General features: G+C 74.3%; 25 protein-coding genes and 1 pseudogene (2 of these 26 running past the window's edge). 16 read left to right on the forward strand and 10 right to left on the reverse strand.

All coding sequences use genetic code 11. From position 1 onward, the window contains the following. Positions 1-518 carry the 5' portion of a hydroxyacid dehydrogenase gene (locus LRS74_RS32000; protein ID WP_277745029.1) on the reverse strand. The gene continues 454 nt to the left of window position 1, outside the view, so 518 of the gene's 972 nt are visible here — the first part of the coding sequence; it begins with the start codon at positions 516-518; its stop codon lies beyond the left edge, outside the window. A 489-nt stretch (positions 519-1,007) separates the two neighbouring features. On the opposite strand from LRS74_RS32000, the gene LRS74_RS32005 reads away from it, so the two are divergent. From LRS74_RS32005 to LRS74_RS32025, 5 genes are all read left to right on the forward strand, one after another. Then, complete coding sequence (locus LRS74_RS32005) at positions 1,008-2,042, forward strand: GTP-binding protein (RefSeq protein WP_277744284.1); 1,035 nt, start codon at positions 1,008-1,010, stop codon at positions 2,040-2,042. Positions 2,043-2,183: 141 nt separating this feature from the next. Then, positions 2,184-2,783, forward strand: coding sequence for a hypothetical protein (locus LRS74_RS32010; RefSeq protein WP_277744285.1), 600 nt, complete (start codon positions 2,184-2,186; stop codon positions 2,781-2,783). Positions 2,784-3,028: 245 nt separating this feature from the next. Continuing rightward, positions 3,029-3,289: a DUF6296 family protein gene (locus LRS74_RS32015; RefSeq protein WP_277744286.1), complete on the forward strand. Its 261-nt coding sequence runs from the start codon at positions 3,029-3,031 to the stop codon at positions 3,287-3,289. A gap of 100 nt (positions 3,290-3,389) precedes the next feature. Beyond that, entirely contained in the window at positions 3,390-3,746 is a 357-nt protein-coding gene (locus tag LRS74_RS32020; RefSeq protein WP_277744287.1) for a PRC-barrel domain-containing protein, read from the forward strand. A 69-nt stretch (positions 3,747-3,815) separates the two neighbouring features. After that, a complete protein-coding gene (locus LRS74_RS32025) occupies positions 3,816-3,983 on the forward strand; it encodes a hypothetical protein (RefSeq protein WP_277744288.1) in 168 nt (55 codons plus the stop codon). 75 nt (positions 3,984-4,058) lie between these two features. On the opposite strand, the gene LRS74_RS32030 is transcribed toward LRS74_RS32025, so the two are convergent. Continuing rightward, positions 4,059-6,305, reverse strand: a complete 2,247-nt coding sequence (locus tag LRS74_RS32030; protein WP_277744289.1) for a SpoIIE family protein phosphatase — start codon at positions 6,303-6,305, stop codon at positions 4,059-4,061. 1,799 nt (positions 6,306-8,104) lie between these two features. Between LRS74_RS32030 and LRS74_RS32035 the strand changes: the two genes are divergently transcribed. From LRS74_RS32035 to LRS74_RS32050, 4 genes are all read left to right on the forward strand, one after another. After that, positions 8,105-9,352 (forward strand): transglycosylase family protein, encoded by a 1,248-nt coding sequence (locus LRS74_RS32035; RefSeq protein WP_277744290.1) that lies wholly within the window; start codon positions 8,105-8,107, stop codon positions 9,350-9,352. A gap of 549 nt (positions 9,353-9,901) precedes the next feature. Further along, positions 9,902-11,461 carry an MFS transporter gene (locus LRS74_RS32040; RefSeq protein ID WP_277744291.1) on the forward strand — a complete coding sequence of 520 codons (1,560 nt, stop codon included), beginning with the start codon at positions 9,902-9,904 and terminating at the stop codon, positions 11,459-11,461. A gap of 24 nt (positions 11,462-11,485) precedes the next feature. After that, positions 11,486-12,718 (forward strand): anhydro-N-acetylmuramic acid kinase, encoded by a 1,233-nt coding sequence (locus tag LRS74_RS32045; protein ID WP_277744292.1) that lies wholly within the window; start codon positions 11,486-11,488, stop codon positions 12,716-12,718. A gap of 47 nt (positions 12,719-12,765) precedes the next feature. Then, on the forward strand, positions 12,766-13,155 hold the full coding sequence (locus LRS74_RS32050) for a hypothetical protein (protein WP_277744293.1): 390 nt from the start codon (positions 12,766-12,768) through the stop codon (positions 13,153-13,155). Here LRS74_RS32050 and LRS74_RS32055 read toward each other — a convergent pair. From LRS74_RS32055 to pabB, 6 genes are all read right to left on the reverse strand, one after another. Continuing rightward, positions 13,133-14,533 (reverse strand): chloride channel protein, encoded by a 1,401-nt coding sequence (locus LRS74_RS32055; protein WP_277744294.1) that lies wholly within the window; start codon positions 14,531-14,533, stop codon positions 13,133-13,135. The two genes, LRS74_RS32050 and LRS74_RS32055, sit on opposite strands and share 23 nt — an antisense overlap. A 205-nt stretch (positions 14,534-14,738) precedes the next feature. After that, positions 14,739-15,578, reverse strand: a complete 840-nt coding sequence (locus tag LRS74_RS32060) for an SDR family oxidoreductase (RefSeq protein WP_277744295.1) — start codon at positions 15,576-15,578, stop codon at positions 14,739-14,741. Positions 15,579-15,747: 169 nt separating this feature from the next. Then, a complete protein-coding gene (locus tag LRS74_RS32065; RefSeq protein WP_277744296.1) occupies positions 15,748-17,622 on the reverse strand; it encodes a glycoside hydrolase family 15 protein in 1,875 nt (624 codons plus the stop codon). Positions 17,623-17,841: 219 nt separating this feature from the next. Next, positions 17,842-18,507, reverse strand: a complete 666-nt coding sequence (locus LRS74_RS32070) for a class I SAM-dependent methyltransferase (protein ID WP_277744297.1) — start codon at positions 18,505-18,507, stop codon at positions 17,842-17,844. A gap of 323 nt (positions 18,508-18,830) precedes the next feature. Then, a complete protein-coding gene (locus LRS74_RS32075) occupies positions 18,831-20,033 on the reverse strand; it encodes a 4-hydroxybenzoate 3-monooxygenase (protein WP_277745030.1) in 1,203 nt (400 codons plus the stop codon). Between the two features lie 38 nt (positions 20,034-20,071). After that, positions 20,072-22,237, reverse strand: coding sequence for an aminodeoxychorismate synthase component I (gene pabB / locus LRS74_RS32080; RefSeq protein WP_277745031.1), 2,166 nt, complete (start codon positions 22,235-22,237; stop codon positions 20,072-20,074). A gap of 209 nt (positions 22,238-22,446) precedes the next feature. Here pabB and LRS74_RS32085 point away from each other — a divergent pair, with 209 nt between their 5' ends. From LRS74_RS32085 to LRS74_RS32105, 5 genes are all read left to right on the forward strand, one after another. After that, positions 22,447-23,526, forward strand: a complete 1,080-nt coding sequence (locus LRS74_RS32085; RefSeq protein WP_277744298.1) for an LLM class flavin-dependent oxidoreductase — start codon at positions 22,447-22,449, stop codon at positions 23,524-23,526. A gap of 15 nt (positions 23,527-23,541) precedes the next feature. After that, positions 23,542-24,504 carry a methyltransferase domain-containing protein gene (locus LRS74_RS32090; protein WP_277744299.1) on the forward strand — a complete coding sequence of 321 codons (963 nt, stop codon included), beginning with the start codon at positions 23,542-23,544 and terminating at the stop codon, positions 24,502-24,504. Then, positions 24,501-25,940 (forward strand): MFS transporter, encoded by a 1,440-nt coding sequence (locus LRS74_RS32095; protein ID WP_277744300.1) that lies wholly within the window; start codon positions 24,501-24,503, stop codon positions 25,938-25,940. Before LRS74_RS32090 ends, LRS74_RS32095 begins: the two co-directional genes overlap by 4 nt. 63 nt (positions 25,941-26,003) lie before the next feature. Next, positions 26,004-28,814 (forward strand): AAA family ATPase, encoded by a 2,811-nt coding sequence (locus LRS74_RS32100; protein ID WP_277744301.1) that lies wholly within the window; start codon positions 26,004-26,006, stop codon positions 28,812-28,814. A 120-nt stretch (positions 28,815-28,934) separates the two neighbouring features. Further along, positions 28,935-47,264 (forward strand): type I polyketide synthase, encoded by an 18,330-nt coding sequence (locus tag LRS74_RS32105; RefSeq protein WP_277744302.1) that lies wholly within the window; start codon positions 28,935-28,937, stop codon positions 47,262-47,264. A 109-nt stretch (positions 47,265-47,373) separates the two neighbouring features. Here LRS74_RS32105 and LRS74_RS32110 read toward each other — a convergent pair whose 3' ends face one another. Beyond that, positions 47,374-48,027, reverse strand: a complete 654-nt coding sequence (locus LRS74_RS32110) for a hypothetical protein (RefSeq protein WP_277744303.1) — start codon at positions 48,025-48,027, stop codon at positions 47,374-47,376. A gap of 141 nt (positions 48,028-48,168) precedes the next feature. Between LRS74_RS32110 and LRS74_RS32115 the strand changes: the two genes are divergently transcribed. Beyond that, positions 48,169-48,981: an SDR family oxidoreductase gene (locus tag LRS74_RS32115; RefSeq protein WP_277744304.1), complete on the forward strand. Its 813-nt coding sequence runs from the start codon at positions 48,169-48,171 to the stop codon at positions 48,979-48,981. Positions 48,982-49,145: 164 nt separating this feature from the next. Here LRS74_RS32115 and LRS74_RS32120 read toward each other — a convergent pair. Next, positions 49,146-49,970, reverse strand: a pseudogene (locus LRS74_RS32120) (SDR family NAD(P)-dependent oxidoreductase); the annotation flags it as partial. Positions 49,971-50,203: 233 nt separating this feature from the next. On the opposite strand from LRS74_RS32120, the gene LRS74_RS32125 reads away from it, so the two are divergent. Continuing rightward, positions 50,204-57,671, forward strand: partial view of a type I polyketide synthase gene (locus LRS74_RS32125; protein WP_277744305.1) — the 5' end (the start) only. Its footprint extends 9,326 nt past the window's final position; only the first 7,468 of its 16,794 coding nucleotides appear in the window; the start codon lies at positions 50,204-50,206; the stop codon falls past the right edge of the window.

The raw sequence follows: 57,671 nt of genomic DNA on the forward strand, positions 1-57,671 counted from the left end.
TCGTACACCGCCACCTCCACGTCGAACGGTCGCAGCAGGGCGATCACCCGCCGGCCGATCCGGGAGGCGCCCACGATTCCCACCCGTCGCCGGAGGTTGCCGACCCGCGCGGTCTCCGCGGCGGTGGGGAAGCGGTGCTCGGCGGCGTACCGTCCGCTCAGCCGCCAGGCGTCCTTGCCGCTGAGCAGGATCGCGGCCAGGGCGAACTCGGCGACGGGCACCGCGTTGGCGGCGGCCGCCGAACAGACGACCAGTTCCCGGTCCCAACACTCCGGCGTGATGTGCGCCTTGACGCTGCCGGCGGCGTGCACCACGGCCCGCAGCTTCGGCAGCGCGTCGAGCACCTCGGCGGTCAGCGGGACGCATCCCCAGCCGGTGATCAGCACCTCCGCCTCGGCCGGATCCACCCCGCCCGCGGCCACCGGCCGGGGCGCCGCGGCGCGCGGAACGCGCACGGACGCGGCCAGCCGGTCCAGCAGCGGGCCGGGGAACAGCCGTGGAAGGTGGACGGGATCCATGACGAAGAGCGCCGCGGGCGATACGGACACAGGGCCTCCGGTCGGAAGTGAACGGCGTACGACAAGCCGGGCCCGGATGCCGGTAGGACGGCGGGCGGCGGACGGTGGTAGGCGGTGGTGGGCGGGGCCGGCAGGCCCATCGTGGCGAATCCTCCGCGGCTCCTCCAGACGGCATGCGGCCGCACCCGTGGCCACGCCCGACCCGTCAGGCACGCCCGACCTGCTAGGCACGCTCGACCGTAGGCACGCCCGACCTGTGGGCACACCCGACCTGTGGGCACACCCGACCCGGGGGCCGCCGCCGCGCCGCCTCGGCGCCGAGTCACGTCAGTCGGCCAGTCGGCCAGTCGGCCAGTCGGCCAGTCGGTCAGTGGGGCGTCGGCCGGCCGGCCGGGTGGCCTGGTAGGCGGCCCGGCCGGCTGGCATACGCTGATGCCCGCAGCCGTCGTGCTGTCTGTCATGAGCTGTGTGTCGTACGGAGGCGGAACCTTGGCCAGGAAGCGGATACCGGTCATTCTCGTCGCGGGATTCCTGGGATCCGGAAAGACCACCCTCCTCAACCATCTGCTGCGGGAGAGTGGAGGCACGCGGATCGGCGTCATCGTCAACGACTTCGGGAGCGTCAACATCGACGCCCTCGCCGTCGCCGGACAGGTCGATTCGATGATCCCGATCGAGAACGGCTGCCTGTGCTGCGCCGCCGACGCCACCGAGCTGGACGACATGGTGGGACGGCTCGCGCGCCCGGCGGCCCGGATCGATGTCATCGTGGTCGAGGCGAGCGGGCTCGCCGAGCCACAGAGCATGATCAGGATGCTGCTGGCCAGCTCCGACGACCGGGTCACCTACGGCGGGCTGGTCGAGGTGGTCGACGCCGCCGAGTTCGACCGCACCCGCGAGCGCCACCCCGAGCTCGACCGACACATCAAGGCGGCCGATGTCGTGGTGCTCAACAAGACCGACCGGGTGCGGGAGGACGCGCGCCGGCGAGTGTTGGAGGAACTCGGCCGGCTCGCCCCCGGCACCCCCGTGGTCGTGGCCGAGCACGGGCGGGTGGATCCCGGCTTCCTCTTCGACCAGCGGCCCGCCCCCGTGCGGGAAGAGCCGTTCCAGCAGCTCTCGTTCGCCGAGCTGTGCGACGAGGGGGACGGGCACGACCACGACGGGCATCTGCACGCCGCCTACGAGAGCGTCTCCTTCGTGTCCGAGCGGCCGCTGCACCCCCGGCGCTTCATGGAGTTCCTCGACAACCGGCCCGCCGGCCTCTACCGCATGAAGGGGTTCGTCGACTTCGCGGCGGCGGACCCGACGCGGAAGTTCTCCCTGCACGCGGTGGGCGCGTACCTCCGCTTCCAGACCTCCGGGTGGGCGCGGGGCGAGGACCGGGCGACCCGACTGGTGATGATCGGCACCGGCATCGACGGCGCCGCGCTCACCGCGCGGCTCGCGGACTGCGTGGAGCCCGCGCCGGAGACGGTGGACGAGCACCATCTGCTGGGTGTGCTGCGGTACGTGCAGGAGTAGTCCCCTCGCCGGGGGCCACCCCGCACCGGTTCCGGGTCCAAGGCCCGCGGCACGTCAGCCTTCCGGGCCCGGGTCCGCCGATCAGGTGACCTCCGGGGGCCGGGGCTGCGCCCGCGGCACCGGCCGGGGGAGGGTGGGCCGATGCCCCGCGAAGTGTTGCTGATGTCCGTGGTGGGACTGCTGTGCTGTGTGTCGGCGTGCACCGCCGTGCCGCCGCCCGGGGAGGGCCGGGCCCCTACCGCGGCCACCGTCGCACCGGCCCGTACGGCCACCTCGCCGCCCCCACCGCGGCCGGCCCCTGACCGGGTCTGGGCGACCGCCGACTCCGGCCCGACCCCGACGCGCCGGCCGGGGCGGGACGGCCCGTCGGCGGCCGCCCCCTCGACGGCTCCCGCCCCCGGGGCCACGGCCGGCCCCGGGCGCACCGAGGAGACCCCTCCCGCGCCGTCGCGCACCCGTGCCCCGTCCGGGGCGGGAGCCGGTCAGGGCGGCGCGGGCGGCACCCGCGCCGGGACGCGCTCACCGTCGCGGCCGACGGCCGGCCCCGGCTCCGGCTCGCCTGGCTCCGGAGCGAGCCCCCGCCCCGGCCGGACGTCCTGGCACGACGGCACCGAGTCATGGGGGCCCACCGTGGCCCCGCGTCCGTGGTCCACCAGGAGGCTGGGCTATCTGTGCGACGCGCTCGCCTCGGAGCTCGGCTCCGGGGAGATGCGCCTGTGTCGGGAGCTGTACGGCTACTGAGGGGCTGTCGACAGCGGACCGGGGGGATCGCGGCGTCCGGCCGCGGCGCGGCGCGGCTGCTTCCGGCCGCCGCCCCGTACGCTGAACCGACTCGGCCCGAGGCGCCCCGCGGGCGCCGCCGCCCGGGGCTCCGTGGATCCGCGGTCGCGACGCGGCGGGCACCGCGCGCCGCACGGTGGCTCGGTGACGAGTCGTTCGGCCCCGTCGTTGAGACATTCCAGCGGACCGGGAACAGGAGGCGTGGCATGGAGCGGTACGACACGTACGAGCTGGTGTTCACCAAGTCGGACGAGGCGGACCGGGAGAACGGTGGAGACCGGGCCACGGAGGACGTGGTCGTGGTGCGCCGCACCGACGCGCGCGGCCCGGGCGGCCATCCCATCTACACCGACGACACGGGGATCCTGCGAGCGGAGATCAGCGATCGCGCCGAGGTCCGGATGCTCGCCAGCGGCGGGCACCAGAGCTATGCGACGCCGGTGCGGGCCCGCCCCGTCACCCGGTGACCTTCCGGGCGCCGACCACTCTCACCCGCTTGGACGAGATCCACGAGGCGGGCGCCCCGCGTTGACAGGTGGAGGGGTCCGCGACGGCGAAGGGGCTGTGGTGTTCGAGGTCAGCGACATCCGCGAGTGGCGCGGGCACGACGTGCTCGACGTCGACCGGCATCGGATCGGCGAGCTGGAGGCGGTCTACGTCGACACCGCCACCGACCAGCCGTCCTTCGCGACCGTCATGGTCGGCATGGTGACCCGGCGCCGGCTGGTGTTCGTCCCGTTGGCCGGCGCCACCGTCGGACCGGGCTATGTGCAAGTCGACCATCCGAAGAAGCAGGTCAAGGCGGCCCCGTCCATCGACGTCGACGGCGAGCTGCCGGCCGAGGAGGAGGCGGCGATCTTCGCCCACTACGAGCTCGACTACCAGCCCGGCGCGGGCGGCGAACGCCGCATGGCCCGCCGCTGACCCAATTCCTTTTCCCCTTCCTCCTCCCCCCTCCGCGACCCTACGACGGGACAGGTGACGGAACCCCCGATGACCCTCTTCCTCCTACTGATCATCGTGGCCATCGTCCTCGGCATCATCGGCGCCACCGTCGAGGGCCTGTTCTATCTGCTGATCATCGGCATCCTGGTCTTCCTCGTCGATCTGGTGCTGGCCGGTATGAAGCTGGGCCGCCGCCGCTCGAAGCACCCCCGCTGACCCGCCGGGGCACGGCACGACCGACCGTCGCGCGGGACGCCTCGGCCGCCCCGGACGTCCCGGACGCCTCGGCGGTCAGTGGTGCTCGACGATGCGCGCGATCAGCAGCGCGACGTCGTCGTGGCCGATCGGCCCGCGCAGCCGCCGCAGCAGCACGTCGCAGGTCGCCTCCAGCGGCCGGTACGGGTCGTCGAGCAGCTCCAACAGGGTGTCCAGCCGGGTGTCGATGTCCTGGTGCCGGGTCTCCACCAGACCGTCGGTGTAGAGCACCAGCTGATCGTCGGGGGCCAGCCGGAGGGTGGTGGTCCGGAACGGGGCCCCGCCGGTGCCCAGCGGCGCGCCGATGGTCAGGTCGAGCAGCCGCGACGGCCGGCCGGGGCGCACCAGGGCGGGCGGCAGATGGCCCGCGGAGGCGACGCGACACAGCCCGCGATGGGGGTCGTAGACGGCGTAGACGCAGGTGGCGAAGGAGGGCTCCAAGCGGGTGATGATCTTGTCCAGGTGTCGCAGCAGCCGGGCCGGGTCGAAGTCCAGCTCGGCCAGGGTCTGGGTGGCGGTGCGCAGCCGGCCCATGGTGGCCGCCGCGGTGATGCCGCTGCCCATCACATCGCCGACGACCAGCGCGGTCCGGTCCCCGGCCAGCGGAAGGACGTCGAACCAGTCGCCGCCGACCTCGGCGGCGGCCCCGGCCGGCTGGTAGCGGGAGGCGACCTCCAGGCCCGCCCGGCGCGCCGGGGCCTGCGGCAGCAGACTGCGCTGCAGGGTGACCGCGGTGTCGCGCACGCTCTGGTACCAGCGGGCGTTGTCGATGCACACCGCCGCGCGGGCGGCCAGCTCGCTGGCCAGGACCACGTCGTCGGCGTCGAAGGGCAGCTCGTTGCGGGCCCGCTTGAGGTCGAGCGCCCCGAGCACCTCGCCGCGGGCGATCAGCGGCACGGCCAGATAGGAGTGGACGCCGGCGGCGGCCAGCAGCCGGACCGCCTCCGGGTCGCGGGCGATCCGGGGGAGGTCCGCCTCCCGCACCCGGGGGACGTGGATCGGCCGGCCCGTCAGCACGCACTGGGTGACCAGCCGGTCGGCGTCGTACTTCGCCAGCTCGCCGGGCGGGTCGGCGGCCCGGACGGCCTCGGTGGGGTAGGCCGCGGCCAGGGCCAGCGCCCGGAAGATGGCCGGCCCGCCGCCGGGCACCAGGTTGGCCCTGCCGGACAGCACGGCGTCCAGCACGTCCACCGCCGCCACGTCGGCGAGCTCCGGCACGGCCACGTCGGCCAGCTCGCTCGCGGTCTGCTGGAGGTCCAGCGTGGTGCCGATGCGGGCCGAGGCGTCGGCCACCAGGGCCAGCCGGTGCCGGGCGCGGGTGGCCTCGGTGGCCGCGCGGTAGCGGGCGGTGACGTCCAGCAGGGTGATGCACAGGCCCAGCACATGCCCGGAGGCGTCTTCCAGCCGGAAGTACGACACCGACCAGGCCCGCACCTCCTGCTGGCCCGGGGGGCCGGGCGCCGCCGCCCGTCGCTCGTCCGGGCCCGCGCTCTCCGGCCCGGCGCCCTCGTCCGGGCCGGTCCGGGGCCCCGCACCCGCCGGGGCGACGGTGTCACCCGCCGGTGGGACGGTGTCCGTGGGCGGTGGGACCGCGGCCGGCGGGACGGCGTCCGTCGCCGGGCCCAGGGTCTCCTGGGCCAGCAGCGGGTCGCCGCTGGCCAGGACCCGCCGCATGGCGGACTCCAACACATCCGAGTCCAGGAACGGCAGCATCTCCAGCACCGGCCTGCCGATCTGCTCCGCGACCGGGACGCCGTTGAGCCGCTCCAGCGCCGGGTTGACGGCCACGCAGCGCAGGTCGGTGTCGACCACGGCCATCCCGGCGGGGGACTGCGCCACCAGCCGTGCCGACAGCGCCAGGTCCCGTTCCATCCGCTGCACCGTCGACCGATCGGTCGCCAGTCCGAGCGCGTAGACGTCTCCCCGGTCGTCGACCAGCCGCATGTTGCGGAACTCCACCAGCCGCGTGGAGCCGTCCCGGTGTTGCAGAGGGAAGATCCCCGCCCAGGTGTCGCCCGACATGACCTGGGAGAACAGCTCCAGCACGTCGGGAAAGTGCTCCTCGGTGACCAGCAGCCGGGCGGCGAACCGGCCCAGTGCCTCGTCGGGGGTGTAGCCCAACAGCTCCTCGGCCTGCGGGCTCCACAGCACGATCCGCCCGGCCGCGTCCAGCACCACCGCGGCCATGCCCAGCACATCCAGCAGCTCGCTCCGGTCGGGGGCGCCCGCGTCCGTCCCGCCCGGCGGACCGGGGCCGGGCCGGAACGCGTCGCTCGAACCCATCCGGGCACTCCTTCCGCCGGCCGCCGGGCGGCAGCCGGGTGCTGTCCGCGGGTGCCCGCACGGTCCCAGCCGCTCCTCGGACAACGGGCGTCTCCATCGTCCCTCCACACCCTGGTGCCACGCAGCCCGTGCGGTGCGGGGGTGGAGCCGTCGGAATGACGACGGCGAGACACCGACCACCGACCGGAGGCGACCGCGTGACACCGCCGCCGGCGCTCCGGTGGGCGATCGACGGTCGGCTGGAGGGTGCCCGGCGGGGGCACAGGAGACATCGCCCGGTGTCCGACCGGCGGTTCACGGCACGCCACGGCGGACGGTGCGCCCCCCGCCGGCGGCCCGGCCGCGCGACGTACGACGGACTACGGCATGCTGAGGAGCTCGCCTGGCCGGTGGGCACCCGCATACGCCGTATGTGCGCTGCGCCCCGCGGAGGAGCCGTGCCCGCTCACCGTGATGGGGCGGGGAAATGACCGCGGCTGCCGCGGAGGCTTACGACCCGGTGGGCCGACGGGGTGATAAATCAGAGCCGCCTGGACGGGCGGTCTCCGGGGAAGTCGATGTGCGTCCAGGATATGCGCGGCGGCGTAGTTCCCGCTATACGTCGCGTCCGTGATTCTCGGCGAGTTCCACGGTCCGAGGCGATGGCTCGCCCATTCGGAGAACTGGGCCGGTATCGCGGCCCCGCGGGACCTGATGCGCGACCGCGATGTACGGCGCGGATGCGGGGCCGGGATGCCTCGTGATGGTCGACCAACGATGTGGCCGAAAAGATCCAGGAAACCCCCGTCACGGGCCGCTCTTCCGGCTTCCGCGGCGTCAGGCGTGCCGAGCGGCGCGTTCACATCCATCACCGGGGGGCGGGCCCGTCACTCGCGGGGGCGGAGACCCGCCACCAGGGGGTGAGGTTGACCCGCCACCCCGTATAACGGCCGGTCACCCGTGCATAGGCCATCGGTCCTCGGGCCCCGCGGCGGCGTCCGTCCTCTCCTTGGACGACGGGCTCGCCGCGACCAGGGGAGGGCCGCCGGGGTCACCGGGGGCGCGGCCCCGGCGGGTCGTGCCGCGGGGTCCGGTCCGACGCCCGGGGTCGGCCTCGCGTGGGCCATGCCACGGGGGCTTTGCAATTCCTTGTGCGGAGGCCGCCTTCTTCCCCGATGAAGGAGCCCGTTCTTCCCCGTGGAAGGAGCCCGCTCTTCCCCGATGAAGGCGACCGTTCGACCGTGACTGAGCATCTCATCAGTTTCCGGGTGCGGTCCTGCGGTCGGTTCCCGGAGGTCGCGGAAGCGACAGTCCGGTGCCGGTCGCCAAGCGGTGGAGTTGCCCGCGCTCGCCGCCTCGAACAGCGACGCGAAGTCGCCTCGATCCCCCCGGTGCCGTGCGGAATTCGCCGCACCGCCGCGCCGTCGTGGAACTGGGCGTGAAGTGCCGGTAACTCCAAGGTCGTTGAGAGTGCAACGGACCAAGGTGAAAACAATCCCGTGGCTCCCCGAGTCCGGCGTCCGTGGCCGAAGTGAATCAATTCCACCGCGGGGAAGCGTACGTAGCCACTTGCCGATCACTGGAGTCCCGCCTCACTCCGCCACGAGGCCGACCGGCGCCGTGCGCCCCCACCCCTCCGCGCGCCCGTCGGTGCGCATATGACGGAGCATCAGTCCCCGTGCGGGTGGCGACGGATGGCGCACGGCATGACGTGAGGCCCCTTGCGCCTTGTGACCTGCGCGGCGTGGCTGCGGTACTCGTCATGTCCGCCGGGACCGCCGATGGACGAGAGACCCGCCGTAGTGGAGAGGAACAGGCCCATGGCCGCACGAGAGAGTGACCGCCGTTCCGCATCGCCCAGCAGCCGCGTCTCCCCGCTGGTCACCGCCCTCACCGCCGGCGGTGTCGGCCTCGCCCTGCCGATCCTGCTCGCCGGCGCCGGCCACGCCGCGTCGGTCGGCACCTGGGACAAGGTCGCCGAGTGCGAGAGCAGTGGCCGCTGGCACATCAACAGCGGCAACGGTCACTACGGCGGGCTGCAGTTCTCGCAGAGCACCTGGGCGGCCTACGGCGGTCGGGCCTACGCCCCACGGGCTGACCTCGCCAGCAAGTCCCAGCAGATCAGCGTCGCCGAGGTGGTCCTCGCCAAGCAGGGCCCCGGGGCGTGGCCGGTCTGCTCCGTCCGGGCCAACCTGACCCGCGGCGGCGAGCAGCCCGCGGACGCCGGCCATGCCGAGGGTCGGGACCGCGGCTCGCGCGGCGGCTCCGGCGCCTCGCGGCCCGGACCGGAGTCCTCCGACGGCGGCGCCGGCAAGCGGCCCCAGCCGGCCCCCAAGCGCTCGGCGTCCGGGACGTACACGGTGGTCAACGGGGACACGCTGTCCGGCATCGCGCTCCGCAACGACGTCAGCGGCGGCTGGAAGACGCTGTACAACGCCAACCGGGACACCATCGGCGGCGATCCCGGACTGATCCTCCCCGGGCAGCGGCTCGGCATCCCCTCCGGCGGCTCCTCCTCGCGGGTCACCGGGACGGCGCTGAACGGCGGCACGGGCACCGGGCAGCCCGACGGGGGAGCGCCCACCGCGGCGCGCGCCGCGACCGCCGGCACCACCAGGGACTCCGCGAAGACCGACGATCCGGACGTGCCGCGCCCCGCCGCCGGCAGCCATGTCACCCCGGTCCAGGCCCGCGTCACCACGCCGTACGGCGTCGGCGGCTCGAACTGGTCCAGCGGCCGGCACACCGGGGTGGACTACGCGGTGCCCGTCGGCACCTCGGTCCGCGCCATCGCCGGCGGCCGGGTGGTCTCCGCGGGCTGGAGCGGCGCCTACGGCTACGAGGTCGTCATCCGCCACGCCACCGGCGTCTACAGCCAGTACGCCCATCTGTCGGCGCTGAACGTGCACAGCGGACAGATCGTCGCCGGCGGGCGCACCATCGCCCGCACCGGCGCCACCGGCAACACCACCGGGCCGCACCTCCACTTCGAGGTGCGCACCAGCCCGCACTACGGCTCCGATATCGACCCGCTCGCCTATCTGAGGGCGCACGGGATCGGCTCCTGACGAGTTCAGGAGCTCGGTGGGGGGAGGGAAGGCCGTCCGGCGCAGCCGCCGGGCGGCCTTCCCGTGCCGTCGGCCCCGTCCACCCGGGGGCGGTGACGAGCGGTCAGGCGCGCCGGGCGGCCTCGTACGCCGGCCTGGCGACGGTCCCCAGGCGCGGCCCGTACATGAGGTGGCTCGTTCATGAGGCGGCTCGTCTCCAGGCCGTGTACGACACCGTATCGATCCGGCGGGCCGCCTGACGGGCCGCGGCCGCCGCCGCGGCCCGCGAGGCGACGGAGCCGCGGTCCGGGCCGTCGGCCACCGCGGCCGGCAGCGGGGCGACCGCGGCTGCGGCGAGGGCCAGGGCCGGCGCGGCCAGGGCGCGGAGCGGGGACCGACGGGGGGCGGGCAGGGCTCGGCGAGGGGACCGACGGGGCGCGAGCAGACGCGGAGCTCCTCAGGGACGGCGGCTCACCTCGCGACTCCCGCCGGGACCGTCGCCAGGACATACCCGGCTTCGCCGGCTCCGCCCTCCTCCGTGGCGCCGGCGGCTGTTCTACGCTGAGGCCCATGTCCCAGCCGCGCCGGGCGCTGCTGGCCGGGTCGGTCGGCAACTTCATCGAGTGGTACGAGTTCGGGGTCTACGGCTACTTCGCCACGATCATCGCCGGGACCTTCTTCACCCCCACCGGCGGCAGCCCGAGCGAGGGGCTGATCCGCACCTACGCGTCCTTCGCCGTGGCGTTCTTCTTCCGCCCCGTCGGCTCCCTCCTCTTCGGTCGACTCGCCGACCGGGTCGGCCGTCGACCGACCCTGATCGCCGTCCTGCTGCTGATGACCGGCGCCACCACCCTGATCGGACTGCTCCCCGGCTACGCCACCCTCGGCCCGGCCGCGCCCTGGCTGCTCACCGCGGTCCGCGCGGTGCAGGGGCTGTCCGCGGGCGGGGAGTTCGGCGGCGCCGTCTCGCTGCTGACCGAGTCGGCGCCGCCGGGCAGGCGCGGCCTGTACGGGGCCTGGCAGTCCTTCACCGTGGCGCTGGGGCTGCTCGCCGGCGCCGGTCTCGCGGCGCTGCTGGCCACCGTCCTCAGCCCGGCGGCCCTGGCCGACTGGGGGTGGCGACTGCCGTTCCTGCTGACCCTGCCGCTGGGCCTGGTCGCGCTGTGGCTGCGGCTACGGCTGGAGGAGACCCCGGCCTTCCGCCGCGCGCGGGAACCGTCCGGGTCGGTCGCGGTCCGCGGTCCGCGACCGGCTGAGGCGGCACCGGCTGAGACGGCACCGGCTGAGACGGCACCGGCTGAGACGGCAGTGTCCGAGACGGCAGTGTCCGAGACGGCACCGACCGAGACGGCGGTGTCCGAGACGGCACCGTCCGCGGTGGCCGACGAGCGAACAACAAGGGCTCTGGCGCCTCCGGGGGCTCCAGGGGCGCGGCGGAAGAGGGCCGCCGGGCCTTCGCCACGGCCCCCATCCGCGCCGGTCGAACCCGTCGTGATGGAGCCTCCTCTCCCGGCCGCCCGTCAGGAGCCCACACTCCGGCCAGCCGTCGTGATCGCGCTGGCCGTCGGCCGGGTGATGGGCTGGTCCGCGGCCGGCTACACCTTCCTGGTCGTCCTGCCCTCCTACCTCCAGGCCACGCTGGACGCCACGTTCCAGCAGGCGCTCATCGCCACGACGCTGGCCAACCTCGGTTTCGCGCTGACCATCCTTCCGGCGGGCGCCCTCAGCGACCGGGTGGGCCGGCGGACGGTGATGCTGACCGGCGCGCTGCTGGTGACCGTGCTCGCCTTCCCGCTGCTCCACGTGGTGCAGGACCCCGAGGCGGGCACGGCGGCGCGGAGCCTCGCGGTGCTGCTCGCCGGGGCCGCCGTGGGCCTCATGGCCGGCCCCGGGCCGGCGATGCTCGCCGAGATGTTCCCGACTGGCGTCCGCTGCACGGGCCTCGGCCTGGCGTACGCGCTGTCCAACGCCGTGTTCTCCGGCTCGGCCGGGCTCATCGTCACCGAGCTGACCGAGCGCACCCACGAGGTGGACATCCCCGCCTACTACGCGGCCGGGACCTGCGCTGTCAGCGTCCTCGCCCTGCTCACCCTGCGCGGCGACGACCACCGACGCCCGCTGCGCGACTGACCGACGACCGACCGGGAGGACACCATGCGGGTGATCGGGCTGATGTCCGGCACGTCCTGCGACGCGCTGGACGCCGCGGCCGCCGACCTGACCCTGGACGGGGACCGCATCACGCTGACCCCGCTGGGCGCGGTCGGCGAACCGTGCCCCGGCCCGCTGCGGGCGGCGCTCACCGCGGCCCTGCCGCCCGCGGCGACCACCCTCCGCGAGGTGTGCCGGCTGGACACCCTCATCGGCCAGGCGTTCGCCGCGCTCGCCCACCGGGCCGACCGGGAGCTGTGCGCCGGCCGCGCCGACCTGATCAGCTCACACGGACAGACCGTCTACCACTGGACCGAGGGCGGCACGGTCCGCGGCACCCTCCAACTCGGCAATCCCGCCTGGATCGCCGAGGCCACCGGCCGCCCCGTCGTCTCCGACCTGCGCAGCCGCGATGTGGCGGCCGGCGGCCAGGGCGCGCCCCTGGTGAGCCTCGTCGACACGCTGTGGCTGGCCGGCCGGCCCGGCGTCCCCTGCGCGCTCAACCTCGGTGGCATCGCCAACATCACCGTGCCGACCGGTGGCGCGCCGCTCGCCTTCGACACCGGTCCCGGGAACGCGCTCGTCGACGCCGCCGTCCACCACCTGAGCGGAGGCCGCGCGGCCTACGACGCGGACGGCGCCCTGGCCCTGCGGGGAACGGTCCACCAGCCGCTGCTGCGGCGGCTGCTGGCGGACCCGTACTACGCCCTGCCGGCGCCCAAGACGACCGGCAGGGAACACTTCCACCTGCCCTATCTGCTGGCCGCGCTCGCCGACTGGCCCGCGCTGCCGGCCGAGGACGTGGTCGCCACCCTCACCCGGCTCACCGCCCACACCGTCGCCGGCGCGGTGCGCGCCGCCGGCGCCACGGAGGTGATCGCCTCCGGAGGCGGCACCCGCAACCCGGCCCTGACGGCCGCCCTCCGCGCCGAGCTGCGCGGCGTGCCGCTGCGCGCCTCCGGCGAACTGGGCCTGCCGGCGGACGCCAAGGAGGCCTACGCCTTCGCCGTGCTGGGCTTCCTCACCCTCCACGGGCTGGCCGGCACCGTGCCGTCCTGCACCGGCGCCCGCCACCCCCGCGTGCTGGGCTCCGTCACCCCCGGCCGTGACGGGCTGCGGCTGCCGCCGCCCGCCGCGGCGGCACCCACCCGGCTGGTGCTGTCGGGCCCCCGGCAGCGCCCGGATGGCCCCGCTGCCGATGCCGATCGGCGCCCGTTCTCGTACCGTCGGGAGTGAGGTCCCGCACAGCGCGGGGGGAGTCCTGACGGCAGAGGAGCACGGTGATGAGCGCCCCCGACACCGAGGATGGCGTCAGCGTCCACCTCACCGACTGTGGCCACGAGGACGCGGGCGCGGTCTTCGGCGCCCTGGAAGCCGCCTTCCCCGAGGGGGCCGGGCCGCCACGCAGCGAGCTCCGACCGGGCGCCGCCGGCGTCGAGCACCCCATGGTGTGGTGCATGACGATCGACCTGAGCACCCGCGGCGCGCCCCTGCGGGCCATCCCCGTCCCCCTGGCCGGCCCCGTGACCGCCGACCTCTTCGGCGCCGCGGACCTCGTCCGCCGGGTGAAGAAGCAGCTGGCCGCCGTCTTCGAGGTGGAGGAGCGCGGCCATGTCTCCGGCGAGCACGAGATGGAGCTGCGGCTGCGGCTCACCTCGGGGCGGGAGGAGTAGCGCCCCTCCGGCCACCGCGCCGGCCGCCTTTCGGCCTGCTCCTTCCACGCGGGAACAGACGGCGCGGAACGGCGCCCGGCGGCAGCTGGCTGGCGAGGAGCGAGACCACGAGCGCGATGATCACCACGGGGATGACCTCGATACTGCCGACGAGCAGCACCACCAGGACGGCGCTGCTGACCGGCAGCCGCAGCACCGCGACGACGCCGGCGGCCATGCCCGCCGCCATCCCCGGCACCAGCCCCAGACCCGGCAAGGGCGCGAGCAGCGCGCCCAGCGCCCCGCCCAGAAAGGCCACGGGGAAGATCGGGCCACCCCGCAGGCTGCCCAGGCAGAGCGCGTAGCCGGCCGACTTGAGCAGCAGCACCGCGACCAGGGCGCCGTCGGGCCAGCCGGCGGGGTCCGCCGCCAGCTTGGCCAGGGCGGACTGGCCGGAGAGCGCGGCCTCTGCCGGGGAGCGGCCGGTCAGCACCGCGTACAGCGCGGCGCAGCCGGCGGCGGCCAGCGCGCACAGCAGGGTGCGGGGGAGCGGGCGTACGGCGACGAAGGCCGCCGTGCGCCGGCCGGCCGCCGTCACCAGCCGCAGCGCCGGCCCCAGCACCAGGCCGATCACCACGGCCCCCACCACGTCGCCGGCGTCCAGCGGCGGCGGGGCCGGCAGTCCGATGTCCAGACTCCCGGTGCCCAGGCCCGTCCAGCGGCCGAAGCCGGTGAAGACCAGCGCCCCGACGCCGCTGCACGCCAGGGCCGGCAGCATCACCAGCACCAGCCGGGGGCCGGCGACCCCGGCCACCTCGATCAGCAGCACGGCGGCCACCAGCGCGTTGCCGAAGATGGCCGCGATGGCGGCCGCGGAGCCGGCGGCGGTCAGCAGCGCGGCCAGGTCGGGGTGGCGGCCCATCCGCACCGGCCCGGCCAGCAGCAGCGCGAGCCCACCGCCGAACGCGATCAGCGGTGCCTCCGGGCCCAGCACGGCGCCGAACGGCAGACACGCGGCCGCCGCGAGCAGCACGCCCGGCAAGGCCGCAGCCGAGGCCCCGCCCGACTGGAAGCCGGCGGCGGGGATATGGCCCCCTCCGCCGGGCAGGCGGGTCGCGACGACGCCCACCACCACCCCGGGGACGAGCGCGAGCGGCAGCGGCCACCACCAGGGCGGGTCCTGCCACCCCAGGGTGTGGGGCCAGCTCTCCCACAGCAGACGCGTCAGCTGGTGCAGCCCGACCAGCAGCCAGAACGCCGCCAGCGACACCGGAACGCCGATGAGCGCGCAGAACCCGACGGTGCGCAGATAGCCGGGGCTGTGCAACACGGCGCGCAGCCGCTCGGTCTCGTCCGGCCGCGCCGCCGCGCCCGGCGGCCCGCTCGGAGGCTGTGTCATCAGCGCCCCTCTCCCGGCTCCGCCGCGCCGAGCGGACGGGGTTCGCCCCAGGGGTCCAGCCGGTGGAGCGGCACCTGGGCCGGTCCGAGCGGCGTCACCGCGATGCGGGCGTCGTCGGGGCCGGTCGGGCGGCGACCGGCGGTGACGGGTCCGGGGGTGGTGGCGAGGGCGTGGGCGGGGAGGGCGCCGGTGGTGCCGATTCCGCTCAGCCTCCCGTCGCGAAGCCGGGGAAGAGCGTCATCCCGCCGTCCACGTACAGCGTCGTCCCCACGACGTAGTCGAACTGATCCGAGCAGAGCGCCACCACGGCGGTGCCGATGTCCTCCGGATCCCCGACCCGGCCGTACGGGATCAGCCGCAACAGGTCGGCCTCGGCCTGCTTGGTCTCCCAGGCGCTGCGGTTGATGGGGGTGCGGATGGCACCGGGCGCCACCGCGTTCACCCGGATGCGCTGGGGGGCGAGCTCCTGGGCCAGCGTCGTCATCATCATCTCCACGCCGCCCTTCGACGCCGCGTAGTTCACATGGCCGGCCCACGGGATGAGCTGGTGCACGGAGCTCATGCACACGATCTTTCCGGCGGACCGGGAGACCTCCGGAACGACCCCGCGCCGCTGGAACTCCTTGACCGCCTCCCGGGCACACAGGAACTGGCCGGTGAGGTTGACGCCCAGCACCTTGTTCCAGGCGTCGAGCGACATCTCGGTGAGCGGCGCGTCGCGCTGGAGGCCGGCGTTGGCGATCAGGATGTCGATGGTGCCGAGCTCCTGGACCATGCGCGCGACCATGTCGACGACCTGGTCCTCGCGGGACACGTCGGCCTCGTGGGCGTAGGCGCGCACGCCGAAGCCCTCGATCTCCTTGACGAGGTTCTCCGCGGCCGGCTGGTCGGAGACGTAGTTGACGACGACATCGGCGCCGGCCCGCCCCAGGGCGAGTGCCGTCGCCTTGCCGATGCCCGAGTTCCCTCCGGTGACCAGCGCCTTCTGGCCCTTGAGCGGCGTCGCGGAGAAGGCGGGAGGGGCATCATGCGTAGAGGTGTTCACCGGCGACTCCCTTTCGAACAGCCTGGACAGCCACCGGACACCCAACCTCCCCGGTCGCCGTGTGGCGTGCGGCGCCGCACCCCGTTCCTCCGACGGAGCGACATGCCTCAGGCCAACGGCGTAACCGGGGCCGGGGATCGGCCCCGGCGGTGGGAGTCGGGGCGACGTCTCAGCGGGTGCCGACCTCCGGAGGCGTGCGCTGCCGCTCCACCCGGGTCAGCGCGGCATCCAGGGTGAGGGCGGTGTCGATGAGGCCGAGATGGGTGAACGCCTGGGGAAAGTTGCCGAGTTGCTCACCGGTGATGGCGACCTCCTCCGAGTACATCCCCAGGTGGTTGGCGTAGGTCAGCATCTTCTCGAAGACCAGGCGCGCCAGCTCCAGCCGTCCCGCCCGCGCCAGCGCGTCGACATAGGCGAAGGTGCACAGCGAGAAGGTGCCCTCCGCGCCGCGCAGCCCGTCGGGGGAGGCCGAGGGGTTGTAGCGGTAGACGAGGCTGTCGGAGACCAGTTCCTCCGCCATCCCGTCCAGCGTGGAGAGCCACATGGGGTCGCGCGGGGCGATGAAGCCGACCGTGGACATCCGCAGCAGCGCCGAGTCGAGCACCTCGCTTCCGTAGTGCTGCACGAACGCCCGCCGGTCGGTGTTCCAGCCGCGCTCCATGATCTGCTCGTAGACCCGGTCGCGCTCGGCGGTCCAGCGGTGCAGGGCGGAGGGGCGGCCGCGCAGGGCGGACAGCCGCACCGCCCGGTCGAAGGCGACCCAGGACATCAGCCGGCCGTAGGTGAAGTCCTGGCGCCCGCCCCGGGTCTCCCAGATGCCCTCGTCCGGCTGGTCCCAGTGCTCGGCCAGCCAGTCGACGATGGTGCGGAGCGAGATCCAGCCCTCGTGACCGAGTTGGAGGCCCTGCCCGTCGGCGAAGTAGATGCTGTCCAGCGCCTCGCCGTAGATGTCGAGTTGGAGCTGGTCGGCGGCTCCGTTGCCGATGCGCACGGGGCGTGAGCCGCGGTAGCCCTCCCAGTGCTCCAGCACCTCCTCGGTGAGGTCGGAGGAGCCGTCGACCCGGTACATGATGCTCAGCGGCCCGCTGCCGTCGCCGGCCTGCTCCCGGACCCGGTCTCGCAGCCACGTGATGAACGCCTCGGCCTCCTCGGTGAAGCCGAGGCCCAGCAGCGCGTAGACGGAGAAGGAGGCGTCGCGGATCCAGGTGTAGCGGTAGTCCCAGTTGCGCTCGCCGCCGAGCTGCTCGGGCAGTCCGGCCGTCGGCGCGGCCACCAGCGCGCCGCTGGGCGCGTAGGTCATCAGCTTCAGGGTGATGGCCGAGCGCTCCACCGCCTCCCGCCACCGGCCCAGGTAGCTCGAGCGGTGCAGCCAGGTGCGCCAGTAGTCGACGGTGTCGTCGAACAGCTGCTGGAACTCGGCCGCCCGGATCTCGCGGGGCGGGCCGTCGGCCGCGGACTCCAGCACCAGCCCGCGCTGCTGCCCTGCCTCCAGGGGCAGTCGGACGTGGAGGTCCGCGCCGTAGGGGCCCTCGGTCGTGGTCAGCCGAGCCCGGCGGGTGTCGTCGGGCTCGCGCACGGTGTGCAGGGTCAGCCGCATCCCGTCGGCGGAGAACAGCGCGCCCTCCTCGGTGACGTGGGTGGTGTGCGGGGCGCGGCCGTAGTCGAAGCGCGGCGCGACGTCCACGGTGAACTCCATCCGGCCGCGGACGCAGCGCAGCATGCGGACGATGCGGTGGTTGTCGGTGGCCCGCGCTCCGGCCACCGGCATGAAGTCCACCACCTCACCCGCGCCCTCCTCGCTGGTGAAGCGGGTGATCAGGACGGCGGTGTTGGGGTGGTAGAGCTGTTTGACGGAGTCCGCCCCCCGCGTGGGCGCCACCCGGAGATGGCCGCCGCGCTCGCGGTCGAGCACCGCCCCGAAGACACTCGGCGAGTCGAAACGGGGGCAGCAGAACCAGTCGACGGTTCCGTCGATGGAGACCAGCGCCGCGGTCTGGAGGTCCCCGATCAGCCCGTGGTCGGCGATCAGCGGATAGTCCTTCATGGTGGCATGGTCGCCGGGCGGCACCGCCGGCCGCCTCACCTGTCGCGGGTGAGACGAATCTTTCGCTGCCGCGGACGAATCGCCGTACCACCTTGCGATCTTGGTTCAGGCGCGAAATCGGCCTTTGAAACCCAGGATGTCGTGTGTGCCGTCCGCGCAGGGGCGGACGGCACACACGCGCGCGCTCGCGGCTACTCGACCGCGGCTACTCGACCGCGGTCACTCGACCGTGGCCTCGAAGAGGGCCGTGCAGCCGTGGACGGTCAGCTTGTACTCCGAGAAGCGCTTGCCGAGCTCGCGATCCAGGTCCGCCAGGCTGTCCTCGGTGTTGTTGAACCCCTTCACGGCGTTGAGCCGGTTCAGGGCGAGCCGGGCGCGACGGGTCACGGGCACCCCCCGCGAGAGCACCGTGGAGCCGAACAGCGTGCCCCCGGGGCGCACGCAGGCCGCGGCGTTGTCGAAGGCGACACCCTTGTAGCCGAAGTCGCCCGGCACACAGTGCAGCATGAGATTGAGCGCCGCCGAGTCGTGCGACTGCTGCGGCAGCGGGAACGGCTCCAGGACGTTGCCGCGGCAGGTGGCCACGTCATGGCGGCCCAGCCGACGGGAGACGTACTCCAGGCAGTGCGGGTTCATGTCGAACAGGGTGATGCGCTGCCCGACGGGCAGCGGGGTGTGGTGCAGCAGATAGCCGGAACCCACGCCGATGTCCAGGTGCTCGGTGGAGACGTTGCGCCGGTACAGCCTCAACAGCTCCCGCCTGGGCACCTTCCAGAAAACGGGACAGGTCAGCCCGTAAACCATGGCGTCGTAAAAGCGGAGGGATATCGGCGTGTAACTCGCCTGCCCCGCTTCGACATCGGCGGACGTGGGGGTGACGGCCATAGGGAGAGAGTCCTCACTCATGGAGACTGTGGAAGGCGTGACACGGATCCGAGCGGCGCGCCGCATTGCCGGGAAAAGCGTAGCCATGCGTTTCCCAGAAGCGCTGTAGCGCGAGTCGACCGTGGAAAGCTCCACGCCACCTCCGCGGGGAGTCGGTAGCGCCCGCCGTGGCGCTCCGGTCGCCCGCAGTGATCCAATGCGCCCGGTCCGGGACCTTTCCCGGCACGGACAGGAACTCACGTACGAATGGCGGCCGGAGCAATTCCTGGCCGAAATCCACGAGGAGGTCTTGCCGTCCTGGCCTTCCGGCGGCTAAGGGAGCGTCAGCGGCTCCCGTCGCCCGCCGCCGTCCGGACGAACTCGCGACTCACCCCCGCGTAGTGCTCGGCGAAGCTGATCGCGGACGCCTCGGAGTCCACCAGCTGGCGCAGCCGGGCCAGGCGGAGCCTGCTCTCGAAGGCGCCGTCGCCCGGGTAGCGGTGCAGCAACCAGGTCATCCACGCGGAGAACTCCTGCGCCTGCCACACCCCTCGCAGACTGGTGCGGGAGTAGTCGTCGAGCGACTCGCGGTTGCCGGTCGCGTACCAGGACGCGAGCGCCTCGGCGAGGATCCGGGCGTCCGCCACGGCCAGGTTCAGCCCCTTGGCGGCGGTCGGCGGGACGATGTGCGCCGCGTCCCCGGCCAGGAACAGCCGCCCGTACTGCATCGGCTCGGCGACGAAGCCCCGCATGGCGGTGATGGACCGCTCCAGCACCGGGCCCTCGTTCAGCTTCCCCTGCCCCTGGCACAGCCGGTCGTTCAGTTCGGCCCATACCCGGTCGTCCGGCCACGCCTCCAGCCGCTCGTCCGGATCGACCTGGAGGTACAGCCGGCTGATCTGGGACGAGCGCATGCTGTGCAGCGCGAAGCCGTGGTCGTGGATGCCGTAGATGAGCTCCTCGCCGGCCGGCGGGGCGGCGGCCAGGATGCCCAGCCAGGCGAAGGGGTACGTCTTCTCGAAGACCGAGAGCTCGGACCGCGGCACGGACCGCCGGGTCACCCCGTGGAACCCGTCGCAGCCGGCGACGAAGTCCGCCTGGATGGTCGTCGGCACCCCGTCCAGCGTGCAGCTCACGGTGGGCGCGTCGCCCGTCAGCCCGTCGAGGACGATGTCGTCGACACCGAAGTGCAGCGGCGCTTCCGCCTCCAGCCGGGCCCGGATCAGATCCTTGACCACCTCCTGCTGGCCGTAGACGCACACCGAACGGCCGCACAGCTCCGCCGTGGAGATCCGATGCCGCTCGCCGCCGAAACGCAGCTCGAAGCCCTCGTGGACCTGGCCCTCCCGGTCCAGCCGGGCGCCGACGCCGGTGGCGCGCAACAGGTCCGCGGTGGACTGCTCCAGCAGGCCCGCCCGGACCCTGCGCTCCACGTACTTCCGGTCCCGCAGCTCCAGCACGATCGAGTCGACGCCCTCCAGCCGCAACAGGTGCGCCAGCACCAGCCCGGCCGGACCGGCGCCGACGATCACCACTCGGGTGCGCAGTAAGCGCATCTCTGTCTCTCCTCGTCTCGGACCGACGCTCAGTGCGCCGGGGCGGCCGACTGCCGTTCGGGGAAGGCGGTGTCCAGGAGCCGCAGCAGCGGGGCGGCCTTCACCGCGGTCTCCTCGAACTCCGCGTCCGGGTCGGACAGCGCCACGATCGCCCCGCCGACGCCGTAGCCCACCCGGTCCGGTGTGGCCACCACCGTACGGATGACCATGCTGAGGTCCGCGGCCCCCGACAACGAGAAGTATCCGAGCGCGCCCGAGTACACCCCGCGCGGGCCCGCCTCCAACTCGTCGATCAAGTGCATCGTACGTATTTTCGGCGCTCCGGTCATCGATCCGCCGGGGAAGGCCGCGCGCACGCAGGCCACCGCCGAGCTGTCCGGCCGCAGGGTGGCCCGTACGGTGCTGACCAGTTGATGCACCGTCGCATAGCTCTCGACCTCGAACAGCCGCGGGACGTGGACGGAGCCGACCTCGGCGCAGCGCCCCAGGTCGTTGCGGACCAGGTCCACGATCATCAGGTTCTCCGCGCGGTCCTTCTCGTTGCCGAGCAGGTCGGCGCGGAGCAGGGCGTCCTCGTAGGGGCTCGCGCCCCGCGGCCGGGTGCCCTTGATCGGCTTGGACTCGGCCTCGCCGGCGGCGGACACCCGCAGGAAGCGCTCCGGGGAGGTGGACAGCACCGAGAGGCCGTCCAGACGCAGCAGCGCGGCGAAGGGGGCGGGGCTGACCCGACGCAGATACCGATAGCCCAGCCAGGGGTCCAGCCGACCGGGCGCGGTGACCATGTTGGTCAGGCACACCTCGTAGGTCTCGCCCTGACCGATCGCCTCCTGGCAGGCGGCGATCAGCTCGAGGTAGCGCGCGCGGTCGTGGCGCAGCCGCAGCTCGCCGACGGTCGCCGGGTCCGTGTGCACGGCGGTCGAGGCCGCGGGCTGCGCCGGCTCCGCCGCCGGTGCGGTGGGTCGGTCGGCCAACCGGGCCAGCTCCGCGCGGGTCTCCGCCAGCCAGTCGCGGGCCGGCGCCGCCCGGCCGTGCTCGGCGAGGGCGAGCAGATAGGTGGTGGAGGTGAGGTGGTCGAAGACGACCGCGCGATCCGCGAAGATCATGGCGGCGTCGGGCTCCGTGGACCGGTGCGCCCGCTCGCCACCGCACTCCGCCTTCAACTCGTAGCCGAGGTAGCCGACCCAGCCCAGCGCGAAGTCGAACGGCAGGTCGGGCACGCGGACATGACGCGCCGCCAGATCGGCGTCCAGCCACTCCAGGAACGGGCCGTGCACCACCTCGGTGCCGGCGGCCGACTCCACGGTCACCGTCTGCTCCCAGACGTCGGCGGTGGCCACCCTGGCCAGCGGGCCCCCGGCGTCTCCCATGAGGGAGAACCGGCCCGACTCGCCGTCGGGCCGGCTGCTGTCCAACCAGAAGGCGTGCCGGGAGCCGCTGAAGAGGCGCTCGAAGACCGCCTCGTCGGCCACCCGGGTCGCCATCCGCTCCACCAGCACCCGGAACCGGCGCGCGCCCGCGGCGGCGGGCCGCCGATGCCCTTCGGCGGCCGCCGGCACCGGCTTCCGCGCATGGGGCGCGCCCCTTCGCGCGGCCGGGTCGGCCTCGCCGTTCCGCCGCCACCACGCGCGGGTCAGCTCCCGGAAGTTGCGGATCAGCTGGTGGCCGTGGGCCGTTCCGATGGACTCCGGGTGGAACTGGACGCCCCACAGCGGCTTGTCCCGGTGGGCGACGCCCATCAACACGCCGTCCGGGGTCCAGGCCGCCGCGGTCAGCTCCGCCGGCAGCCCGTCCACCGCCAACGAGTGGTAGCGCACGGCCTCGAAGGGCGAGGGCAGACCGGCGAAGAGACCGCTGCCGTCGTGCACCACCGGAGACACCCGCCCGTGCCGCACCTCCGGCGCCCGGTCCACCGTGCCGCCGAAGACATGGCACAGCCCCTGATGGCCCAGGCACACGCCGAGCAGGGGAAGGGCGGATGCGGAGATGACGGCCTGACAGATGCCGAAGTCGGCGGCGCGCTCGGGGCGTCCGGGACCCGGCGATATCACCACGTTGTCGAAGCCGCGCAGCGCGGCGGCCGACGGCAGCGGATCGTCGTGACGGATGACGACGGGCTCTTCCTCATTCACCTCGGCGAGGTAATGGAAAAGGTTGTAGGTGAACGAGTCGTAATTATCGATCAGCAACGTCCGCATCATTCCCCCGTGTTATGCATCCTCCCGCGAGTCGGTCAATTCCCGCGAGTGAATGTTCAACAGGATCTCCACGCCGGCGATCTCGTGTCAAGTCCCAGTTTTCGTCCACAGTACGGACATGATCTCGCTGAGCGGCACATTCCCGGCCCCAACTCCTTTACGGTGCAGTGCCAACCGTCCGCGCGCCACGGGGTGAGGTCACGAAGACGATGCAGATTGGAATCAACTTCTTTCCCGATGTCGACCCTCGACAGAAGTCCGCTGAGCGGTACTTCGCCGAGTGCCTGGACCTGGTGGAGCTCGCCGACCGGCTGGACTACCACCACATCCGGATCGTCGAGCACTACTTCCACCCCTACGGCGGCTACTCGCCCAACCCGCTGCTGTTCCTGTCCGCGGCGGCCGCCCGCAGCCGCCGGTTGCGACTCATCACCGGTGCGGTGCTGCCCGCCTTCAACCACCCGCTCAAGCTCGCCGGCGAGATCGGCATGCTCGACGGCATCTCCGGCGGCCGGCTGGAGGTCGGCTTCGCCCGGGCCTTCCTGCCCCACGAGTTCCAGCGCTTCGGCGTGGACATGGACACCAGTCGGGCCCGCTTCGACGAGGGCATCGAGACGGTACGGCGGCTGCTGGCCGAGGAACACGTCGCCCATCAGGGCCGCTTCCACTCCTTCCCGGCCACCACCTCGCTGCCCCGCCCCACCCAGCGCCCGCACCCGCCGCTGTGGGTCGCCGCGCTCTCCAACGAACAGAGCTTCCGCCGCGCCGGCGAGCTCGGCTGCGGAATCATGGCCAACCCGCTGGCCGCCGAGACCATGCGGCACAACCTGGGCGTCTACCGCGAGGCATGGCGCGCGGCCGGACACCCCGGCCGGGGACGGGTGATGCTCGCCTTCCACATGCACTGCGCACCCGACGCCGAACTGGCCAGGTCCCGGGCCGAAGAGCCCATCAACTCCTATCTGCGCAGCCTCGTCTCCGCCGCCGCGGACTGGACCGACGGCGCCGCCAGCGCCGACTACCCCGGCTACCGGGAGATGATCGCCAAACTGGCGGCGGACGACTTCCACAGCGTGCTCGCGCGGAACGCCGCCCTCGTCGGCACACCGGACGACATCGTCGACCAACTGCGCCGGTTCCACGAGGAGTGCGGCGGCTTCGACGTCGCCAGCCTCCAGGTCAACTTCTCTACGCTGGACCCCACACTGGCCCGCGCCTCCGTCGAGCTGTTCGGCGAGCAGGTCCTGCCCCGGCTCCGGGCGGGGGCCGCGCCAGTCGACGCCCACTGACCAGGAGAGCCAGCGATGACCCAGGAACCGCCCCAGCACGCCCCGGCAGCCCCCGACTCCCCGGGGACGACGGCCCCCTCGGACCCGGGCACCCCCAGGACCGCACACCGGCGGACGAGCCCCCGGCCGCCGGCCACCCCCGACTCCGCGCCCGACTCCGCGCCCGACTCCGCCCCCGACTCCGTGCCCGCCGGGCGCCCGCGGGTCGGCACGGGCGCACAGCCTCTCGCCCACCCCGACCCCGGTCACCACCCGGAGCCCCCGGCCTCCCAGGACACCGACTACCGCCGCTCCCTGCTCCGCAGCCGGGAGAGCCGCACCCGCGCCGACCGGCCCGGGCGGTTCCGGCTCGCCGGCCGCGACTGGACCCTGCTCGACGACGTCTTCGCACCCGTCTACTCCCCGTCCACCGAGGTCTTCCTGGAACTGCTCGACTTCCCGCCCGGCGGGTCGGTGCTGGAGATCGGCTGCGGCACCGGAGTCATCGCCGTCAGCGCCGCCCTCGCCGGCTGCACCCGGGTGGTCGCCACCGACATCAACCCACACGCCGTGCGGAACGCCGAGCTGAACGCCGCCCGGCACGGCGTCGCCGAACGAGTCCGCTGCCATACCGGCGACCTGTTCGCCCCGCTCGCCCCGGAGGACCGCTTCGACCTGGTCTTCTGGCACTCCAACTTCGTGCTCGCGCCGGACGGGCTGGAGCGGCTGGACGCCCACGACCTGGCGTACGTGGACCCCGGATACCGGGCCCACCGCGACTACCTGAGCCAGGCGCCGCACCGGCTCCGCCCGGGCGGCACCGCGCTGCTCGGCTTCAGCAGCCGCGGCGACGCGGCCCGGCTGCACGACCTCGCCACCGCCGTCGGGGTCACCGTGGAGCAGATCGCCCACCGCGCGGTCCCCGAGCGCGGCACCACGGTGGACTACCGACTGCTGCGGATCGACCCGGCCCCGCCGGGCCCCGCGCCCGCCCCATGACGACGCGCCCCACCCCGCCCGCCAGGCTCGCCCTGGCCGTGCTGCTGCTCGGCGAGTTCCTGGCCATCTTCGACATCTCCGTGGTCAACGTGGTGCTGCCGGTGGTCCAGGACGACCTGCGGGCCGGGGACGCCCAGGCGTACCTCGTGGTGGCCTGCTACGGCATGGCCTACGCGAGCCTGCTGGTGATGGGCGGCCGGCTGGGCGACCGGCTCGGCTTCCGGGCCGTCTTCCTCGGCGGCGTCGCCGTGTTCGGACTGGCCTCGCTGGCCTGTGGCCTCGCCCCGACCGCCGCCGCGCTGATCGTCGCCCGCGCCGCCCAGGGCGTCGGGGCCGCACTGCTCTTCCCCCAGGTGCTGGCCGGCATCCACCAGGTCGTGCCCGCCGCCCGCAGGGGAGCCGCGGTCGGCGCCTTCGGCGCGGTGCTGGGCCTGGGCTCCACCCTCGGCCAACTCGGCGGCGGAGTGCTCACCGAACTGGAGCTCGTCTCCGACGGCTGGCGCTCCGCCTTCCTCGTCAACGTGCCGCTGTGCCTGGCCATCTGGCTGGCCGGGCGCCGGGTGCTGCCCACCGGACACACCACCGCGCGCCGCCTCGACCTGCCCGGCGCGCTGCTGCTGGCGGCGGCCGTCGCCGCGCTGGTGCTGCCCTGGTCGCTGCCGGACCGGCCGCGCGGGCCGCTCTGGACCGCGCTGCTGGTGCTCACCCCGCTGGCGCCCACGGCCGCCCTCGTACGGTGGGAGCGCCGGCTGACCCGCGGCGGCGGGACCCCGCTGCTCCACCCCGGACTGCTGCGGCAGCGCGGATTCGTCGCCGGACTCGCGCTCTGCCTGGTCTTCTTCGCCACCCAGGTCCCCTTCTACGTCCTGCTGTCGCAGACCGCGCAGCGCGGCGCCGGCCTCGACCCCCTGGGCTCCGCGGGGCTGTACGCCGGGCTCGGCCTGGCGTTCCTGGCGGCGTCCGTGCTGGCGGGGCGGGCGGACCCGAGGCACACGGCGCTGCTCACCGCCGGCGGACCGCTGCTGATGGCCGTCGGCTACCTGGGCCTGCGATCCGTGCCCGCGCACGCCCTCCACCCCGGATCGCTGTCGGTGACCGCGCTGCTGGTGGTCAACGGTGCCGGAGCGGGGCTGGTCGCCCCGACGGTGATCCGGTTCGTCCTCGCCGGCGTCGACACCTCGCTGACCGGCGTCGCCTCCGGACTGCTGGCGACCGCCCAGCAACTCGCCAACTCCGTCGGCGTGGTGGTGGCCGGCGCGGTCTTCCGCGGCGCCGGACACCACGGGCAGGTGCTCGCCGGCTTCCGGGCCGCGCTGCTCTACTTCACCGCGCTCGCCGCGGCCGCCATCGCCCTCTCCCGCGCCGTCGCCCGCGGCCACGGACCACCCGCGAAGGAGGCTCCGCCACCTCGCGAGGTGCGGTCCGCCGATGCTTGAGCGAGCGCCCGCATACTGCGCCCGGAAGCTTCCTCACACGGAGGAACGGAGTCCGGGAGGGCCATGCTCATCGACCGGAGCGCTCACATCGGACTGGCGGAGGCGGCGCTGTACGAGTGTGCGTCGGGCCGGTTCCGGCTGATCGTCGCCGAGGGCGGGCCGGGCTGCGGCAAGACCGCGTTCCTACGGGAGTTCCTCAGCGTCGCGGAGCGGGCCGGAGCCCTGGTGGTCGAGGCCCCCGGCCTCCCCGGCGGCCGGGACACCCCACTCGGCCTGCTACGGCGGCTGGTCGGGGACCCACGGCTGCCGGCCTCGGCCCGCGAGCGGCTCCAGGCGACCGTGGCGACCGTGGAGCACCAGACCCCGGCCGAACCCGAGGCCGCCGAACGGCTGCGCGTGGAGCTGTGCGCGGCCGCCGTACCCGCACCGCTGGTGATCGCCGTCGACGACCTGCACCACGCGGACCAGGCGTCGCTGCGCCGGCTGCTGCACGTCGCCCGGCACGCGCCCGACGCCAGGATCCTGCTCATCGCCACCGAACACCCCCACGGACAGAGCGGCGACCCGCTGCTCGGCACCGAACTGCTGCGCCACCCCGGCTTCCGACGGATCACCGTGGACCGGCTCGACGGCGACGGCGTCGCCGAGCTGCTCGCCGCGCACCGCGGGCGACCGGCCGACGAACGGCTCGTGGCCGAGTGCTACGCGATCACCGGCGGCAATCCGCTGCTGCTGCGGGCGCTGTTGGAGGACCTCGACGCCCAGCGGGAGCCCGCCGGCGGCCGGCTGCCACGGCCCCCCGCCGGAGGACGGTTCCACCAGGCCGCAGTGGCCTGCCTGGAACACATAGGCACCCCCACCCGGGACGTCGCCGGCGCGCTGGCCGTCCTCGGCCGCCACGCCACCCCGGCGCTGCTGGGCCGGCTGCTCCGCCCGGTCGACCCGGTCCGCGTCGACCGGGCCCTCCACCTCCTGGAGCTCACCGGGCTGACCGCCGGCCACCGCTGGCGGCACCCGACCATCGGGGCGGCGGCCCTCGAACACCTCGGCGAGGCCGACCGGCGCAGCCTGCACGAGCGCGGCGCGCTGCTGCTGCACGGCGAGGGCGCCCCGGCCGTCCAGATCGCCGAACACCTGCTCGCGGCCCGGCCGGCGGCGCCCGCCTGGTCGGTCGCCGTGCTGCGCGACGCCGCCACCCAGGCCCAGGTCGACGACGACGCCAAAGCCGCGATCGGCTATCTCACCCTCGCCCACCGCGCCTGCACGGAGCCCGGCCAGCGCTCGGCGATCCGCATCGCCCTCGCCGCCGCCACCTGGCGCGTCAACCCCTCCGCCGCCGAGCACCATCTCGCCGAGCCGCTCGCGGAACTCCAGGCCGGCCGGCTGGCCGACGCCGACGCGGCCCTGCTGGTGCGGCTGCTGATCGGCTGCGGACGACTGGACGAGGCCGCCCAGGCGCGGACCCGGCTCCAGCGGCCGCCGGACCGGCCCGCGGCGGCGAGCCACGACGGCCCGGCGACCACCACCGCCTGGCCCTCCGTGGTCCACCCCGGCCCCTGGCCCTGCGGTCACGAGGAGACCCGCCCCGGTCCCCACCCCGCGTCCGAGCCCGCCGCGCCCGGCGACCCCTGGTACGAGCCCCCCGGCCCCGGCACCGCCGCCGCCGTGTGGGGCATCCCCGGCCCCGGCACCAGCGAGGCCGCCGCCGCGGAGGCCGAACGGCGGTTGCGCTCCTGCCCGCTGATGGACGGCACGCTCGTGGTGGTGGCCAACGCCGTACGGACCCTGCTGCGGGCCGGCCGCACCGCGGCCGCGGAGGAGTGGTGCCATCGGCTGCTGAAGGAGGCGATCGCCCGCCGTTCCCCCGGCTGGCAGGCGGAGTTCCTCGCCATCCGGGCCGAGATCGCGCTACGCAGGGGCGCCCTGGCCGACGCCGAGGAGTACGCCCGGCGGGCGCTCGGCTGTCTTCCCGGACGCGGCGGCAGCGTCCTCATCGGCAGCCCGCTCGCCTGCCAGGTCCGCGCCTACACCCTCATGGGGCGGTACGAGGACGCCACCCGCGTGCTGTACCACCCGGTGCCCGGGGCCCTCTTCCAGAGCGTGCACGCACTGGCCTACCTGCGCGCCCGCGGCCACTACCACCTGGCGACCGGCCACTGCCAGGCCGCGCTCCGCGACTTCCTGAGCGCCGGCCGCCTGGCGCAGCGCTGGGGCCTCGACCACCCCGCCCTGCTGCCCTGGCGCACCGACTCCGCGGAGGGCTTCCTCCGGCTCGGCGAACGGGCCAGGGCGGCGACGATGATCACGGAACAGCTCTCCCACGGCCGGCTGTGGAACGACCCGCACGCCCGCGGCGTCTCGCTGCGGCTCCGGGCCAGGATCGCCGGGCCCGCCGAGCGCCCCCATCTGCTCACCAAGGCGGTCGAGGCCCTCCAGCACTGCGGCGACCGGCTCGAACTCGCCCGCGCGCTGGCCGATCTGGGCGCCGCGTACCAGAGCACCGGCGAGGTCATCCGGGCCAACAAGCTGCGCCGCCGGGCCTGGCGGATGGCCGAGGAGTGCGGCGCCCAGGCGCTCTGCGACAGCATCCTGCCCCCGCAGGCGATGCGCGGAGCCGAGCGGATGGACCTGCCCGGCCGCGACCAGGGCGCCGGACTCAGCGAATCGGAGATGCGCGTGGCGATCCTCGCCGCCAACGGCAACTCCAACCGCGAGATAGCCCTGAAGCTCTGCGTCACCATGAGCACCGTCGAACAGCACCTGACACGCGTCTACCGCAAGCTGAACATCAGCCGCCGCCAGCAGCTGCCGAAGAGCCTGATCGGGCCGGTGGGCGGCCAGCAGGCGCAGCGGAGAGAGCTGTCCGCGTTCTGAAGCGCTCCACCGGGGGCCGGTCCTCCTCGGCCCTCGTCGGCCGAGGAGGACCGGCCCACCCGAGCCGCGCCGCCGACGCGCTCTGACGACGTCCACAGGTAGCACAGGTAGGAGATGGCGATGACCGCTGCCGACGACAGGGTGATCGAGGCGCTCCGCGCGTCCCTCAAGGTCAACGAGCGGCTGCGGGAACAGAACCAGCAGCTCACCGCCGCCGCGCGGGAGCCCGTCGCCCTCGTCGCCACGGCCTGTCGCTACCCGGGCGGGGTGACGTCGGCGGAGGACCTGTGGGAGCTGGTCGCCGCGGGCCGGGACGCGGTCGGCACCTTCCCGACGAACCGCGGCTGGGACGTGGACCGGCTCTACGACCCCGACCCGGACCGGCCCGGCACCTCCTACACCCGACACGGCGGATTCCTCTACGACGCCGGCGCGTTCGACCCCGGCTTCTTCGGCATCAGCCCCCGAGAGGCCCTGGCCATGGACCCCCAGCAGCGGCTGCTGCTGGAGATCTCCTGGGAGGCGTTCGAACGCGCCGGCATCGCCCCCACCGCGGTCCGCGGCAGCCGCACCGGGGTGTTCGCGGGCGTCATGTACCACGACTACGGCGCCCGGCTGCACACCCTCCCCGAGGGCTTCGAGGGCTACATCGGCAACGGCAGCGGCGGCGGTGTGGCCTCCGGCCGCATCGCCTACACCCTCGGCCTCGAAGGGCCGGCCGTCACCGTCGACACCGCCTGCTCCTCGTCGCTGGTCGCCCTGCACCTGGCCTGCCAGGCGCTGCGCGCGGGGGAGTGCACCCTGGCCCTGGCCGGTGGAGTCACCGTCATGTCCACCCCGAGCCTGTTCGTCGAGTACTCCCGGCAGCGCGCCCTGTCGACGGACGGCCGGTGCAAGGCGTACGGGGCGGGCGCCGACGGCACCGGCTGGGCCGAGGGCGCCGGGATGCTGCTCCTGGAGCGGCTCTCCGACGCGCGGCGGCTCGGACACCCCGTCCTGGCCGTGGTACGGGGCAGCGCCGTCAACCAGGACGGCGCCAGCAACGGACTCACCGCCCCCAACGGACCCTCCCAACAGCGGGTCATCCGGCAGGCGCTGGCCAACGCCGGCCTCTCGGCCTCCGAGGTGGACGCCGTCGAGGGACACGGCACCGGCACCACGCTGGGCGACCCGATCGAGGCCCAGGCCCTGCTGGCCACCTACGGGCAGGAGCGCGCCGGGCAAGCCCCGCTGTGGCTGGGCTCCATGAAGTCCAACGTCGGCCACACCCAGGCGGCCGCCGGCGCCGGCGGCGTCATCAAGATGGTGATGGCCCTGCGGAACGCGACGCTGCCGCGCACCCTGCACGCCGACGAGCCGTCACCGCACGTCGACTGGGACTCGGGCCGGGTGCGGCTGCTCACCGAGGCCGTGGCCTGGCCGGCCGGCGACCGCCCACGCCGCGCCGGCGTCTCCTCGTTCGGCGTGAGCGGCACCAACGCCCATGTGATCCTCGAAGAGGCCCCCGCCGCCCCGCCCCGCACGGGCACGGCGTCGCGGACGGCGCCCGCCGACCCGCTCCGCACGGCATCGCGGACAGCGCCCGCCGAGGCGTCCCCGGTGGTGGTGGCGCGGGCCGGGTCCGTCGAGGTGTCTCCGGCGGTTTCGCGGACGGCTGCCGCCGAGGCGTCCCCGGTGGCGTCGCGGACCGGGTCCGCTGACGCGTCCCCTGAGGTTTCGGGGACGGCGCCGGCCGACCCGCTCGGGGCGGTGCCGCAGCCCGCCTCCGTCGACCCGCGCCCGGCGGCGCGGGCGACCGCGTCCCACGGCCACGCCATCGCCGGACCGTTGCCCTGGCCGGTCTCGGGCGCCACGCCCGAGGCGCTGCGCGCCCAGGCCGCCGCGCTGCGCCGCCGCCTCGCCACCGACTTCGACCCCGCTACCGCTACCGCTACCGCCACCGACTCAGACACCGCCACGCCTTCCACCACCGCCACCGACTCAGACACCGCGACGCATTCCGCCACCGCCCCGCACCTCGCCGACGTGGGGCACGCGCTGGCCATCGGCCGGGCCCACCTGGCCCACCGCGCCGTCGTCCTCGGCGCCGACCGGGAGTCCCTGCTGCGCGGCCTGGACGCGGTGGCCGCAGGCGAGCCGCACGACGCCGCGGTGACGGGGGGCACGTCGGCGGCCGGGGGTGGCGCGGGGGTGGTGTTCGTCTTCCCCGGGCAGGGCGGCCAATGGGCCGGCATGGGCCTGCGACTCCTGGAGACCTCGACCGAGTTCGCCGCGCGGATGGCCGCGTGCGAGACGGCGCTGGCCCCCCATGTCGACTGGTCACCGCATGAGGTCCTGCGCCGGGACGGGGCCGACCCCGTGTGGGAGCGCGCGGACGTCGTCCAGCCGGTGCTGTTCGCCATGATGGTGTCCCTGGCCGGCCTCTGGAGGTCGTACGGCGTCGAACCGGACGCCGTGGTGGGCCACTCCCAGGGCGAGATCGCGGCCGCCCACGTCTGCGGCGCGCTCACCCTGGAGGACGCGGCCAGGGTGGTGGCGCTCCGCAGCCGGGCGCTTCAGGCCCTGCGCGGCTCCGGCGGCATGGCCTCCGTGCCGCTGCCGGCCGACGAGGTCGCGGAGCTGCTGCGGACCGCCTGGCCGGACCGGCTGTGGATCGCCGCCCGCAACGCCCCCGCGGCCACGGTCGTCTCCGGCGACGCCGACGCCCTGGCCGAGGCCCTGGAGTACTACCGGGCCCGGGACGTCCGAGCGAAGCGCATCCCCGTCGACTACGCCTCCCACTGCCCGCACATCGAATCCGTGGAGCGGGAACTGGCGGGCCTGCTGCGCGACGTCACCCCGCGGCCCGCCGACATCCCGTTCCACTCCACCGTCGACAACCGGTGGATCGACGACACCACCGCACTCGACGCCGCCTACTGGTACCGGAACCTGCGGCAGCCCGTGCGGTTCGCCGACACGATCCGCGCCCTCGGCGAGACGGAGCACCACACCTTCGTCGAGGTCGGCCCGCACCCCACCCTCACCCCCGCCATCCAGGACACCGCCGAGGCCGCCGGCCACACCGCCGTCGTCATCGGCTCGCTGCGCCGCGACACGGACGACCCGCGTCACCTCCTCACCTCGCTCGCCCGCGCCCACGTCCACGGCCTGCCGGTCGCCTGGGACCGCCACTACCGGGCGCTGGTCCCCGCGCCGCGCCATGTCGACCTGCCCACCTACGCCTTCCAGCGCGACCACTACTGGCTGGACGCGCCCGCCGCGGTCGGTGACGTGACCGCCGCCGGGCTCGCCCCGGCCGGACATCCGCTGCTGGGCGCCGCGACCGGCCTCGCCGAGCGGGACGGATACCTGCTCACCGGACGCCTGTCCACGACCACCCACCCCTGGCTCGCCGACCACTCCGTCGCCGGCGCGGTCCTGCTGCCCGGCACCGCGCTGCTGGAGCTCGCCGTGCACGCCGGCGAACGCCTGGGCTGGCCCCGGGTGGAGGAGCTGACCCTGCACGCCCCGCTCATCCTCCCCGCCGAGGGCGGCGTGGTGCTCCAGGTGGCGGTGGGCGCCGCGGACGAGACCGGCCGCCGCGAGCTGAGCGTCCACGCTCGGCGCGACGAACCCATGGGGGAGTCGGCATCGGAGGGCGCGGCGTTGGACGGGGTGGCATCGGAGGGTCCGTGGACGCGGCACGCCAGCGGCACGCTGACAGCGGAGGCCGTGGTCGACGCCCCTGCCCATGCCCATTCCCCGGCCCATGTCGACGCCGCTGTCGACGCTCCAACGGCCGCCGCCGCGGGGACGCCCGCGGCCGGGCCCGGACCGCTCGCGCACCCCTGGCCCCCACCGGACGCCGAGCCCCTGGACCTCGACGGGCTCTACGACCGGCTGGCCGCGGCCGACTTCGCCTACGGCCCCGCGTTCCAGGGGCTGCACGCCGCCTGGCGACACGGCGCGGAGACGCTCGCCGAAGTCCGGCTGCCCGACGGCGTGCTCGCCGACGCCGCCCGGTTCGGCCTCCACCCCGCCCTGCTCGACGCCGCGCTGCACACCCTGGGGCTCGACGACCGCCAGGGGGACGGAGACCGGGGCCGCCTGCCCTTCACCTGGCGTGATGTCCGCCTCCACGCCTCGGCCGCCTCCACGCTGCGGGTGCGGCTGCGACCGCTGGGTGCCGACGCGGTGGCCGTCGAGGCGACCGACGAGCACGGCGCGCCGGTGGTCTCGATCGCCTCGCTCGCGCTGCGGCCGGTGTCCCTGGAAGACCTGCGAGCCCCCGACGGCGCCGTGCGTGACGCGCTCTACGCCCTGGAGTGGACCGCCGCGCCCGACCCCGCGTCACCGGTCGCCCTGGGGCGGTGCGCCGTCCTCGGCGACGCCGACCCCGGATGGACGGCAGCGCTGGAGGCGTCGGCCCGGGGACCGGTACGGCACCACCCCGACCTGCCCGCGTTGCTACGGGCCCTGGACGCCGGCGACCCGCCGCCGGACCTGGTCTTCGTAGGCTGCCGCCCCACAGCCGCCGCGACGCCCGCGGAGCCGGCGGCTGTCCACACCCGCACCCACGAGGCACTCGGCCTGCTCCAGGGCTGGCTCGCCGAGGAACGACTGGCCGACGGGCGCCTGGTGGTCGTGACCTCCGGGGCCGTGGCGGCGACCCGGGTCGACCGTCTCCACGATCCGGCGGGCGCGGCGGTGCACGGACTGGTGCGCTCCGCCCAGGCCGAGGAGCCGGACCGTTTCCTCCTGGTGGACCTGGACACGAGCCGCGAGTCGGTCGCGGCACTGCCCCGCGCGGTGACCCTCGGCGAACCGCAGACGGCCGTTCGGGGCGGCCGGATCCTGGCGGCCAGGCTGGCCCGGGCCGGTGCTCGGACAGCCGCCCTGCCGGCCCCACCCCAGTCAGGGGGCGGCTGGCGGCTGGAGTCCACCGCATCGGGCACCCTCCAGGGCCTGGCGCTGGTGCCGACGCCGGCCGACCCCGCCCCGCTGGGCCCGGGCCAGGTGCGGATCGCGGTGCGTGCGGCCGGACTGAACTTCCGCGACGTCCTGGTGGCGCTGGGCATGGTGCCCGGCCAGACGGGGCTGGGCAGCGAGGGCGCGGGCGTGGTGCTGGACGTCGGTCCGGAGGTCACGGACCTGACGCCCGGAGATCGGGTGATGGGTGTGTTCGCGGACGCCTTCGGCCCGGTGGCGGTGGCCGACCGGGCCGTCCTGGCGCACATCCCCGACGGCTGGTCCTTCGCGGAGGCGGCCGCCGTGCCCGTGGTCTTCGCGACCGCCTACTACGGCCTCGTCGACCTGGCCGGGCTGCGGCCGGGGGAGTCGGTGCTGGTGCACGCCGCCGCCGGCGGAGTGGGCACGGCCGCCGTCCAGATCGCCCGCCACCTCGGTGCCGAGGTCTACGCCACCGCGAGCCCGGAGAAGTGGGACACCGTCCGTGCCCAGGGCATCGCGAGCGAACGCATCGCCTCCTCCCGCACCGTCGACTTCGAGTCCCGGCTCGCCGGCGGCCCGGACGGCCGTGGGATCGATGTCGTCCTGAACTGTCTGGCCCAGGAGTACGTCGACGCGTCCTTGCGGTTGACGGCCCGTGACGGCGGCCGGTTCCTGGAGCTGGGCAAGACCGACATCCGCGAGCCCGCAGAGGTGGCGCGGGCCCACCCCGGCGTCGCCTACCAGGCGTACGACCTGATGGACGCAGGCCCCGAGCGCGTCGGCGGGATCCTGCGCACCGTACTGCGGATGTTCGCCGACGGAGTGCTCACCCCGCCGCCCCTCACCTGCTGGGACGTCCGGCAGGCCCCGGACGCCTTCCGCCACCTCCAGCAGGGCCGCAGCATCGGCAAGAACGTCCTCACCCTGCCCGCCGCGTGGGACGCCGACGGCACCGTGCTGATCACCGGTGGTACGGGCGTGCTGGGCGGAGCCCTCGCCCGGCACCTGGCCGCCACCGGCCGGGCCCGGCACGTGCTGTTGGCCGGCCGCCGCGGGCCCGACGCGCCCGGCGCCGCCCGGCTCACCGCCGAACTCGCCGAACTGGGCACCGAGGCGACCGTCGTGGCCTGCGACGTCGGTGACCGGGCCGCCCTCGCCGAGCTGCTCGCGGGCCTCCCGGCCGAGCATCCGCTGACCGCCGTCATCCACGCCGCGGGCGCGCTCGACGACGCCACGCTCGGCTCCCTCACCGCACGGCACCTCGACACCGTCCTGGCGCCGAAGGCCGACGCCGCCTGGCACCTGCACGAGCTGACCCGCCCCCTGGACCTCGCCGCCTTCGTACTTCTCTCCTCGGCCGCCGGCGTCCTCGGCGCCGTGGGACAGGCCAACTACGCCGCCGCCAACGCCTGCCTCGACGCCCTCGCCCAGCACCGGCGCGCCACCGGGTTCCCGGCACAGTCCCTCGCCTGGGGGCTGTGGGCCGAAGCCAGCGGTATGACCGGCCACCTCGACCAGGCCGACCACACCCGCATGGCCCGCTCCGGTCTCCTGCCGCTGTCCACCACCGAGGCCCTGGCGCTGTTCGACGCCGCCCTCGCCGACGGCCCGCCGCTGCTCCTCCCGGCCCGCCTCGACACCAGGGCCCTGCGTACCGCCACCGCGCCGCCGCTCTTCCGGAACCTGGTCCGCGGCGCCCCGCGCCGCGCCCGGCCGACGAGCACCGGCGGCCACGCCTCCCTGCGCGCCCGGCTGGCCGGCCAGGACGCCGCCGCGCAACGGGAGACCCTGGTCACCCTCGTACGCGGCCACGCCGCCACGGTCCTCGGCCACCCGACCCCCGACGCCCTCACCCCCGACACCACCTTCCGCGACCTGGGCTTCGACTCCCTCACCGCCGTCGAGCTCCGCAACCGGCTCAACGAGGCGACCAGCCTCCGCCTCCCCGCCACCCTCGTCTTCGACCACCCCACCCCCACGGTGCTCGCCCGCCACCTCCACGACGAACTCCTCGGCGGCCGGGCGACGGCGACCGCCACCGCCTCGACCCCCACGGCGAGCGCCACGACGACCACCGGCGGCGACGAACCCATCGCGATCGTCGGCATGGCCTGCCGCTACCCGGGAGGTGTGCACGGCCCGCAACAGCTGTGGGGGCTCGTCGCCTCCGGCACCGACGCCGTGAGCGGCTTCCCCGACGACCGCGGCTGGGACCTCGACCGACTCTTCCCCTCCGACCCGGACCGCCCCGGCGCCTCCGCCACCCGCCACGGCGGCTTCCTCCACGACGCGGGCGACTTCGACGCAGCGTTCTTCGGCATCAGCCCGCGCGAGGCGCTGGCCATGGACCCCCAGCAGCGGCTGCTCCTGGAAACCTGCTGGGAGACTTTCGAATCCGCGGGCATGGACCCCACATCCGTACGCGGCAGCCAGACCGGAGTCTTCGCCGGGGTGATGCCGGCCGACTACGGCCCGCGTCTGCACGACACCGCCGCCGAGGTCGAGGGCTACGTCCTCACCGGCACCTCCGGCAGCATCGCCTCCGGCCGCATCGCCTACGCCTTCGGCCTGGAAGGCCCCGCCGTCTCGGTGGACACGGCATGCTCCTCGTCCCTGGTCGCCCTCCACCTCGCCGCCCAGGCGCTCCGGGCCGGGGAGTGCTCCATGGCCCTGGCCGGCGGGGTGACGGTGATGCCCACCCCCGGCGCCTTCGTGGAGTTCTCGCGCCAGCGGGGACTGGCGGCGGACGGTCGGTGCAAGGCGTACGGGGCGGGAGCGGACGGGACGGGGTGGTCCGAGGGCGTGGGCTTGTTGTTGGTGGAACGACTGTCGGACGCAAGACGGTTGGGACATCGGGTGTGGGCGGTGGTGCGGGGGAGCGCGGTCAATCAGGACGGCGCGAGCAATGGCCTGACGGCGCCGAACGGTCCGTCGCAGCAGCGGGTGATCCGCGCGGCGTTGGCGGCCGCGCGAGTGGGGGCCGGCGATGTCGACGTGGTGGAGGGGCACGGGACGGGGACGCGGCTGGGCGATCCCATCGAGGCACAGGCGCTGCTGGCCACGTACGGGCAGGAGCGGCCTGCGGGCCGGCCGGTGTGGCTCGGGTCGGTGAAGTCGAACGTCGGACATGCGCAGGCGGCCGCGGGGGTGGGTGGGGTCATCAAGATGGTGATGGCCATGCGGCATGGGGTGCTGCCGCGGACACTGCATGTGGAGGAGCCGTCGCCGCACGTGGACTGGTCGTCGGGCGCGGTGCGGTTGTTGAGGGAGCCGGTGCCGTGGCCGGAGACGGGGCGGCCCCGGCGGGCGGGGGTGTCCTCCTTCGGGGTCAGTGGCACCAACGCGCACGTCATCCTGGAGCAGGCGCCCACGGTGGAGGAGCCTGCACCGGACGGGGCCTCGGGATCGTTGTCGCCCTGGGTGGTGTCGGCCAGGTCCGGGGAGGCGCTGCGGGCACAGGCGCGGCGGTTGCGCGAGCATGTGCTGGCACGGCCGGAGTTGGACCTGGCCGGTGTCGGACACGTACTGGAGACGGGACGGGCGCGCTTCGAGCACCGGGCGGTGTTACTGGGCCCGGACCGGGAGGGGTTCCTACGCGGTCTGGAGGCGTTGGCCTCGGGTGAGGAGTACGCGGGTCTCGTGCGGGGTGTGGCCACGGGCGTGGGAAAGCTGGCGTTCCTGTGTTCGGGGCAGGGCACGCAACGGCCCGGGATGGGTGCCGAGCTGTACGAGGCGTCCCCGCTGTTCGCACGGGCCTTGGACGAGGTGTGCGGGCATCTGGACCCTTATCTGGAGCGGCCGCTGCGGGCCGTGCTGTTCGGTGAAGGCGAGGAAGCGGCCGGTCTGCTGCATCAGACGGGCTACACCCAACCCGCCCTCTTCGCCCTTCAGGTCGCCTTGCACCGCCTGGTCACCGAGGGGTACGGGCTCACCCCGCACTTCTACGCCGGGCACTCGCTCGGGGAGATCACCGCGGCCCACCTGGCGGGGATCCTGAGCCTGCCCGACGCCGCGCGTTTGGTCGCCACCCGCGGCCGGCTCATGCAGTCCCTCCCCGCCACGGGTGCCATGACCGCCATCGAGGCGAGTGCGGAGGAGGTGACCCCGTATCTGGCGGGGCGGGAGGACCAGGTATCGCTCGCGGCGGTGAACACGCCCACCTCGCTGGTCATCAGCGGCGACCGGGACGCGGTGGAGGGGATCGCCGAGCAGTTCGGGGGCCAGGGTCGGAAGGTCACCTCACTCCAGGTCAGTGGAGCCTTCCACTCACCCCACATGGAACCCCTCCTCGACGAGCTCAACGACACCACCCAAGCCCTCACCTACCACCCACCCCACACCTCCCTCATCACCGGCAACCCGGGCGACGCGGACCCCACCACCCCCGACTACTGGGTCCACCAAGCCCGCAACCCCGTCCACTACCACGGCATCACCCGCGAACTCCACGCCCACGGCGCCACCGGATTCCTCGAACTCGGCCCCGACTCCACCCTCACCGCCCTGACCCACCACAACCTCCCCGACACCGCACCCCAAGCCCACGCCCTCCTCCACCCCGACCACCCCGAAACCCACACCACCCACACCGCCCTCGCCCACCTCCACACCCACGGACACCCCACCACCTGGCACCACCCACCACCCACCACAACCGAACTCCCCGACCTCCCCACCTACCCGTTCCAACACCAGCGCTACTGGCTCAACTCGGCGTCTTCTGCGGGTGATGTGGCCGCGGCCGGGTTGGAGTCGGCGGGGCACCCGCTGCTCGGCGCCACGGTCGGGCTCGCGGATGGCGATGGGTGTCTGTTCACCGGGCGGCTCTCGCTCCGCACGCACCCGTGGCTCGCCGATCACGCCATCGCCGACACCGTGCTGCTCCCGGGAACGGCCTTCCTCGAACTCGTCCTTCAAGCCGGCGATCGTGTGGAGTGCGGGCACGTCGAGGAGCTGACCCTCCACGCTCCGCTCGTCCTGCCGGAGGGCGGCGGGGCCGTACTTCAGGTGGCCGTGGCCGCACCGGACGAGGCCGGACGTCGCGCGGTGCACGTCTACTCGCGCCGTGAAGAGGGCGGCGCGGCCGACCCGGCGGGAGCCGCCTGGACGCGCCACGCCACCGGCTTCCTCACGGCGGAACCGGGCGGCGATGAATCGCGCGACATGGCCGACGGGCTGTGGGGCGAGGCGTGGCCGCCGTCGGATGCCGTAGCCGTGGATCTGGAGGAGCTGTACGACCGTTTGACAGCGGCGGGTTTCGGCTATGGGCCGTTGTTCCGGGGACTGCGAGCGGCATGGCGGCGCGGCGACGAGATCTTCGCTGAGGTACGCCTGCCCGAGGACGCGCCGGGTGGCCCGACGGGGGCGCGGTTCGGGCTGCACCCCGCGCTGCTCGACTCCGCGCTCCACACCCTTCCGCTGCTGCCGTCTCTCCAGAACCAGAACGAGAGCCAGGGACAGAGCCAGAGCCAGGGACAGAGCCAGAGCCAGAGCCACGCCCACGCCCAAGGCGCGGGGCTGCCGTTCGCCTGGGGCGCGGTGACCCTGCACACGCCGGGCGCCACGGCCCTGCGGGTGCGGCTGGGGCCGGACGGCTCCGAGCCGGGAGCCGTCTCGGTCGAGGTGGCCGACGAGACGGGCGAGCCGGTGGCCTCGGTGCGCTCACTGGTGCTGCGTCCGGTGTCCACGGCAGAACTGCGGGCAGCGGCGGCCCGCTCTCCGCACCACGACACGCTGTTCGAGGTGCGGTGGGAGCCTGTTCCCGACCCGGGGGAGACGTCGGAGGCAGCGGCGGCGTCGGCCGACTGGGCGGTCATCGGGCCCGGCCCGGCCCCGGGCGCGGCCGACGACCCCTTCCGCGCGGCACGGCACACGTACCCGGACCTGGCCGCGCTGCGGGAGGCCGTCGCCGGCGGCGCTCCGGTTCCCCGTACGGTCCTGACCTGGTCCGGGGCGGGAGAAGGGGCTGCCGAGGCGCGCGGCGTCGTGCATGCCGCCGCCCACCACATGCTGGCGCTGGTGCGGGAGTGGCTGGAGGACGACGCCTTCGCCGCCGGGCGCCTGGTGGTGCTCACCCGCAACGCCGTCGCCACCACGACGGAGGAGGACGTCACGGACCTGGGCGGTGCGGCGGTATGGGGCCTGGTGCGCTCCGCGCGAGCGGAGCACCCCGACCGGTTCGCGCTGCTCGACCTGGAGGGCTCCGGAGCCACTCCGGAGGACCACCGCCGGGCGCTGTCCGCCGCCCTGACCTGCGGCGAATCCGAAGTCGCGGTGCGCGGCGGCACCCTCCACGCCCCCCGGCTGTTCCGGATGGCCGGTCCCGACCCGGCGGCTCCCGCCCAGGCCGGCGCCGCCGGCGCCGAGGTCGCGGTGAAGCGACCCTGGGCCGCCGAGGGAACGGTGCTCATCACCGGAGGCACCGGCAGTCTCGGCGCGATGCTCGCCCGGCACCTGGTGGTGGCCCACGGCGTGCGCAACCTCCTGCTCGTCAGCCGCCGCGGCCGCGATGCGTGGGGTGCCCGTCGGCTGGAGGCCGAACTGGTGGCGCTCGGGGCGACCGTGACCATCGCGGCGTGTGACGCGTCCGATCGGAAGCGACTCGGTAGGACTCTGGCGGCCATCCCCGCCGAGCACCCGCTGACCGGGGTGGTCCACGCGGCCGGAGTGCTGGACGACGGGGTGCTCCCGTCCCTCACGCCGGAGCGGATGAGCCGAGTCCTGCGGGCCAAGGCGGACGTCGCGCTCAACCTCCACGAGCTCACCCGTGGGCTCCCGCTCGCCGCCTTCGTGTTGTTCTCCTCGCTGGCCGGAGTCATGGGCTCGCCGGGTCAGGCCAACTACGCGGCGGCCAACGCCGTGCTGGACGCGCTGGCCTGTCGCCGACGCGCCGCATGGCTTCCCGCGGTGTCCATGGCCTGGGGGGTGTGGGAGCAGTCCGGAGACGGCATGACCGGACGACTGGACGCCACCGACCACTCCCGCTTCGCCCGTTCGGGGCTGCGGCCCCTGTCCCCGAGCGAGGGACTGGAACTGTTCGACAGGGCCCTGGAGTGCGACCGGCCCGTGGTCGTGCCCGCCGCGCTCGGCATCACGGAACTCCGGTCGTCCGGCGCCGCCGTACCCTCGCTCCTCCGGCATCTGGGGGCGCCGGCGCGGCCCCGGACCGGCGGCCCCGGCGGCCGCGACGCGACGGCCGGCGGCCCGGCGCTCCTGCGCCGCCGGTTGACCGGCCTCGGGACCGAGGAGCAGGTGCGGACGCTGTTGCGGCTGGTGCGCTCCCAGGCGGCGGCGGTGCTGGGGCACGGGGCGGCCGACGCGATCCCGGCGGAGTCCGCCTTCCGCGACCTCGGCTTCGACTCCCTCACCTCGGTAGAGCTGCGCAACCGGCTCCAGACGGCCACCGGCCTGCGCCTCCCGGCCAGCCTGGTCTTCGACCGTCCCCATCCCCTCGCGCTCGCCCGCCGGCTGCGGGAGGAGCTGGTCGGCGACGACGCCGCCGCGGCGGACGCCGACGGCGCGCTCCCCGCCCCGGCCGTCGGCCGAGCGACCGACGAACCAGTGGCGATCATCGGCATGGCCTGCCGCTACCCGGGCGGGGTGCGATCGGCCGAGGGCCTGTGGGACCTCGTCGCCTCTCGTGGGGACGCCGTGGGGGAATTCCCCGCGGACCGTGGCTGGGACGTGGAGCGGCTCTACGACCCCGACCCGGACCGGCCCGGAACCAGTTACACGCGCCAAGGCGGATTCCTCTACGACGCCGGGGACTTCGATCCTGCGTTCTTCGGGATCAGCCCCCGCGAGGCGCTCGCCATGGACCCGCAGCAGCGGCTGCTGCTGGAGATCTCATGGGAGGCGCTGGAACGGGCGGGCATCGCCCCCGCCTCGATGCGCGGCAGCCTGACCGGGGTGTTCGCGGGGGTGATGTACCACGACTACGGCACCCGCCTGCGCGTCATCCCGGAGGGCTTCGAGGGGTACATCGGCAACGGGAACGCGGGCAGCGTCGCCTCCGGACGCGTCGCCTACACCTTCGGGCTGGAAGGCCCGGCCGTCACCGTGGACACGGCCTGCTCCTCGTCGCTGGTCGCGCTGCACCTGGCCTGCCAGGCCCTGCGGTCCGGTGAGTGCACCATGGCCCTGGCCGGCGGCGTCACCGTCATGTCCACCCCCACCACCTTCATCGAGTTCTCCCGGCAACGCGGGCTCGCCCCCGACGGCCGCTGCAAGTCGTTCTCGGCCGGGGCGGACGGCACGGGGTGGGCGGAGGGCGCGGGGATGCTGCTGGTGGAGCGGCTCTCCGACGCCCGTCGGCTGGGGCATCGCGTCCTCGCCGTGGTGCGCGGCAGCGCCGTCAACCAGGACGGCGCCAGCAACGGACTCACCGCCCCAAACGGACCCTCTCAGGAGCGGGTCATCCGGCAGGCACTGGCGAACGCGGCCGTCTCCCCGGCGGAGGTGGACGCGGTGGAGGGGCACGGCACCGGGACGACGCTCGGCGACCCCATCGAGGCACAGGCGCTGCTCGCCACATACGGCCGGCAGAGGCCCGGAGAACGGCCGCTGTGGCTCGGGTCCGTCAAGTCGAACCTCGGACACACGCAGGCCGCCGCGGGCGTGGGCGGGGTCATCAAGATGGTGATGGCCATGCGCCACGGGCTGCTCCCGCCCACCCTCCACGTCGACGAGCCGTCGCCCCACGTGGACTGGTCGGCGGGCGCGGTCCGGCTGCTGACCGACGCCGTGCCCTGGCCCGGCGACGGTCACCCTCGACGGGCGGGCGTCTCCTCGTTCGGCGTCAGCGGCACCAACGCCCACGTCATCCTCGAAGAGGCAGCACCCGAGACCCTCGGTCAGGCACCAGGCGAACAGACACCGCTCGTGGAGGCTCCCGAGCCGCAGGGGCCGGCCACGGCTCCGCGCCCCCTGCCCTGGGTGGTCTCGGCCAGGTCGCAGGAAGCGCTACGCGCCCAGGCGCGCAGGCTGCACACCTTCGCCACCACAGCGACCGACCTGGTCCCGGCGGACGTGGGCTACTCCCTGGCGGTAGGGCGATCCGCCTTCGAGCATCGTGCTGTGGTCATCGGCTCGGACCGCGAGGAACTGCTCCAGGGCCTGGACGCCCTGGCCACCGGCCGATCCCACCCCACCCTCCACCACACACCCCCCACCACGACCACGACCACGACCACGGCCCCAGGCCGGATCGTGTTCGTCTTCCCCGGCCAAGGCGGTCAATGGCCCGGCATGGGCCTCAACCTCCTCCACACCTCACCCGTCTTCGCCCACGCCATCACCGCATGCGAACAAGCCCTCGCCCCCCACGTCGACTGGAACCTCACCGACATCCTCCACCGCCCCACCCACGACCCCGCCTGGAACCGCGCCGACATCATCCAACCCGTCCTCTTCTCCCTCATGGTCTCCCTCGCCCACACCTACCGCGCCTACGGCCTCACCCCCGACACCGTCACCGGCCACTCCCAAGGCGAAATCGCCGCCGCCCACATCGCAGGAGCCCTCACCCTCGACGACGCCGCCACCCTCATCACCCACCGCTCCCAAACCCTCAACACCCTCAGCGGCACAGGCGGCATGGCCTCCATCCCCCTACCCCCCCACCACATCACCCCCACCCTCAACCAACACTGGCCCGGACAACTATGGACCGCCGCCCACAACAGCCCCACCACCACCGTCATCACCGGCGACACCCACGCACTCGACCAAGCCCTCCACCACTTCCACACCCAAGGAGTACGCGCCAAACGCATCCCCGTCGACTACGCCTCCCACTGCCCCCACATCAACCCCCTCCAAAACCAACTCCTCACCCAACTACAAAACATCACCCCACAACCCACCCACACCCCCTTCCACTCCACCGTCGACAACCAAACCCACGACGGCACCACACTCGACGCCCACTACTGGTACCGCAACCTCCGCCAACCCGTCCGCTTCACCGAAACCATCCACACCCTCCACCAACAAGGCCACACCACCTTCATCGAAATCAGCCCCCACCCCACCCTCACCCCCGCCCTCCACGACACCACCCACCACACCGAACACACCCACCAGACCGAACACACTCACCAGACCGATCAGACTGACCACACCGACCAGACCGGTCCACCCACCACCGTCATCAGCACCCTCCGCAGAAACCACAACGACACCCACCAACTCCTCACCGCCCTCGCCCAAGCCCACACCCACCACCACACCATCAACTGGCACTACCACTACCAACACCACACCCCCACCCCCCACCCCACCGACCTCCCCACCTACCCCTTCCAACACCAGCGCTACTGGCTCCACCCCCACCCCCACACCACCAACCCCACCACCGCCGGACTCGACGAAACCACCCACCCACTCCTCGCAGCAGTGGCGGAGTTGGCCGAGGGGGAGGGGTGCCTCCTCACCGGCAGGCTCTCGCTGGCCTCCCACCCGTGGCTCGCCGACCACGCCGTCGGCGGCGCCGCCCTCCTTCCGGGCACCGCCTTCCTCGACCTCGCCCTCCATGCGGCCGAGCAGGTGGGCTGCCCTCTTCTCGAGGAACTCACCCTCCACACGCCGCTCTTCCTGCCGGAAGAGGGCGCGGTTCGGGTACAGGTGTGGGTGGCCGCTCCGGATGACGAAGGAGCCCGGACCCTGACCGTGTCCTCCCGGCGCGAGGGTGCGGGGGACGGGCCCGTATGGCTGCGGCACGCCACCGGTCGGCTCCGCGTCGAGCCGGCGGACGCGAGCGCCCCCGACACCTGGGCCGCTGAGCCGCTCGGCGAGGATGCGGCGGTGTGGCCGCCGAGGGGCGCGATCGCGGTCGGCGCGGAGGAGTTGGACCGCCTGTACGAGGAGTACGCGGCGCGCGGGTTCCGCTACGGTCCGGTCTTTCAGGGGCTGCGCGCGGCCTGGCGCCGTGGCGAGGACGTCTTCGCCGAGGTGCGGCTCCCCGAAGACGCGGAGAGCGAGGCCGGGCGGTTCGGCGTTCACCCCGCCCTCCTGGACGCGGCCCTGCACGCCGCGGCCTTCCAACGGACGGACGGCCTGCCCCAGGGTGCCCTGCCCTTCTCCTTCGGTGGAGTGCGCCTGCACTCCACCGGTGCATCGACGCTGCGGGTGCGCCTCACGCCGACCTCGGCCGGCGCGGCGCCGGAACGGCACGCACTGACGATCACGGTCGCCGACGGCACCGGTCGACCGGTCGCCTCCATCGCGTCGCTGGCCGTCCGCCCGGTCTCGGCCGACGAACTGGTGGCGGCCTCTGGCACGGCCCGGCGTGAGTCGCTCTTCGATGTCGAGTGGCTGCCTCTCCCGAGGCCGGTGGAGGCCACGGCGGCCCCGCGCCTGGCCGTGGTGGGAGCGTGCGACCCGCTCACGGCAACGGCGCCCGGCCAGGCACTGGTCGAGCGCTACGAGACCCTGGCGGACCTCTTCGCGGCAGTGGAGGCGGGGGCGCCGACCCCCGAGGCGGTGGTGGTCGGATGCGGCTCGCGTGAGGCCCCCGCCACCGGGCTGCCGGAGGCCGTACGGGAGCACACGCACCGCGCGCTGGAGGTGTTGCGGGAGTGGCTGCGGGACGCCCACCCCGCCGCGGCCACGGCCCGACTCCTCGTACTGACCCGTGATGCCGTGGCCACCAGGGAGGGCGAGGACGTGGCCGACCTGGCGGGGGCCGCGGTCTGGGGCCTGGTGCGTTCCGCGCAGTCGGAACACCCCGACCGCGTCGTCCTGCTCGACCTCGACGGCGAGGCGGCATCCGCGGCCGCGATCCCCGCGGCGCTGGCGTGCGGAGAGCCGCAGATCGCCGTGCGCTCCGGAAAGCCGCTGCTGCCTCGCCTCGTTCGGATGCCCGTCGTCGACCGGGCACCGGTCATCGACACGGCACCTTCCATCATCGTGGCCGACGGCGCCGACACCGCCGGGGCCACCGCCCCGGAGAGGGTCCTGAGCACCGAGCCCGCCCGCGGCACCGAGCCCAGCCCCGGCATCGGGCCTGCCCCCGCCATCGAGCCCACTCGCGGTATCGAGCCTGCCCCCGCCATCGAGCCTGCCCTCGGCACGGAGCCCACTCGCGGCACCGAGCCTGCCCCCGGCATCGAGCCTGCCCCCGGCACCGATCCCGCGGTCGGGGCAGACGGCGACGCCGTCGTCCCCGACGGACCGAAGTCGGTCTTCGACCCCGACGGCACCGTGCTGATCACCGGTGGCACCGGAGCGCTCGGTGCGCTGCTCGCCCGTCATCTGGTCACCGCCCACCGCGTGCGGCACCTGCTGTTGGTCGGTCGGCGCGGGCCTCAGGCGCCGGGCGCGACCGACCTCCAGGCCGAACTGGTCCAGCTCGGCGCCGAGGTGACGCTCCGCGCCTGTGACACCGGGGACCGCTCCGCGGCGGCCGCGCTGCTTGCGGAGGTCTCCGCGCGGCACCCGCTGACCGGAGTCGTGCACGCCGCGGGCGTCCTCGACGACGCCACCGTCACCTCCCTCACCGAGCGCCATCTCGACACGGTGCTCATCCCCAAGGCGGACGCCGCGGTGCATCTGCACGAGCTGACCCGCGACGCCCGCCTGCGGGCCTTCGTGATGTTCTCGTCGGCGGCCGGCGTCCTCGGGGCGCCCGGCCAGGGCAACTACGCCGCCGCCAACGCCTTCCTCGACGCGCTGGCCCACCATCGGCGGGCGCGGGGCCTGCCCGCGCTCTCGCTCGCGTGGGGCCTGTGGGAGCGGCGGAGCGGGATGACCGGACACCTGGACGGCGCCGACCGGGCCCGTATCACCCGGTCCGGCCTCGCCCCGCTCGGCACCGAGGACGCCCTCGCGCTGTTCGACGCGGCGCTGGCGGGCGACCGGCCGTTCGCGGTCCCCGCCCGCCTGGACCTGCGGAGCCTCCGCGCCGCCACCCAGGCCCTCCCACCGCTGTTCCACAAGCTCGCTCCCGCCCCCGTCGCTCGTCGTCGTGCCGCCGTGGCCGACGCCGCCGCGGACCTTCGCGCGCGCCTGTCCGGCCAGGACGCCGGGGAACAGCGGGGCACACTGCTCGCCGTCGTCCGCGGCCACGTGGCGGCCGTGCTCGGCCATGAGGGCGCAGCCGCCGTCCGCCCGGACTCCGCCTTCCGCGACCTGGGCTTCGACTCCCTCGCCGCCGTGGAACTCCGCAATCGGCTGCATGCCGCCTCGGGCCTGCGTCTCCCCGCGACTGTCGTCTTCGACCATCCCAGCCCCGCCGCGCTGACGGACCTGCTGCACGCGCGGCTCTGCCGCGACACGACGGCCCCCGCGGGCGCGGCGGCCCCGGTGCTCGCCGAGCTGGAGCGGCTGGAGTCGGCCCTGTCCGCCGCGGCGCTCGACGACGACACGCGCGACGGCCTGGCCGTACGGCTGCGTTCCCTCGTCCGCAAGGTGGGCGGCGCCGTAGGGGGTGACGACCCCGCCGACTCCGGGCCCGACCTCCGGTCGGCTACCGACGACGAGATGTTCGAGCTGATCGACAAGGAGATCAGCCGCCCCTGATCCGGGCCCGGTGGTGAGCGGGTCCGGACATGAGTGAAGGTGCTCGACGGGGGCGTCGAGCACCTTCACTCGCGTCCGGCTCACCCCGTGGCGAGACTCGGTCGAACGTTCACTCGGCCGGCAGGTGCCGGGCCAGCCATGGGGTGTCCGCGTTGGTCCGCATGGCCTCGGCCTCGGCCGCCTCAGCCTCGGCCGCGGCCGCCGCGTCGCCTTCGGTCGCGGCGCGGGCCGCCACGGCGGCCCGCATCGCCGCCTCCGCGACGGCCTCGGCCTCCACCACGGCCTGGCGGCTGTGCTGGACGACGGCCTCCGCGATCTCGGCGGCCTTCGCCGCGGCTTCGGCATGGGCGACCGCGGCGGCGGTCGCCGCCGGTCCGGCCTGGGCACCGGCGGCGGCCGCCACCGCCGCCGCCTCGGCCGCGCGGGCTGCGGCCGCCGCCGCGGCGCCGGCCGACTCCGCCCGGCCGGCGTCGGCGGCCGCGTCCCTGGCGGTCGCGGCCGCGTCCTTCGCGTCCTCGGCGGCCGCCGTCAGCGCCACCGCCGCCCGCCCCACGGCGCTGTCCGTGCTGTCCGCACTGTCAGGGCTATTCTCGGGTGCGCCCATCGCGCTGATCACCGCCGCGCCGGCCGCCGCCTTGGCTAACTCCTCGGCGGCCGCCCGCGTGGCGGAGGCGACGGCCTCCGCCCGCCTGGCGGCGCTCAGCGCCCGCCGCACGGAGATATCCCGGTCCTTTTCTGCCGCTTCCTGACTGACACTTGTCATCCACAACTCATTTCTTGATGGATTCCATGAGCGCGCGCAGGGTACCCCGGGCCGCTCGGCTTCCGGTGGAATCCTTGAAGCCCCTGTTTCCGGGTTTTCAGGGGGTTCCTCGGCACTCTTCGCTCTGCGAGGGTCGGCGCCATGACGCATACAGAGGGAAAGACCGCACTGGTGACCGGGGCGTCACGGGGAATCGGCAGGGCCATCGCCCGGCGGCTGGCCGCGGACGGCGTGCGGGTGGCCGTGCACTACGGGCAGCGTAAGGAGGACGCCGAGGAAACCGTGGCGGCGATCGAGAACGCCGGCGGAAGCGCGTTCCCCGTGCGGGCGGACCTGGCGACCGACGGCGCCCTCGACACGCTCTTCGCCGAACTCGAAGCCGGACTCGCCGGCCGGACCCTCGACATCCTGGTGAACAACGTCGGGGTGTACGCCGATCCGGACGACCCGGCCGCCATGGCGCGGGACGACTACGTGGCCGGTATCTCCGAGGTCACCCCCGAGGAGTTCGACCGGATCTTCACCGTGAACGTGCGGGCCGCCTTCTTCGTCACCCAGCGGGCCCTGCGGCTCATGGGTGAGGGAGGACGCATCGTCAACATCTCCTCCGCCGTCACCCGGATCGCCTGGCCCCTGCTTCCCTACGCGATGAGCAAGGGAGCGCTGGAGATGATGGCGCCCCGACTCGCCAACGAACTCGGCTCCCGGGGCATCACCGTGAACACCGTCGCCCCCGGCATCACCGACGACACCCAGGTCAACTCCTGGCTACACGACATGCCCGGGGCGGTGGAGGGGGTGGCCGGCATGACCGCTCTGCGCCGGCTCGGCCGGCCCGCCGACATCGCCGCCGCCGTCTCCTTCCTCGTCTCGGACGAGGCGCGCTGGGTCACCGGACAGCTCCTCGACGCCTCCGGCGGCCTGGCCCTGGCCCCCACCCCGCCGGGCATGTAGCGGCGGCCGTCACGGGTGTCCCGGCAGCGGCAGGAGCGGCGACGGCGAGGCCGGTCACGACCCGGCGGCGCCGGCGGAGGCGGGCCGTGCGTGCGATCAGTGACGGCCGGGGGAGGGAGGCCGTCGCCCCTCCGGCGACGGCGTAGCCGGCCCGCTCGCCCCCGTCAGGACGGCGGGTCCAGCCGGGCCACGACGCCACGCAGCCACGGCGCGAACCGGCTCACCAGGCGGACGAAATGGCCCTCCGGCGTCAGGACCACGACCGGGGGGTTCCGATCCACCGCGCGCAGTACCGCCGTGGCGACCTTCTCCGGCGGATAGGTACGTCGCGCGAACGTCCGCACGGCCCGCTTCCGCAGCCGCTCCTGCTCCGCCTCGGAGGCCCCCGCGAAGTGCATCGCCGCCGTGAAGGACGTGCTCACGAACCCCGGACACACCACGCTGACGCCGACTGAGAACTCGACGAGCTCCGCCCGGAGGCATTCACTGAGCATCACCACGGCGGCCTTGCTGGTGGCGTACGCCGGGACCGTGCGGGTCGGCTGGAAGGCCGCCGCCGAGGCGACCGTCACGATGTGCCCGCCCCGCCCCCGGTCCGCCATCTGGCGGCCGAAGAGCCGGCAGCCGTGGATGACGCCCCACAGATTGGTGTTCAGCGTGCGCCGCCAGTCCTCGACGGACGTGTCGAGGAAGCGGCCGGACATGCCCACCCCCGCGTTGTTCACCAGGATGTCGACCACCCCGTAGACGTCGGCGACGTGCTCGGCGAACCGCTCCATGGCGGCGCCGTCGGAGACGTCGACCAGCTCCGCCCAGGCATCGGGCGCACCCAGCGCCTTCGCCAGGTCCGCGCTGGTCGAGGCGGTGACCGCGTTACGGTCCGCGCAGATCACCCTCGCCCCGGCCGCGGCGAACGCGCCGACCGTCGCCCGTCCTATCCCGCTGCCCGCGCCGGTGACCAGCACCAGGCGGTCGCCGAGCCCTCTCGCACGCCGGGACGATTCCATGATTTCCGCCTTTCGAGAACACGACAGAAGGCTTTGTGAAGAGCGCTGGAAGGCTTCACCGTTTATCGCGGATGACCGCCGGCCTGCGCCCTAGTCAGGGGTGCCTAGGGGGTGCTTCGGAAATGGGCGAATCCCTATACTCGCACGGCGTCCTGACCATCCCTGAATGAGAGAAATTCAGCCACGTCTCAAGGAATGTATGGGGGCTGCCGGCAATGGCCAACGAGGAAAAGCTGCGCGACTATCTCAAGCGGGTGACCTCCGACCTTATCCACGTTCGCCGTCGGCTGGAAGAGATCGAATCCGGGGCCGAGCGGGAACCCATCGCCGTGGTGGGGATGGCGTGTCGGTTCCCGGGCGGGGTGGGGTCCCCGGCCGAGTTCTGGGAGTTGCTGGCGGCAGGCGGGGACGCCGTCTCCGGATTCCCGATGGACCGGGGCTGGGACATGGCGGCGCTGCACGACCCCGACCCGGACCGGGGGCGGTCGGGGACCACGTACACCCGGCAGGGTGGGTTTCTGTATGACGCGGCGGAGTTCGATGCGGGGTTCTTCGGGATCTCGCCGCGTGAGGCGTTGGCGATGGATCCGCAGCAGCGGTTGTTGTTGGAGACGTCGTGGGAGGCGTTGGAGGGCGCGGGGCTGGATCCGGCCGGGCTGCGCGGCAGCCGCACCGGCGTCTTCGCCGGAATGATGCACCACGACTACGCCGCGCGGCTGCTCGACGTCCCCGAGGGGCTCGAAGGCTTCCTGGGCAACGGCAACGCCGGCAGCGTGCTCTCCGGCCGTGTCGCCTACAGCTTCGGTTTCGAGGGGCCGGCGGTGACGGTGGACACGGCGTGTTCGTCGTCGTTGGTGGCGTTGCATCTGGCGTGTCAGTCGTTGCGGTCGGGGGAGTGCTCGCTGGCGTTGGCGGGTGGGGTGACGGTGATGTCCACGCCCGGGGTGTTCGTGGAGTTCTCCCGGCAGCGCGGGCTCGCGCCCGACGGCCGGTGCAAGCCCTACGCCGCCGGGGCCGACGGCGTCGGCTGGTCGGAAGGCGTCGGCATGCTGGTGGTCGAGCGGCTGGTGGACGCGCGGCGGTTGGGGCATCGGGTCCTGGCGGTGGTGCGGGGGAGTGCGGTCAATCAGGACGGTGCGAGTAATGGTCTGACGGCGCCGAACGGTCCGTCGCAGCAGCGGGTGATCCGGCAGGCGTTGGCGAACGCGGGTGTGGTGGCTGCCGAGGTGGATGTGGTGGAGGGGCACGGGACGGGGACGAGGCTGGGTGATCCGATCGAGGCGCAGGCGATTCTGGCGACCTATGGGCAGGGTCGTTCGGCGGAGAGCCCGTTGTGGTTGGGGTCGGTGAAGTCGAACATCGGGCATACGCAGGCGGCGGCGGGGGTCGCCGGTGTGATCAAGGTGGTGTTGGCGCTTGGGCATGGGGTGTTGCCACGGAGTCTGCATGTCGACGAGCCGACGCCGCATGTCGACTGGTCGACGGGTGAGGTGCGGCTGCTGAGCGAGTCGGTCGCCTGGCCCGGTGCCGAGCGGCCGCGCCGGGCCGGTGTCTCGTCGTTCGGTGTCAGCGGCACCAACGCCCACGTCATCATCGAACAGCCCCCCGAAGAGGTCGCTCACGAGGCCGCTCACGCGGACGACGACCCCCCGGAGGCCGAAACGCCGTCTCCCGTGGTGCCGTTCCTGCTCTCCGCACGCTCGGAGGGGGCGCTGCGCGGACAGGCCCGCCGGCTGCGGGAGTTCCTCACCGACCACCGCGACCTGCCCGCCATCGCCCGCGCCCTCGCCACCGAGCGGTCCACGTTCGAACGCCGGGCCGTGGTCGTCGCCGAGGACCACGACGGACTCGAGCGCGCCCTGGACGCCCTCGCCGCCGGCACCCCTGCTCCCGAACTCGTGGAGAGCCAGGCCGAGCCCGGACCCGAAGCGCCCGCCGTGGCGGTCCTCTTCACCGGCCAGGGGGCGCAGCGCATCGGCATGGGACGCGAGCTGTACCCGGCGTTCCCCGCCTTCGCCGACGCCTTCGACGCCGTGTGCGCCGAGTACGCCAGGGTGGACGGCCCCGACGTACGGAAGCTCCTCCTCGCGGACGACACGTCCGCTCTCGACGCCGTCGCCTCCGAGGAGTGCGCGCGCACCGAACTCGCCCAGCCCGCGCTCTTCGCGCTCGAAGTCGCGCTGTACCGGCTGGTGGAGAGCTGCGGGATCACCCCCCGGTATCTGCTCGGGCACTCCGTGGGAGAGCTGGCCGCCGCACATGTGGCGGGTGTGCTCTCGCTGGCGGACGCGGCGCGCCTGGTGGTGGCCCGCGGCCGGCTGATGCAGGCGCTCCCCGAGGGTGGGGCGATGGTCGCGGTCGAGGCGTCGGAGGACGAGGCTCGGCTGCTGCTGGCGGAGGCCGATCCGGCCGATGAAGCCGGCCGTCCGCTGAGCGTCAGGGTGGGGCTGGCCGCGGTGAACGGCCCCCGTTCGGTGGTGCTGTCCGGAGACGAGGACCTCGTGCTGGCGCTGGCCGGACGCTGCGAGGAACGCGGTCGCCGCACCCGACGGCTGCGGGTCAGCCATGCCTTCCACTCGCCCCGCATGGACGCGATGCTCGAGGACTTCCACCAGGTCGCGGCCTCCGTGACGTACCACCCGCCGCGCATCCCGGTCGTCTCGAACGTGACCGGCGCCCCGCTGCCCGCCGAGGAGTTCCGCACTCCGGAGTACTGGGTGCGCCACGCTCGCGCGACGGTGCGTTTCGGTGACGGCATGGCGTGGCTGCGCTCCCAGGGGGTGCGTACCTTCCTGGAGCTCGGGCCGGACGGAACGCTGTGCGGCATGGGGCAGGCCGCTCTCGCCGCCGCGGACGCGCCGGAGTCGGCCGAGGAGGGAGGCCCGGCCGGCGGAGAGACGGTTGCGGGAGCGCGGACCGGGGAGGCGACGGCCCCGGGTGGGACGGTCGTGGCGGGGGCGGCCCCGGGCGGGACGGTCGTGGTGGGGTCGGCCTCGGGTGTGGCGGCCCCGGGCGGGATGGCCGAAGAGGGGGCTTCGGAAGCCGAGGATGTCGTCCTGGTGCCGGTCCTGCGCCCCGACCGTGCCGAGTCCCGGGCCTTCGTCACCGCCCTCGCGCGGCTCTTCGTCTCGGGGGTGCCGGTCGACTGGGCGGCGGCCATGGGGTGGGTCGTGCCCGGAGTGCGGGGGAGCGTGCCCCTGCCGACGTACGCCTTCGAGCGGGAGCGGTACTGGCTGGACGCCGGCAGGGGGCACGGGACCGGCGCGTCGGCCGCGGGTGCGAGCGGCGCCGAGGGGCCGCTGTGGGAGGCGGTGGAGCGCGGCGATGTGTCCCGCGTGAGCGCCCTGCTCGGGGTGGACGAGGGAGCCTCCTTGGACACCCTGGTGCCCGCGCTGGGCTCCTGGTGGCAGGGGTGTCGAGACCGTGGCGTGGTGGACCGGTGGCGCTACCGCGAGGTGTGGCGGCCGATAGGCGCCGGAGGCACCGGAGTGCTGACGGGGCGTTGGCTGGTGCTGATCGCGGACGGGGCGGACGGAGGGCCGGTCGTCGCCGGGCTGGAGCGTGCCGGGGCGCGGGTGACGGCCGTGCCCCTGCTGGAGACGCCCGCCGACCGCGCGGCCCTGGCCGAGCGGCTGACCGCCGGACCGGACCTGTCGAGCCCCGACGGCGGGCTCGGCGGGGTGCTGGTGCTGCTCGGCGAGGCCCCGGCCCCCGGGGTGCTCCTTCTGACCACGGCTCAGGCGCTGGCCGATCTCGACATCACGGCCCGACTCTGGTGCGTCACCAGCGGCGCCGTCTCGGTGGGCGCGGGGGACGAGCCGGTGTCGCCGGGGTCCGCCCACGCCTGGGGTCTGGGCCGGGTGGTCGGCCTGGAGGCCCCGGAGGCATGGGGCGGGCTGGTGGACCTCCCCGCGGACCCGGCCGCACGCGCGGTACGGGGCCTGGTGGCGGCGCTCGGTGGAGGCGAGCGGGAGTCCGCGGTGCGCGCGTCCGGAGTCTACGTACGCCGTCTGGAGCGCGCCCCACTGGGCGAGGCGCCGCCCGGGCACCCATGGCGACCGCGCGGCACCGTGCTGATCACCGGTGGTACGGGCGGGCTCGGGGCGCACGTGGCCCGGTGGCTGGCGGGTCGCGGCCCCGTCCATCTGCTGCTGCTGAGTCGGCGCGGCGCGGCCGCCGACGGGGTCGACACGCTCCGGGAGGAACTGACCGGGTTGGGTGCGACGGTGACCGTGACGGCCTGCGACGTGGCCGACCGCGCCGCGCTGGCGCAGGCCCTGGCCGGCGTCCCCGAGGACACCCCGCTGACCGCCGTGGTGCACGCGGCCGGCGCTCTGGACGACGGCGTGGTGGCCACGCTCACCCCCGAGCGGCTGGAGGCGGCGCGGCGGGCCAAGGCCGTCGGGGCCTGGCACCTGCACGAGCTGACGCGTGACGCCGACCTGTCGGCCTTCGTGGCGTTCTCCTCGGCGGCCGCCACCTTCGGCTCGGTGGGCCAGGGCGGCTACGCCGCGGCCAACACCGAACTGGAGGCGCTGATCCGGCATCGGCGCGCCCTGGGACTGCCCGGCCTCGCCGTGGCGTGGGGCGCCTGGGCCGGGCGCGGCATGGCGGACGCGGCCGTCGGCACCGACACCGACACTGGCACTGGCACCAACACCGGCACTGGCACCGACACCGGCACCGACACCAGCACCGACGCGGACCGCCTGCGCCGCCGCGGCATGGCGGCCATGGACCCCCGGCTGGCGCTGGAGGCGCTGAGCCGTGCGCTGGACCACGACGAGACCTGTGTGACCGTCGCGGACATCGACTGGCGGGCCTTCGTCGAGCACGCGTCCGCCGCCGGCCCCGACCCGCTGATCGGCGGCATCCCCGAGGCGCGGGCGGCCTGGGAGGCCGCGGGGGCCGGCTCGGGCGAGCCCGCCGGGTCGCTACGGGGGCGGCTGGCCGGGCTGGAACCGGCCGCGCAGCGGCGCGCGCTGGTGGAGCTGGTCCGCGCCCAGGTCGCCGCCGTCCTCGGCCATGGCACGGCCGCCGCGGTCCCGCCCGAGCGGGCCTTCCGGGAGTTGGGCTTCGATTCGCTGACCGCCGTGGAGCTGCGCAACCGGCTGAACCTCACGACCGGGCTGCGGCTGCCCGCCACCGCGGTGTTCGACCACCCCCACCCCACCGCGCTCGCCCACCACGCGTGGGAACGGCTCTTCGGCGCCGCCCCGGCCGCCGCCGCGCCCCCGACCGCCGAGCACCGGCCGGCGGTGACGGACGAGCCGATCGCCGTGGTGGGGATGGCGTGTCGGTTCCCGGGCGGGGTGGGGTCCCCGGCCGAGTTCTGGGAGTTGCTGGCGGCGGGCGGGGACGCCATCGCGGGTCTCCCCGTCGACCGCGGCTGGGACGTCGAAGCGCTCTACGACCCGGACCCCGAACGGCCCGGCACCACGTACACCCGGCAGGGTGGGTTTCTGTATGACGCGGCGGAGTTCGATGCGGGGTTCTTCGGGATCTCGCCGCGTGAGGCGTTGGCGATGGATCCGCAGCAGCGGTTGTTGTTGGAGACGTCGTGGGAGGCGTTGGAGGGCGCGGGGCTGGATCCGGCCGGGCTGCGCGGCAGCCGCACCGGCGTCTTCGCCGGAATGATGCACCACGACTACGCCGCGCGGCTGCTCGACGTCCCCGAGGGGCTCGAAGGCTTCCTGGGCAACGGCAACGCCGGCAGCGTGCTCTCCGGCCGTGTCGCCTACAGCTTCGGTTTCGAGGGGCCGGCGGTGACGGTGGACACGGCGTGTTCGTCGTCGTTGGTGGCGTTGCATCTGGCGTGTCAGTCGTTGCGGTCGGGGGAGTGCTCGCTGGCGTTGGCGGGTGGGGTGACGGTGATGTCCACGCCCGGGGTGTTCGTGGAGTTCTCCCGGCAGCGCGGGCTCGCGCCCGACGGCCGGTGCAAGCCCTACGCCGCCGGGGCCGACGGCGTCGGCTGGTCGGAAGGCGTCGGCATGCTGGTGGTCGAGCGGCTGGTGGACGCGCGGCGGTTGGGGCATCGGGTCCTGGCGGTGGTGCGGGGGAGTGCGGTCAATCAGGACGGTGCGAGTAATGGTCTGACGGCGCCGAACGGTCCGTCGCAGCAGCGGGTGATCCGGCAGGCGTTGGCGAACGCGGGTGTGGTGGCTGCCGAGGTGGATGTGGTGGAGGGGCACGGGACGGGGACGAGGCTGGGTGATCCGATCGAGGCGCAGGCGATTCTGGCGACCTATGGGCAGGGTCGTTCGGCGGAGAGCCCGTTGTGGTTGGGGTCGGTGAAGTCGAACATCGGGCATACGCAGGCGGCGGCGGGGGTCGCCGGTGTGATCAAGGTGGTGTTGGCGCTTGGGCATGGGGTGTTGCCACGGAGTCTGCATGTCGACGAGCCGACGCCGCATGTCGACTGGTCGACGGGTGAGGTGCGGCTGCTGAGCGAGTCGGTCGCCTGGCCCGGTGCCGAGCGGCCACGCCGGGCCGGTGTCTCGTCGTTCGGTGTCAGCGGCACCAACGCCCACGTCATCATCGAACAGCCCCCCGAAGAGGTCGCTCACGAGGCCGCTCACGCGGACGACGACCCCCCGGAGGCCGAAACGCCGTCTCCCGTGGTGCCGTTCGTGCTCTCCGCACGCTCGGAGGGGGCGCTGCGCGGACAGGCCCGGCGGCTGCGGGAGTTCCTCACCGACCACCGCGACCTGCCCGCCATCGCCCGCGCCCTCGCCACCGAGCGGTCCACGTTCGAACGCCGGGCCGTGGTCGTCGCCGAGGACCACGACGGACTCGAGCGCGCCCTGGACGCCCTCGCCGCCGGTACCCCGGCCGCGGGGCTGGTCGAAGGGGACTCGCCGGCACCCGCCCAGGGTCGGGTCGCGATGCTCTTCGGGGGCCAGGGCACCCAGTGGGACGGCATGGCCGCGCGGCTCCTGGACACCGCACCGGCCTTCGCCGAGGAGATGGCGGCCTGCGCCGAGGCCCTCGCACCCCATGTGGACTGGTCCCTCGTCGACGTGCTGCGCGGCGCACCGGACGCCCCGCCGCTCGACCGCGTCGACGTCGTCCAGCCGGTGCTCTTCGCCGTCATGGTGTCGCTGGCCGCGCTCTGGCGGTCCTACGGGGTACGGCCCGACGCGGTGGCCGGTCACTCCCAGGGCGAGATCGCCGCCGCGTACGTCGCCGGCGCGCTGTCGCTGGAGGACGCAGCGCGGATCGCCGCGCTGCGCAGCCGGGCGCTGGCCACACTGGCCGGGCAGGGCGCGATGCTCTCCGTCGGCATGCCCGCCCCCGAACTGGAGCCGCGCCTGGCGCCGTGGGGCGAGCGGCTGTCCCTCGCGGCCGTCAACGGCGCGGGCTCCGCGGTGGTCTCCGGAACCCCGGAGGCCGTCGACGCCCTGCTGGCCGAGCTGTCCGCGCGGGACGTGCCGGTCCGTAGGCTCAAGGTGGACTGGGCCTCGCACTCCCCGCAGGTCGAGGCCATCCGCGAGCGCCTGCTCGACCTGCTCGCCCCGATCCGCCCGCGGACCGGAGACGTGCCGCTGTACTCCACCGTCAGCGGCGAACGACTGGACGGCAGCACGCTCGACGCCGAGTACTGGTACCGCAATCTGCGCCAGGTGGTGCGGTTCCAAGACGCCACCCGCGCACTCGTCGCCGACGGCCACACGGTGTTCATCG

The sequence above is a fragment of the Streptomyces sp. LX-29 genome (assembly GCF_029541745.1).
Classification (GTDB): Bacteria; Actinomycetota; Actinomycetes; order Streptomycetales; family Streptomycetaceae; genus Streptomyces.

Coding starts and splice junctions, on each gene's coding strand:
- LRS74_RS32010 (WP_277744285.1), top strand. CDS start 2,184: ATGCCCCGCGAAGTGTTGCTGATGTCCGTGGTGGGACTGCTGTGCTGT.
- LRS74_RS32015 (WP_277744286.1), top strand. CDS start 3,029: ATGGAGCGGTACGACACGTACGAGCTGGTGTTCACCAAGTCGGACGAG.
- LRS74_RS32025 (WP_277744288.1), top strand. CDS start 3,816: ATGACCCTCTTCCTCCTACTGATCATCGTGGCCATCGTCCTCGGCATC.
- LRS74_RS32030 (WP_277744289.1), bottom strand. CDS start 6,305: ATGGGTTCGAGCGACGCGTTCCGGCCCGGCCCCGGTCCGCCGGGCGGG.
- LRS74_RS32035 (WP_277744290.1), top strand. CDS start 8,105: ATGGCCGCACGAGAGAGTGACCGCCGTTCCGCATCGCCCAGCAGCCGC.
- LRS74_RS32040 (WP_277744291.1), top strand. CDS start 9,902: ATGTCCCAGCCGCGCCGGGCGCTGCTGGCCGGGTCGGTCGGCAACTTC.
- LRS74_RS32045 (WP_277744292.1), top strand. CDS start 11,486: ATGCGGGTGATCGGGCTGATGTCCGGCACGTCCTGCGACGCGCTGGAC.
- LRS74_RS32050 (WP_277744293.1), top strand. CDS start 12,766: ATGAGCGCCCCCGACACCGAGGATGGCGTCAGCGTCCACCTCACCGAC.
- LRS74_RS32055 (WP_277744294.1), bottom strand. CDS start 14,533: ATGACACAGCCTCCGAGCGGGCCGCCGGGCGCGGCGGCGCGGCCGGAC.
- LRS74_RS32065 (WP_277744296.1), bottom strand. CDS start 17,622: ATGAAGGACTATCCGCTGATCGCCGACCACGGGCTGATCGGGGACCTC.
- LRS74_RS32070 (WP_277744297.1), bottom strand. CDS start 18,507: ATGGCCGTCACCCCCACGTCCGCCGATGTCGAAGCGGGGCAGGCGAGT.
- pabB (WP_277745031.1), bottom strand. CDS start 22,237: ATGCGGACGTTGCTGATCGATAATTACGACTCGTTCACCTACAACCTT.
- LRS74_RS32085 (WP_277744298.1), top strand. CDS start 22,447: ATGCAGATTGGAATCAACTTCTTTCCCGATGTCGACCCTCGACAGAAG.
- LRS74_RS32090 (WP_277744299.1), top strand. CDS start 23,542: ATGACCCAGGAACCGCCCCAGCACGCCCCGGCAGCCCCCGACTCCCCG.
- LRS74_RS32095 (WP_277744300.1), top strand. CDS start 24,501: ATGACGACGCGCCCCACCCCGCCCGCCAGGCTCGCCCTGGCCGTGCTG.
- LRS74_RS32100 (WP_277744301.1), top strand. CDS start 26,004: ATGCTCATCGACCGGAGCGCTCACATCGGACTGGCGGAGGCGGCGCTG.
- LRS74_RS32105 (WP_277744302.1), top strand. CDS start 28,935: ATGACCGCTGCCGACGACAGGGTGATCGAGGCGCTCCGCGCGTCCCTC.
- LRS74_RS32110 (WP_277744303.1), bottom strand. CDS start 48,027: ATGACAAGTGTCAGTCAGGAAGCGGCAGAAAAGGACCGGGATATCTCC.
- LRS74_RS32115 (WP_277744304.1), top strand. CDS start 48,169: ATGACGCATACAGAGGGAAAGACCGCACTGGTGACCGGGGCGTCACGG.